Here is a 57530-nt window from a genome sequence, read left to right as displayed (position 1 = left end):
ATGCCAACATCTTTTGCTTTTAACTCCCTGACAATCCGGAAAAGTTCACGCGTTTCTGCATGGCTCAGAGGAGCTGTCGGTTCATCAAGGATGAGAAACCGGCATTGAGCCGAAACAGCCCGCGCAATCAACACCATTTGCTTTTGGGCAAGCGTCAGTTCGCTGACGAGCTTTTTGGAGGACACCTGTATGTTCATATCCTTCAAAAGCTGTGAGGCTTTTTGGTGGAGAGTTTTCCAGCGAACGAGCTGCTTTTTTCCCATTTCATTGACCAGGCCATGCAGAAGGATATTCTCCCCTACCGTCAAATAGGGAACCAGGACGGTATCAACCTCTTGATGGACAATCTGGATGCCTTCATTCAGCGCGTCTTTTGGTGAGGATATATCTACGCTCTTCCCGTCAATCTGAACAGAGCCGGTATAATGAGTATAAGCACCCGTTAGCACCTTCATCAGTGTTGATTTCCCTGCGCCATTTGCCCCGATCAGTGCATGAACACGGCCGGTTTCACTTGTAAAATCAACCTCATTCAGCGCCTTTACCCCGGGAAACTCAATACTTATGTTCTTCATCTTGAGCAGTGCCATCGGCCTGTCTCCTTTCGTCAAAGCAAACACTCTCTGCTGCTAGCCGAAGAGAGTGTTTGCATGCTTATTTTTTGTAATGGTCCTTCAATGTCTCCATCCAGTCTTCTTCAAACGCATCTGATTGTCCCCACCCTTTAATTTCATTCGAGAGGTTCACCATATTTACCCCTTCGGAGGATTTTTGAAGATCCTTTTGAGAAATGAGTGAAGCGTCCAGGTCATATTTTTGCGGTGTTTTTTCACCGGCAATTTTTTTGGCAAGGATTCTCATATCCACTGCACCGATCAGCTTGGGATCAACGGCTGCAGTATACTTCCATGAGCTGTCCTTCTTTTGAATTTCCTGGAGATCAGCGTTCGAGACATCAATGCCGTAAATTTTGATTTCATCTCTGCCAGCTTCCTTAATGGCACGAGCCGCTCCTATCGCAAATGCATCCCATGTCGCAAAGATCGCATCAATCTCTCCTTTTTTATGCTTGTTCAGCATGGCCGTAACCGCATTTTGCGTTTGAACGGAGGTATCCGCTGATGCAACGCCAAAGCGCTCCACTTCTTTAATGCCAGGGTTCTTTTTCAGTGTTTCTTTATAAACGGCGTTACGGCGAACCATTGGCGGGAATCCGTCTACCCAAAGGTACACAATGTTCGCTTTGCCTTTTTGTTCTTTCACAAGCTTGTCCAGTGCCAGCTTGGCCAATGCTTCATCGTCCTGGGATGTCAGTGTCACGCCATCCACCTTCGCGAGGTCCGGATTAGAGTCAAAAGTCACGACACTCTTTCCTTTTTCTCTGAGTTTTTGGATATCATTGATTGTCGCCGCATCATCTCCATGAGAAATAATGAAGCCGTCATAGTCCTCATTGGCCGCTTGGGCAATCGCATCGTGGAACTTCGCTGTATCTCCGTTGGCCGTATAGATATCCACAGTAAAACCGAGCGCTTCCCCTTCGGCCTTCGCTCCTGCCAAAAACTGTGCCGTATGATCATCCCCGCCGATCTTTCGGATGACTTTGATTTTGGCACCCTGCCCCTTAGCGAACCGTTTTGGCACATTATCAAACGACACATTTTCGTGTTTTTTTTCAGATGATGCTGTGTTACTGCCTGATGAGCAGCCTGTTAACAATAATGAGATTGCGACCGCAGAGACCGCTGCGCTTTTAAAAAACTTCTTCATTTCCCCTATCCCCTTTTCTGTATGTCTATCTTTTCTCAAAAGCGGCGGGACTTAAGTCCAGGCACATAAAAAAACCTCTCCGGAAAAGAGAGGTTTCATCGCATATGCATACAGGATTCGTCCTCTCTCATCTTTCAAAACAGCATAGCTGTTTTGCAGGATTTAGCACCAATTCCATAAATGGAACGGTTGCCGGGCGTCATAGGGCCAGTCCCTCTGCCACTCTTGATAAGAGATTGAATATTGAGTTAGTTAAAAATATAGTTATTACTTTAATCGGCGGAGAGAGGAAAGTCAATATGTTTTGAAAATTTAATGGATTTTCACTCATCCTGGTGTATCTAAATTACGAATTGAAGTCTATATCCTAACGTATAAAACACGCTTTTATTCAACGCTGCTACGGATGAATTAAGAAATTTCCCCGCCAAAGATCGCAACATTCTGCACTTCTGGCGTAAACACCCGGCCACCCCATTTCATTGTGGTCTGCACATAACCGAGCCGGTCGGCGTTATACTGGCCTGCAATGTTCTGGTAAGCCAGTAATTCGTATGCGCCATTTCGGTCAAAATCAACAGGATAAAGACCTGAAAGTCCAGAAACAAATCCTTGGATGGTTTTTTTCAACTTGCCATTGGGATAATAAACCTCAGACAAGTACTCCTTGCCCCTGGTGGTTAGATCGATAATAAATTTCTGGTTCGTGTTGTAGCTGTTTACCTGGGCTTGGTAATAGTCGAGGTAAAAGACCCGGTATTTGAAGCGGTCATTAAAGACATCTGAGTCAAACAACGGCCTGAACTGTCTGTCCCTGTAGGCAACCATATAGGCATTGATCATGCCGCCGCTTCCTCCTGTATCCATGACCACCATGATGTCATCTACCCTGTCTCCGGTAAAGTCCCTAAGAAAAAGCGTAGGTTGATATCCCTGGTTTTGCTTGAGCGGTATTTGTGAATATTGATTGGTCCTTCCATCCTGCACAACCACCATGATATTGACCCAAAATGGGCTGTCCTGTGTTTTTTCAGCAGTAATATAAACGGTATCGATGGAGTTGCCGCCGATGACATTCCCCTTTTTCATATCGACGACCTGTCGCTGTCTGTACATTTCCATCCCCTGCCTTCGCCTGATTTCCTAACACATTGTATGAGAAAGGCCCGGTTTTGGTTTTTATTCCTCAATCGTGATACACTACAAAAAAAATCAAGCAGGTGCATTCGTGGATATTAAACAACTACAGTACTTTATAGAAGTAGCAAAATACAATAGCTTTACACGGGCAGCTGACGCTCTTTTTATCACCCAGCCGACGATCAGCAAAATGATTAAAAACCTGGAAGATGAGCTCGGTGTCGTACTTTTTGACCGATCGCGAAAAGGACTGACCCTCACGGACGCCGGACGGACGATTTTTGAACAGGCTGTACTCGTCGATAAAGCGTTTAACAATCTGGAAATGGAACTGGATAACCTCCTTGGATTAAAAAAGGGGCACATTCGCATCGGTCTGCCTCCGATTCTGGATCCAAGACTCTTTCCCAAATTGATCGGCAGCTTTCATGATCAATATCCGAATATCACGTTCGAACTTATGGAGGATGGATCAAAACGGATCGAAGAGGATGTTGCCAACCATCAGCTTGATATTGGCGTAATTGTGCTTCCTACCAACAATGAACTCTTTCAGTACTTTGCGTTTAAAGAGGAAGACCTTAGACTGATCATCCATCCGGAACACGAGCTGGCAGACCGTGATGAAATTGATTTGAGCGAACTCAGCGAGGAGCCCTTTATTTTGTTCAACAAGGACTTCGTGCTTCATGACCGGATCATATCATCCTGCAACCAGGCGGGATTTAATCCGCATATCACATCCGAAAGCTCACAATGGTCCTTTATTGAAGAAATGGTTATCTGCAAGCTTGGCGTTTCTCTGTTGCCCGAAAGCATTTGCCGCCATCTGAACGATGAAGTGCGGGTCATTAAAGTTGTCAATCCGACGATCAGCTGGCATTTGGCTCTCATATGGAACAAGGACCAATACTTATCGTTCGCTGCCAAAGAGTGGCTCAATTATGCGAAAGAACAGCTCGCGGAGCTTGAGTAATCAATAAAAGGCGGTTTTCCCTGTAGGGGAATGCCGCATTTTGCCAAGATTTTTCTATGCCCATTCTTTATACCTGAAAGCATTTACATAGAGCCCATCTATGCAAACGATAAAAAATAACAATTTTACTTCCTTTTCTTGGAGGCGTACACTAGGAAACTGTAAGAGGGAAACGCAAGAAACACAACAAGCGTCCCTTAAACCAGTACGTTAATCATGAAAGGAAATGATTGTTTTGAACGCTAAAAAAACAAGCGAAAGCCGCATTATTAATACAGACCAGGTATTAGCTGGTGATTTAAATAACTACAATACATTGTTCGGCGGAGTACTTATGAAAAAGCTTGATGCTGCTGCATCACTTTCTGCACGCCGCCATGCCCGTGTGAAAACCTGTGTTACAGCTTCCACCGACTCCATCGACTTCCTGCATCCGATTCATCAAACGGATTCAGTATGTATTGAATCTTTCGTATCCTACACAGGAAAAAGCTCAATGGAAATCTTCTGTAAAGTTATTGCTGAAGATATTCTTACAGGAGAACGAAGAATTGCCGCTACAGCATTCTTAACCTTCGTGGCTTTGGGAGAAGACAAACGTCCGGTTGAAGTACCTGCCGTCATCCCTGAAACAGAAGAAGAAAAATTCTTGTTTGAAACAGCCGCAGACCGGGCCGAAATGCGTAAAGTCCGCAGAGCGCGCAGCAAAGAATTAGCCGAGGTTATTTCATTGCGTAAGCCTTGGCAACAAGAAGGTGCATTAGTATGATTACCCTTGTCAGCCATAATGAGTTAAAAGCAGCGAAAGAAGAACTTGAAAACATTGAACGGTCGTGCCCTGATTTGTATGAAAAATGGGTGCATATCATCAATTTGACTCGTGCTCTTCAGTTTAAATATCAATACATGGGTGCATTGATCATGAACGAAGATTGCCGCCGATACGCTCCTGAATTTTGTCAGGAATCTGTTGTTCGTCTTTATAAAAGTGAGCTCGAAAAGCTTACTGCAGACGAAAACATTGATACCCTTCGCGAAATGATCAGCAAGTTTAACAATGCTGGTTATGCAAAAATCAGTTTGCTGGCGATTGGACGGTCTCCCGAATCTCTAATGGGAACTTCAGCCATCATCAACTAAAAGAAAGAAGCAGACGATCCAGGCGATCGTCTGCTTCTTTCATGTTTAATCTTCGTCCTTCGCGTCCCAATCTTCCGGAATCGGTTCATTCATATACTCCTCAACAAGCGTTTTGTACTTTTCCATCTGTTCAAGATGGGTATTGAATTGCTCCTTATTGATGAGATATTCATTGCCGTCATGAAAGGCACGAATTTTTTTCTGTTGAATCAAGCTCTCAATATACGTTTCAGGCAGATCCAGAAATTCCGCCGTTTCCTTTAGAGTCAGATACATGATTTCACCTTTTCTTAAATGCTTATTATCGTTCACAGCACCATATCCATCACATTATCCACCCATTTGGAGTTTTCTTCAAGAGTTTAAGAAATTAAGAAAAAATCCTGCTGATTTCCTGAACTTCCTGATCGGTGAGACGAACTTCCAATGTTTTCAGGTTGTTGCTGACCTGATCGGCTCGTTTGGCTCCTGGAATAATGGAGTCGATTGCCGGCTGTTTAAGATACCATGCAAGAACAACGTGAGCCACTTCAACTCCCTTGGCTTCGGCAATACCGCGAAGCTGGTCCACTTTTTCCAGATTTTTAACGAAGTTTTCGCCCTGAAAATGAGGCATGTCCTTGCGCAGATCATCAAACTTCATGTCTTTACTGTATTTACCGGCAAGGAGTCCGGAGGCCAGTGGAAAGTATGGAACAAAGGAAATTCCCTTTTCCTCTAAATACGGAAGCAATTCCTTCTCCGCATCGCGCTGCAACAGGTTGTACTCCCCTTGAAACACGTCGACGTAACCGTCCTTATTTGCCTGTTTCAGCTGTTCCATCGAAAAGTTTGAAACCCCGATTGCACGGATTTTTCCTTGGTCTTTCAGTTCTTTTAATGCTCCGACTGCTTCATCCTTTGGTGTTTCTTCATCAGGAAAATGAATATAGAACAAATCAATATAATCCGTTTGAAGCCGTTTCAAGCTTCCTTCCACCGCATCTTTTAAGAAGGCTGGCGAGTTGTCGAACACGACGTCTTTACCAACAAACTTGTGCGCCCCTTTGGTTGCGATCACGGCTTGATCGCGGCTTCCTGTTTCTTTTATGACTTCCCCGACCAATTCCTCCGAACGCTCAGGTCCGTAAATAAAGGCGGTATCTAAAAAGTTGATGCCGATCTCCAATGCCCGTTTTACCAGATCCTTTCCTGCCTGTTCATTCAAGTCAGGATACAGATTATGTCCTCCAACGGCATTTGTTCCCAGTCCGATCGGGTTTACCAATAAGTCTGTTTTTCCAAGTTTCGTTTTCTGTGCCATGTGTTGCTCAACTCCTTCTAAGATAAGTTTGTACTCCTTATAATCGTAGCAAAAGGCCTGTTCAAATGAAAAAAATTGGCTCAACTAACTCTTCCCCAATATTCGACAAATTGAAAATAAACAGGTTCGTTTTGATAATAAAGTCTTCCAGGATCAACAATAACTGTTTTAGGCGTTTACCTGACCGTCATAAATGGAACAAAACAACTATATATTTCCAAACAGGAGCGCTGTAATGTCCAATCTTGTTGCCGTTTCAGCCTTTATTGTATTTCGCTTTTTTTTAACCAATGTCATCAAAACTAGGAGGAAAAAGCATGAGTGATCTTTTTTTACGTTCAACAAAAAAGATGATATCGGAAGCCTTTGAAGGGCCGCCTTTTCCGTCAAACGTAAGCTGGTTTACGAACACTGAGCCGGATTCGGGAATATTAGCTGCACTCTCCCGGCTGTCGGCAGAACAAGTTTCCCTGTCCATTCATGGTACAAACCTGGCTGCCCATGCCGATCATGTCCGATATCAAATGTGGGGAACGATTGAATTTTTGAAAACAGGCAAGATGCCTGAGATGGACTGGAAACAGAGCTGGATGATCGCTTCCGTTGACGAGGACCGGTGGAAGGAAATCCAAAAAGAATTAAGAGATGAATACACACGGTTAGTGCAGACCCTTGATTCCGCCCTCCACTGGGATGAAACCAATGCAGATGAAGCTCTGGGATGTATTGCGCACTCAGCCTACCATTTGGGTGCTATCAAACAAATGATTAAATATATCACGGCATAAAAAAGAGCGAATCTCTTCGATTCGCTCCTTTTTATTTTATTCGTTCAGGATGGGTGTACACATTGAGCCGGGTTCCGCGGATAAAACCGACTGCGGTAATCCCGAGATCATTTGCAAGCTCCAGTGCCAGCGTAGTCGGTGCAGATTTGGACAATATAATGCCGGCGCCGATTTTCGAAACCTTCAGTAAAACTTCGGAAGAGATCCGGCCGCTGAAGGCAATCACCTTATCGGAAAGGGTAATCTTGTTTTCAAGGCAATATCCGTAAATTTTATCAAGCGCATTGTGACGGCCGATATCCGACCGGGAAATCAGCAGCTCCTCATTTGTACAAAGCGCAGCGTTATGCAGCCCGCCTGTTGAGTGAAAATCATCGGAGGATTCCTGCATTGCTTCCATCAGCTTGATGCATTGCTCCACTTCAATCGTTGATTTGGTTACGATCGTTTTAGCATTTTTTACATCGCTCTGAAAATAGAACTGCCGGCTTTTTCCGCAGCATGATCCGATAAACCGTTTTGAATGCAGCTGATTGGTCACTGGCGCCTTGTTCTCCAGCTGCACATAGGCAAACCCGCGGTCTTCATCAATGGATAGCGATTCAATTTCTCTCGGAAAACGAATCACCCCCTCCGATGCAAGAAAACCGGTGACAAGGTCCCGAAGATAAGTTGGTGTACAGACCATGGTTGCAAATTCTTCTCCATTTACATGGATGGTCAGTGCATATTCTGTTGCCACAGTATCTTCTGTCGCATGGAATGAGCCATCATTGTATTTAATAATGCTTATGTTCTTCATGACGTTGTCTTTCATATACTTCTCCTTTTAGCTGATCTCCGTTTCCAGGTCCGGGACCGGTTTTTCCAGGTACTTTATATCTTTGCGGGCGTTAAAACGCTCCGCTTTTTCCACCTTGACGGCTACATTATAGCTTGGAATCTTGGCATATTTCTCATATACACCTTTCGGAAGAAGGAAGTTTCCTTCTGGAAAATGAACCTCCAGATTCCCTCTCGCAATATCAATAAATTTGGCACGGCCCTGGAAGACACCATGCTGATTATACACCACAATGGTTTCTCCTTCATGAATGGACAATTCCTTCGCATCGTTCCGATTCATGAGGACATCATATCTCCCGGCCCCGTTGAACGGATCACTTTCATGATAGACCATTGAATTGAACTGCTTACCTCTTCTCGTTGTCACATAATACGTATCTTTACCCTTTTTCAAATCCGGTATATCAACCGGAATCAAATTCCCTTTACCATCCGGTGTAGGACAGATCCCGTCCTCGCAAAGCCATGCACCGCCCCACTGGAACACATCACCCCGTTCTTTTAAATACTGGATTCCGTCGTAATTGGGATTGGCCAGGGCAATTTCTTCGCGAATTTGCTGTCCGCTTTTAAAATCAATCAGATGAGATCGCTGTGGTTTCACCCGCTTGGCCAGATCAACATAGATTTTCCACTCGGCACGTGCTTCCGCCACCTGTTGCTGGTTTCCTTTAATTTCAGGTGAAAAGTACACCATGCGTTCAGTTGAAGTTGAGGTTCCCCCGTCTTCCTGTTCATAACGAGTTTTGGCCGGAAGCACAATGACAGCTTGCTTCGCATCCACAAGCGTGGACGTATTATAGATGATATCCTGATGAACCCGCAGTTCCAGCGATGATAACGCCCGCTCAACAAAATCGGGATCTGGCATCGTTTCAAGGAAGTTGCCTCCCGACAGATAGTACATTTTAATTTTCCGTTCATGGTCCTCAGGCAATAAACTGTTTTCAAGAGACACTCCAAGAACGTCTCCCTGCCATTTCGGAATCGTGAAGCCCCACAGTTTTTCAATGCGTTCGATGTTGTTCGGTTCAAAATCACCGCCGGGCAGCACGAATGGATCGGCCCCCATCTCACCGCTTCCCTGAACACTGGAATGGCCACGAATTGGCATCAGTCCGCAATGCTTGCGGCCCAGAAATCCGCGCAGCAACGCAAGGTTTGCCACCTGGGAGATGTTGTCGGACGCAAAGGTATGCATGGTTAAACCAAGGGACCAGACAAACACGCCGGATTTACTTTTTGCCAAAAGCAAAGCAAGTTCCAGGATGCGCTCTTTGCTTACTCCGGATGAGGCTTCAATTTCTGCCCAGCTCTGCTGCTGGACCTTCGTCTTTAACTCCTCATAGTTGTTGACATGGTTTTTCACAAACGAATGATCAATCGCGGATCCGTGCTGTTTTTCCTCCATTTCAAACCAATGCTTCATGATGCCATGCATGAAAGCAATATCTCCCCCGATATTAACCTGGTAGAAGTCATCCGCCAGCTTTGTGCCAAAAAGCGCAGACTCAGCAATGGACGGAATCCAGTATTTTTCCATGGAAGGTTCCCGGTATGGATTGATGCAGATGATCTTTGTTCCTTTACGTTTGGCGGCATACATGTATTTGGTGGAAACCGGCTGGTTATTCGCCGCGACCGATCCCCAGAATACAATAACATCGGATCCGATCCAATCCTGGTAGTTACAGGTGGAAGCCCCTGCACCAATGGATCGCTTTAGAGCTGTTTTGGACGGAGAATGGCAAATGCGTGAAGCATTATCAATATTGTTCACACCAAGGTACCGGGCCACTTTGGCAGCCACATAGTACGATTCGTTCGTAATCCCCCTTGACGTCAGAAAGAACGAGACCTGCTTGGGATCAAGCTTCTTCATTTTGTCTGCAATCAGGTTCAGCGCTTCGTCCCATGTCAGACGGGAAAACTTACGCTCACCTTTCCTGCGGATCAGCGGATACGGAATGCGGCCAAGCTTTCTCAGTTCCGCGCTGGAATACTTTCGAAGCTCATCTATGTCCGCATGAAGAATTTCTTTTTTCATGGCCGGCATTGTGTTCAAGCGCAACACGTTCAATCGCGTTGTGCATACATGCGGACCGGCGAGCGTTTGATCATACAGACCGGAAACTCCGAGAGCACATCCGTCGCAAACCCCTTGTGTCAGAATTTTGCCGGCATACGACAGATTATCCCGGTTTTCCCAGGCGACCTTCATCGTATCGCGGATATGACCGGGCTTTATTTTGCCCAGGCCGAACGGTACAGGGCTGACCCAGTTTTTCGGATCTGGTGTTTTTGGTAGCTTGATTGGTCCTTGATGCTTCGTTTTTCCCATGATTTCTGCCCCTTTTCTTTTTTTATTTAAACAAAACAAAAACCACCGGGAGCCCGATTGTGTGTTAAAAAAATCGGAAACCGCGGTGGTAGTCTTTAACAGGATCGCTGCCAAGTGCCAACACTAAGGGCTGTTATTTTTTAGCTAGTTTTTCTTCCAGGTTTTCATCAAAAACGAAAATCGACATTCCAAAGTCTTTTTCTATATCGATATCTACAAAAAGATCCACAAACTTTGCTCCGAGCAATTCTTCCATCTCGACGGGATGATTCTTTTTGTACATGTCCTTCACCATTTCGGTCCGAGCGGAGCGGAGCATCTGCTTGCCCTCACTGTATCCTGAAATAAACTTTTCGACTGGAGAAAGATTGCCTTCCATCTCGCAAATCGCCCAGTTTTTGCAAAAGGTCGTTTTGATCTGCCGGGGGCCCTTGCCCATATGGCGCTTACGAAAAGCTCTTACCAGATTACTAAACTCTGCTTCATAATTATTCATAAACGACAACCTTTATTTATACATTCTGCTATAAAAAGTATAAATCAGAAATTCTGGGCTTGCAACTGTTCACCGGTGGTATTTTCCTTCTCAAGACGGCGGATATCCATCCGGGCGAGGAATGTGACAATCAAAGCCACGATAAACAGGGCCGCAAAGAAGGTCAAACTTTCAGCATAACTTCCGGTTGTATCCTTCACCCATGCTGCAAAAAGCGGTCCGGCGAGACCAGCCGCCGCCCAGGCGGTTAAGATGTACCCATGAATGGCGCCAAGCTGTTTGGTTCCAAAAAGATCGCCGATGTAGGCAGGAATGGAAGCAAAACCTCCACCATAGCACGTATAGATGATGGCGAGCATGATCTGAAAAACAATGGCTGTTGTAATGTTTGGAAGCAGAAAGAACAGAACCGTTTGAAGCACAAAAAACGTGGTATATGTGTTTGTTCTTCCGATGTAATCCGAAACCGAAGCCCACCCAATCCGGCCAAATCCATTAAAAAGTCCGAGCACACCGACAAGAGCTGCCGCCTCTGCCGTCGACAGGCCAATGCTTTCCTCAGCGAGAGGTTTGGCCGCTGACAGAATTGCGATCCCGCATGTTACATTGATGAACAGCATGAGCCATAGATAATAGAATCGTTTAGTCTTCACAGCCTGATTGGCGGTCAGCTGGGACAAATCCTTGCGTATCGTCGTTTTCCCGCTGTCCACCTTTTCCTGAAATCCTTTGGGCATCCAGCCTTCTGACGGCTTTTCCAGATAGAGAGACGACGCCAGCATAACAACAAAATAAGAGACCCCCAAAATGTAAAAGGTATTGGCGATGCCGACCGATTTGATCAGGCTGTCCATGATCGGAGAGCTGATGGCGGCAGCAAAGCCAAAGCCCATGATGGCAAGACCCGTCGCCAGCCCCCGCCGGTCAGGGAACCATTTAACAAGTGTAGAAACCGGCGCGATATAGCCGACCCCAAGCCCGATTCCGCCAAGCATGCCGTAAAAAACATACAATAAGGGCAGTGACTCCATTTGCACGGCAAAACCGGAACCCGCCACACCTGCTCCGAAGAACACCGCAGCAAGCAATCCCGATTTCCTTGGCCCGTATTTTTCAACAAAATGCCCCAAAAAGGCAGCGGATAACCCAAGAAACAGAATAGCCAGACTGAAGGTCAATTGAACTTCACTCGCACTCCAGTTGAACTTTTCCATTAATGGATTGGTAAAATTGCTCCATGCATACACTGATCCGATCGAGATGTGAATGCCTACTCCCGAAAGCGCGATCAGCCATCGACTTTTGACCTTGCTCATTCCTAACCCTCTCCCTTTTATGTAAAATTAAAAAGCCGCCACAAACTCTCCTTATAGTTTTTATCCACTATAAGGACGAAGAATGCAGCGGCAGCAGAATCACAGGTTCGCTATGGTATCCCTAACCGGTTTTTAAAACGCTTACAAAAGACCTTTTAAGCAGGTGACAGGTTCGCTGTTCCTTGCCAGAAGATGATTTGAATCCAGTTAACAAAATATTCAAATTTCTCTTCTTAAGAGTAAAGGAAATGAGAAAGCCAGTCAAGTAGCTCTCTTTCACTTTTGCAATAAAAAAGCACCTGCCGTTGGCGGCAGATGCTCCCCTTTATGATAATTTTTTCAGGATGACGACCTTCAGGTAATCTCCTTCTTTGAACTCTTTGATGGTCTTGAAGTCTTCCGGCAGGGTATGTTCTTCCAAAATCTTATACTTACCTCCGGTTTGACGGAATGCTTTTTCAATGAAACCTTTAAACTTCTTCATATCAAATGTACTGCAGTTGGAAGAAGCAACGATCACACCATTTTTTTCGGTAATCGCAATGGCCTGTTCAAGCAACGCCGGATAGTCCTTCCCGGCGCTGAAGGTATGCTTTTTCGAACGCGCAAAGCTTGGCGGATCCAGAATGACCAGATCAAACAGTAGCTTTTTCCTTACGGCGTATTTAAAATAGTGGAAGACATCCTCCACAATAATGTCGTGCGCTTCATAATCCAGTCCGTTAATGGTGAACTGTTCCTGTGTTTTGCTTCGGCTGCGGTTGGCCAGATCCACGCTCGTTGTTTTCTCTGCTCCGCCCAAAGCCGCCGCTACAGAAAAAGCACCCGTATAAGAGAATGTGTTCAGTACTTTTTTGCCATTGGCGTACTTATCCCGGATCGCCTTCCTGACGTCCCGCTGATCAAGGAACACACCAACCATGGCGCTCTCATTTAAATAGGTCGCAAAATGAATCCCATTTTCCTTCACAATGAGCGGAAACTGTGCCCGCTCACCTGCAACAAAATCATCGTCTTCAATGTATGATCCCTTTTCAGCAAACCGCTTCTTTTCATAAACTCCTTTATAATCTGCCACCATCTGTAACGATTGAAGAACCTCTCCTTTAAATTGATAGATGCCCTCGCTGTACCAGTTGATAACATAATAACCGTCAAAATAATCGATGGTCAGACCGCCGATTCCGTCTCCTTCTCCGTTAAACACCCGAAAAGCTGTAGTGTTCGGATCGTCAAAGAACCTTTGCCGGCTCTCAAATGCAGCTTTTATTTTCTTTTCAAAAAAAGACTGATTGATTTTTTCATTGGCACTACGGGTTAAAATCCATCCCAGCCCTTTGTTCTGCTTCCCGTAGTATCCTTTTCCGATAAACTTGCCCTTTTCATCCACCACTTCAATAATCGTGCCTTCAGCAAGACCGGCATCGACATAAGACACGGCATTGCTATTAATCAGCGGTGATCCGCCTTTGATCCCCTTATCAGAAGACTTTATTTTCAAACGAGCGTTTATACTCAATCCATTCACCCAATTCATCCACAAATTTTATGGTGATCCTATATTTCCTCATCACATTCTGTCATTATAATACTTATCTTAAAAGAAATCATTAATTCGTAAAGGAGAGCTTATTTTGCCATGAATCATTTAATTGAAGAAATCCGGAAATTCCGGGACGAGCGAAACTGGGGGCCGTACCATCATGCCAAAGACCTTGCTCTCTCCATAACGCTGGAGGCTTCTGAACTTCTCGAGAATTTCCAATGGAAGGAGAGCCAGGAAGCCGTCGATGAAAACCTGGAAAACATTAAGGAAGAGCTTGCTGATGTTATGATTTATTCCCTGCAGCTCGCAGACAAGCTGGATCTGGATGTAGAACAGATCATTCGGGACAAGATCAAGAAAAATGCGTTGAAGTATCCGGTGAAACAGGATTAAAAATGGGCATTCAGGAACGGTTGTGTGATTTAGTTGCGGTTCGATAACGTTTAGCTGCGTATGACGTCATTTTTTCATAAAACCCTTTGATCAGAAAAAGCCCATCCTCTTCTTTTCAAGGATGGGCTTTTCATTTAGGCTTTTGGATTCCAAATGGATTTCAAGCGGGTGAGCTTCACTTCTTCAAAGGCAACTTCTCCGCCAACAGAATAAAGCTGCATGGTAAAGTCTTCATCAAACGGAAAAAGAAGCTCTGTCATCATTAACTCCCCATCAGCAGCAAAGAGTTCCAGCGAACAGGCATCCAAAATCAGCTGAACATGGTGATCGGTGTGCTGGCGGGTAGCCACCGCCGCATCGAGGCTCGGAAAATGCTCGGAAAAATCAATCGTTCCACTTCTGCGGCGGTCCACACTCCACTGCCGGTTTACCCGGCTGTAGGTTACACATGTTTCGGTTTTTTCACCTTTTCGAAGAACAATGCCCCATTCCTTCGTATCAGGGTCTATACTTTTTGGTTTGAGCTTTAATTCAAACAGCTCGTCCTTGCTTGGAAACACAAACGGCTGCTCATCTTTTACAACCACATTTTCATACGTGTTTAACTTTTCTTCCTTTATAATGTCAAACTCTTTAACGACTTTTTGGGTCAAGCACCAACCGCTCTCGGTCATTTTCAAGCCAAGCTCCCTCGGCAAGGACATCGCGCTTCTCCACGGATCTGTAGGCACTTCATTGGCATACTGCCAGTTGCTCATCCAGCCGATCCAGATTTTGCGCTCTACTTCCGTATTGCTCCAGGAAACCGCCGCATAAAAATCCTTTCCGCCATCTGCCCAGCGAATATCGGCCGGTCCCTCATCTGGGTGGAAAGCTTTGCCGTCAAACTCGCCGACAAAATACTGGGTTGCCGATCCGCCATTTGGCCCCCCGGGATTGATGCTCACGATCAGCACCCACTTTTTCGTGCCGGTGCCGTCCACCTTCAGTTGAAACAGGTCAGGGCATTCCCAAACTCCGCCGTGGGCACCAAAACCTTGTCCAAATGACGACATGTACTCCCAGTTGATCAAATTGGATGACTCGTAAAATTGAATCTCGTCACCCGCGGCCAGGCACATGATCCATTTGGCGTTTTCCTGGCTCCAAAATACTTTTGGATCACGAAAGTCCTTCAGTCCGGGATTGGCAATAACCGGATTCTGGTCATATTTAATCCAAGTCCGCCCCCTGTCATGGCTGTAGGCCAGGCTTTGTTTCTCGTTGTTTTCCTCGTGCTGGGTGTAAAAGGCAACCAGGACATCTTCTTCCCCTTCTTTTAATCCGCTCGTATTGTCACGGTCAACAACGGCACATCCGGAAAAAATCATGCCGAGTTCATCCGGATATAACGCCACGGGGAGCTCCTCCCAGTGGATAAGGTCAGGGCTCACCGCATGACCCCAGTGCATCGGACCCCACACCGTGCTTTCCGGATGATATTGATAAAACAAATGATATTCCCCGTTGTAATACACAAGACCGTTCGGATCATTCATCCACTTTTCCTTTGGCGAAAAATGAAACTGCGGCCGGTAAGGATGGTTGTACATGAAAAAACCTCCGTTATGTTGTGGTATGTATGCTTTCCCTTATCTTACAATACCTTTCCACCATTTACAGTTTTTATTAAAAAGAAAAAAGGCCTCATGAGAGACCTTTAACTGTTAAAAAATTACAAATAACATAACTGCCAATATTACTCCAAGCAGGGGAACAACAACCGTCAAGGCTCCAAAAGCCGGGTAGGCGTCCTTATGTTTTTCACCGGCAATCGCCCGGATGGTCGTAACCACATAGCCCCCTTGAGGAAGGGAGTCCAAAGATCCGGAAGAAATAGCGGCCACCCGGTGAAGTGCGTCAGGATTGACGCCCATATCGAGATAATGAGGGGCCAAAAGAGGCAGGGCGATGCTCTGTCCTCCGGATGAAGATCCTGTAAGACCGGCTATAATACAAACCGCGATCGCTCCGCCAATGAGCGGGCTTCCCGGGATATTCGTCATTGCATCCACCACGTGTGAAAATGCAGGGGTGGCTTTGGCGACTCCTCCAAAACCGACAACTGCTGCGGTATTGGATATGGCGATAATCGCGCCGATTGTACCTTCTGTAACCGCTTTCGAAAAATTGATAAAGTACTTTCGATTAATAAGGTAAACCGAAATACATCCTCCCAGCAGAGCAATAATTAATGAGGACTGCGCAAGAGACTTATGAAGCGAAAACGAAATACCCAGTACAATAAGCAAAGGAATGCAGCTTAGATAAGGATTAGGCAGCTTCTCACGCACTTGAGTAGAATCAGTCTCCCGGGATTCGAAACGTTCCCCGCGAGAGATGGCTTTTTTAATCATTTTTTTAAGCCACCAGTAACCAAAAATCATCATAAACACAGCTACAACCAAGCTTACCTGCCACCCTGCATAAGGTGTCGTTCCCAAAAATTCAATGGGAATCCAGTTTTGGATTTCTGGTGAACCCGCACTGGTCATGGTAAACGTCGTGGAGCCAAATCCGAGAGCAGCAGGGATAAACCGCCTCGGCAGATCTGCTTCTTTAAAAAGGCTTAATGCCATGGGATAAACGGAAAACGCAACAACAAAAAGACTAACTCCCCCGTATGTGAGCACCGCGCAGGCAATAACAACAGCAAGCGCCGCCTTCTTTACACCAATCCGGTCGGTCACCCATTTGGAGATGCTGTCCGCGGCTCCGCTGTCTTCCATCAGTTTGCCGAAAATGGCGCCGATTAAAAACATAAAGTACCAGGACGCGATAAACCCAGTAAATCCACCCATATAGTTTGTCACAAAATCTGGTTCATTTTTACCTGCAAGCTGCGGGAAAAGCGGCAACCCGCTCGTAATCGCTACAATAAATGCAGATAGCGGCCCTGCAACCAATAAATTCATTCCAATCATGGTAAGCAGAATCAACAGCGCAAGCCCGCCAATCAAACCAATCATACTAAGCATAACTTACCTCCCGTAAAGACTTGGCCTGTCAGCGTCTGTCTTTAACCGAAGCACGTTCTATGAGGCATCCGTCCACAAAATTCATTTCCGGTTCTTCCTGCTGTCCATTAATATCTTCCAGCATAAGTTTTACCGCCTGATGAATCATTTCATCCACCGGCTGCTGCCAGGTGGTCAGCGTATAGGATGACCAGTCCGCCATTTTCACATTATCAAATCCAATAACCGAGATATCTTCAGGAATCCGGTATCCGGCGGTAGTCAAATAATCAATGGCACCGAATGCCATAATATCGTTCGCGCAAAACAACGCATCAATTTCATCATGATGCTTCATCAAATTTTTTGCTGCAGCAAACCCGCCCTGATACGTGAAGCTGCCATCCTCCATCGGGATGAATTCGATGCCATGCTTTTGCAGTGTATCCATGAATCCCCTGCTCCTGTCCAGGGATGTGGACGTATTAGCCGGCCCGGAGATGAATCCCAAATGCCGGTGACCGGTGTCCAAAAGGTATTGACCGATCTTCTGACCTGCCGAAAAGTTGTTGCAGATGACGGCATTACTCATAGAATCGCTAATATAGCGGTTAAACAGCACAACAGAAATGCCATTTCGATTGAGTTTTTGAACCGCGGCTGAGGTTAAAAGGGCGTCAGTGATGATCACGCCTTCCACACTATACTCAATCAGCTGGCTCACTTCATGTTCCTGGATTTCATCATTCTGGGAATTGATGAACATGATCTGATACCCTTCTTCCGACAGCCTGCTGTAAAATTTCTCAAGCACCTCTGGATAGAATGGGTTTTGCACATCACGCATTACAATGCCAATAATTCTTGATTGATTGGTTATCAGCCCTCTGGCGATCGCATTGGGCTGATACCCCAGCTTCTCAGCTGCATCCAGGATCAATTTTCTTTTTTTATTTGAAATGCTCGCATTTTTACTAAACGCTCTGGAGACGCTCGATTGGGAGACTCCTGCCAACCGGGCGACATCCATCGCTGTCACTTTTTTATTCAAAATAGTATTCCTCCTGCCGATCTAGACAGAAAAGATTATATCAGATTTTTGCTTTATCTTTGCCATAGCGTTTCACACGTAAATCTGCCTGCGCTTTGTGACCCATGAATCCTTCCAGCTCACAAAGCCGTGATGCATATTCCCCGATCTCTGCACTCGCTTCAGGTGTCACCCGCTGATAGGTGCATGTCTTGAGGAACTTCCCTACCCACAAGCCGCCGGTATAGCGCGCGGCCTTTTTGGTCGGCAATGTGTGGTTGGTGCCGATCACTTTGTCCCCGTAAGCCACATTGGTTTCCTTACCAAGGAAAAGCGCTCCGAAGTTGGTCATGTTCTCTAAAAAGTAGTTCGGGTCTTCTGTCAGCACTTCGACATGCTCATACGCCAATTTATCCGCTTCAACAACGGCTTCTTCAAGAGAGTCAACAACGATAACGGAGCCATAATCGTTCCAGGATACACTGGCAATATCAGCTGTCGGGAGAATCTGCAGCTGGCGTTCTACTTCCTCCAGTGTTTCTCTGGCCAATGTTTCAGACGTCGTAATCAAAGCGCTTGGAGATGTTGGTCCATGTTCAGCCTGTCCAAGCATATCCGTCGCGATCATTTCTGCATCCGCCGTTTCGTCAGCAATAACAAGTGTTTCTGTTGGTCCGGCGAACAAGTCAATCCCCACTCTTCCGAACAACTGGCGTTTCGCTTCCGCAACAAATGCATTACCCGGTCCTACAATCATATCCACCGGTTCAATGGTTTCCGTACCGATCGCCATTGCCGCCATCGCCTGGATGCCACCAAGAAGATAGATTTCATTTGCTCCTGCCAAATGCATCGCTGCCACAGTTGCTGCAGGGATTTCTCCTTTAATAGGAGGTGTGCAGGCAATTACCCGTTTGACGCCCGCCACTTTTGCTGTAAGAACACTCATGTGGGAGGAAGCAACCATTGGGTAACGTCCGCCTGGAATGTAGCAGCCCACGCTGTTCACCGGAATGTTCTTGTGGCCCAGCACAACGCCAGGCAGTGTTTCCACTTCAAGATCCTGAAGGGATTCCTTTTGCTTTTGGGCAAAATTGCGGATCTGTGCTTGTGCGAATTTAATATCCTCAATCACCTGAGAAGGCACACTGTTTACGATCTCCTGAATTTCCTGTTCACTTAAGCGGAAAGACTCCGGTGACCACTTGTCAAACTTTTCGGATAGCTCGCGAACTGCCTTGTCTCCGTTTTCTTCCACGTTTTTAATAACTGAGCTTACGGCGTCCCTTACTTTGGAATCCGCTTCTTGTACTTCCTGATTGGATTTTCCTTCTTTTAAAAAGTATGCCATGTTATTTTTCTCTCCTTTTCTATTTTTGAATACGTATGCAAAAAATCATATGGCTGTCCAGCCGCCATCTACTTTGATCGTTTCTCCCGTCACAAACTTTGAGACGTTTGATGAAAGGTATAATGCAGCGTTTGATATATCCGAAGGTTCCGCCAGTCCACCGAGCGGAATCCGGCGAAGCACGTCTTCCTTGAAAGCTTCATCCCTGAACATTTTTCCGGTCATCTCTGTCTCGATAAACGTTGGAGCGACCGCATTCACATTAATCTTATGCTGTGCCCATTCCACAGCCAGCGCCTTCGTCATCTGCACCATACCGCCCTTGCTCGCACAATAGGCCGCACGGTTGAAATACCCGACAAAGGCCATTTGGGAGGCGATGTTCACAATCTTTCCCTCTTTTTTTGGCAACATGATTTTTGCTGCTGCCTGACTGCAAAAGAATGCGCCCTTCAGGTTAATATCCTGAATACGATCCCAGTCCTCCTCGGTCACTTCAAGAGCCGGTTTGGCGATATTAATACCAGCATTGTTGATCAGGATATCGAGGGTTCCCAATTCTGCAGCTGCATAATCAACCACCCGATGGACTTCATCCACCGCACTTAAATCACCGGTAATGTAGGAACATTGGGTTTGGTGCTGTTTCAATGCTTGTGTGGTTTCAGCCAAATCCTTTTCATTACGCCCGACGATCACAACGTTTGCTCCATGCTCTGCAAACGCCAGCGCAATATCCCTTCCAATTCCTTTTCCGCCCCCAGTCACAAGGACCGCTTTGCCTTCAAGGTCCGGAAAATATTTCATGATTGGCCTCCCATCACATGATCAGCTGCCAGATCTTCTTTCAAGTAACGGATAAGTTCTTTTTCACGTTTCAGCTGAATCTCCTCTGAAAACGGCTCATCCCACTTGTAAAACCCTTCCCCCGTTTTCTCGCCGAGTTTTTCCTTTTTCACCAGTTCTTTTAAAACAGGAAGCGATTCTTCGGCAGAGGATAAATCGCTGAATAAATAGTCGGAGATCGAAGAAAATACATCCAAACCACCAAGGTCTGCTGACTGCAGGGGACCGGTGACCGGGAGCCTGCGGCCAATGCTGTAGGTGACCGCCGCATCTATGTCTTCTTTGGAGGCAGCGCCTGTTTCCAGGAGATACTGCGCCTCACGGAACAACGCATATTGAAGCCGGTTGCCAATAAAGCCCGGCAATTCCTTTTTGACTTCAATCGGTTTCTTCTTCATCTCGTTTAAAAGATCAAAGCTGCGTTTTACCGTGTCATCGTTCGTATTTTCTCCACGCACCACCTCAACAAGGGGAATCAAATGAGCCGGATTCCAAAAATGAGTAACGACAACCCTCTCTGGCAGACGTATTTCTGAAGCAATTGAAGTCGGACTTAAGCCGGAAGTATTGCTGGCAAGGATAACATGTTCACCACACAAAGCATCAAGTCTGGTAAACAATGATTTTTTTAATTCAAGGTTTTCAGGGACGGCTTCAATGACAAAGGTTGCACCTTTGACTGCCTCTTCGATGGACATGGCCATGGTGATGCGGTCTCTGATTTGCTGAGCCTCCAAGCCACTGAACAAACCATGGTCCACAAGAACATTCAGCTTCCTCACAAGGCTTTTCCAGCCTGTCTCACAGTTTTGTTCATCGATCCCCTGAAGGGTCACATCCATTCCTGCCCATGCGGCATTTAACGCAATGGAATGTCCCATCGTACCACAGCCAAGAACCGTTAAATTTTCCACGTAATCACCAACTTTCTGAATAATCTCGTTTTTGAATACGTATGCAAAATTCATTTTAACGGAATTCGCGAAAAATGTAAACGCTTTTATTTTAAAAAAAGAATAATGAACACCATGTGTCCATTATTCTTGCATTTCTTTTTTGCTTGGTTCCTTGTCATCGAGGATTGTACAAACGTTTACGAGATTAAAAGATTTTTAATATAAAGGGCGGCAGACAGTAAGTTCTCCATTTCTGCCTGTATTTCCCTTACCACATGGTTTTGAACTCATTATTTTACGCTTACAGACTTTCCTAACCACTGCTTCTTTTGTGACATATAAGAAAAAAACTGCATTCAGCTGTTTTCCGGCAAAAAACATCCTTTTTTATATCTTCAAATCTCTCTTCTGGTAAGCCACAAATGCCAGGGTGACAGCACCCAGAATGATAACGGCGGACAATCCGATATACACTCCTTTGAACCCTGTATCGCCCACGAGCTTTTCAGCTTCAAAATATTTAAAAGGCGTGATATACCGCAGGGCATCCAGCTTGTCGTTCAGTTCAATCGCTATCGATAAAATATATGTGAAGACAAGAAGGCCTGTCGATATGGATACTGTCATTCTGGGACGGCGGCTGACAGCAGCCACTGCCATTCCCACTGACAGAAAAATCATCTGCAAGATCAACATCCCTATCATCAATCTTCCAATCCCACTTAAGCCTGCTGAAGGTTCATAGTAATTCACCATCCCGGCCGATAAACCGTATGTCACAAGGTTAAAAAGGAAAAGCAGAACGAGAGAAGCGGCAAGCTTAGAGGCAATAATCCGCGTTCGGGATACCGGTTTGGCCATCAAAAATTCAGACGTATTATCCCGCTCTTCTTTTGCAATCATCGTGGAGCCAAGCAGCACAGCATGAATGGCAGCCATAAGAACCAGATAGGAAAACAGCATTCCAAAATACCCTGTGATGGTGGTTAAATCCAGCGAAGTCAATCCAAAAATGGCCTGCAGCGATTTCGGCATCGCTCCAAAGATCTCGTTCACGGACCGGCCGGTGCTTTTCATCGTGTCATATTTGCTCATGCCGGACACAACTATAAAAAGAAGGCCAACACCCCACAAGATCATGGATTTCCTACTATTCCCCAACTCTCTCCAAAAGATATTCACCGTTTTCACCTCTTTTAAATCCACCTACGCCCCGTGGAAGTCTTTTTTTATAAACAGAAGGCAGCCCGCTCCAACACTCACGGCAATGATTGCTGCTCCAATGCCCAGATACAAGGGTTCATATGCTGAATGCTTCATAATATAAGGCAGATTAAAATACTTGAACGGTGTGAAATAACGGGAGGCTTTATCGCCGATGACCGAGCCGAACATACCGATGATAAAAAAGGCAAAAACCACACCGAGTGATACCGGAAGAACCGAACGAATTCTTAGAAATAAGACAGAGACAAAAAAACCAAGCGCCGCAAACATAAGCTGCACAAAAAAATTAGCGGCTGATATCAGAAAAAAGGCACGAATATCAAAGTCATTTACGGCTACTGCCCTAGCCATCGCATAGGAAACCACAAGAAAGACCAGGTTAGTGATTACCAGGATCGCCAGCACAGCAAATAGTTTGGAGATAATAATCCCCCCCCGAGTCACTGGTTTGGTTAAAATAAACTCCGCCGTTTTCCCGCTCCCTTCCTTTGACAAGATTCCAATTCCCAGGTTCATGGCCTGAATGGCACCGCACAGCATGATATATAAGAAGAAATAGGAGTAAAATCCAAGAAGAGAGGTGATGCTGTTGATCTGTACACCCAATGCCTTCAAAACACCCTCCGGATAATTTTGAAGCACCTTGATAAATTGATCTCCATCCTTTTCAATGGACGGATACATCGAGAAAAATAAAACCGTTACCGCCGCAAGCGAAAAGGTCCAGATCATCATGGAGCGCCGGTTCTCCCTAAGCTCGTGCCGGAACATGTTCATCTTGAACATCCTCCTTTTCATAATAGTGAAGAAAAATCTCTTCCAGATCGGGTTCATCCACCCACAAATTGACAAGCTGTACTTCCGCAAGTCTCCTCATGATCAGATTGATATCCCCGCTGTATAAAAAGCTGATCCGGTTTCCCTCTTCACTTTCAATTTTCGTCACCCCATCCATTGCAAACAGCCCGGCATCAACAGGCACTCTGGTTTCAATTCTGATTTTCTTGTGGTTTCTTTCCTTCAGAGTGCTGATTTTTTCAACCGTGATGAGTTTTCCTTCCTTAATAATGGCGACACGGTCACACATCTTTTGCACTTCACTGAGGATGTGGGAAGAAAAGAGAATGGTGGCTCCTTTCTGGTTTTCTTCTTTTAATAGTTCAAAGAACGTTTGCTGCATTAATGGATCCAGTCCGCCTGTTGGTTCATCCAAAATAATCAGCTTCGGTCCGTGCAGCAATCCTTGAACGATCCCTACCTTCTTTCGATTTCCATAAGACAGGTCATCAATTCGTTTGTTCAGATCGAGATCCATTCTCTCTGCCAATTCATGGATTCGCTTTTTACAGTCCTTTTTGTAAAAGCTGGCCGAGTAATGGAGAAGGTCCTTTACCTTCATCTTGTCGTAATAAAAGACCTCCGACGGTAAATATCCAATTTGTTTTTTAATTTCAGGGCCGTACGCTACAACATCCTTTCCGAAAATGGATGCACTTCCGCTCGTCGGGTAAATGATGGACAACAGGGTTCGTAGCGTAGTGGACTTGCCTGCACCATTGGGGCCAATGAAACCAAAGATCTCCCCTTCCTTCACAGAAAACGTAATGTCCTCAATTCCTCTTGACTGGCCATATCGTTTGGTTAACTGATTCAGTTCGATCACGTTCATGGAAGCAGCCTCCCGTCATTTATAAAATGCTTGTTTAAACATTTCTATATAAGCTTTCGATTCAGCAAACACCTCATCATAATCCAGTTCCTGCTGTTTCATTTTCGCTTTCATCAAGTATTCTTCACTTAGCCCCTGGAACGTCCACATCATACTTTTTATTGCTTTCTCGAGGTCCAGGTCTTCCCGGAACCGGGAATGGTCGATCCCGTCAAACAGCCACGTTGAGCTGCTTGCTGAGAATTCCTTAATCCTGCTTTGAAAGTCGCTTCGAATCTGCTCCGACTCCTCCAGCATCACCCTTTCAAAAAAGCGAAAAATATCGGGATATGTTTGAAGCAGTTCTATTTTGATCAGCGTCATGTCATTAAGCCTTTTAAAGAAGTCGGGCTCCCCCATAACCGTTTTTTTATAAAAATCCTCCATGACGACCTTTACACAGTGGTCAAATAAAAACAGGTAGAGCGTTTTCTTGTTCTTGAAATAATGAAACAGCAGTCCTTTCGATATGCCCGCCTCCTTCACAATTTCATTGGTCGATGCATGGTCATAACCCTTTTGTACATATACTTTTATGGCGGCATTTAAAATTTTGATTTGCTTCTCGTCATCGAGACTGAAAAATTTAGAATTCAAGAGCAGCACTTCTTTCATTTTTTCATTGACCACTTCGGTCAACGTCAGTATATGCCGATTGACCACTCTGGTCAACAATATCTTTTCGACATGATTTTCCCCATTCCCCGCAGCTGGGAGCAGTTATTTCCGCTCCAGGACGCTCGCTTTCCGTGGGGCGTACGGTGAGCCCATTGGCGCAAGCGCCACCTAGACTCACATGTCAGGCTTCAGCAGGACAAGGAACGCTGCGGCAGCAAGACATCGCACGAAGAAAATGCGGTGTTCATTTTCGAGGATCCCGCACCTTCCACTCCAATCAACGTTCAATGGAGATCCTGTTAAGTGCTGTACTTCAATCAAACAACTTTCTAAAAGCAAAAAAACACCCATCCTTTTTTAAAGAATGGGTGTTTTCATGTTATCTTCCACGCTTCCATCTCGGGAGTTTTGGTTCTTTTACCCGGATGAAGCGGATGATGATGAACAGCATGTAAATGGCGAGGGCCACATAGAAAAATACAGGAACTTTTTCAAATCTCGCTTTTGCCAAAAGATAGAACATATAGAATAAGAACAGAGTAACAATAACACCGTTTTTGGGCAGCTTGATGTTTTTAAAGCTCGGTATCTTAAGGGTACTGACCATCAGAACAGCCAATCCGTAAAAGGCAAGAAGAAATACCCATAACGGAATGGTTTTTACGAACAGTACCAGGAATGTAACAATTGCACCTGCGAGGGTAATCGGAATGCCGGTAAATCGTTTCATTGATTCCTCTGATGAGGTTACATTGAAACGTGCGAGCCGGTACGCCCCAAAGACAGGAAATATGCCCGCCATCGCTACACCATAAATATAATGGAAGTCCGCCAAATACGTATGGGCCGCTAAAAACGCCGGAGCGACCCCGAAAGAAACCACGTCTGCAAGGGAATCCAATTCCTTCCCCATCTCATTGGTTACTCCGAGAATTCTGGCTACCCTGCCATCCACCGCATCAAGCATAATCGCAATAAAAATCAGGATGGTTGCGTTTTTACTGTCGCCGTCAATAATATAGCCGATCGAAAAAAAGCCGCAATAAAGGTTTCCGAGCGTAAGCAAATTGGGTATATGCTTCTTCATGTAGCACGTCCTTTGTATGTAAACTATACCCTTCTATACTAATGCATTTCATGGAATTTACAATTCCTTTTCCTATACTATACGGCTAATTTCCTACTTCCATTACATTTTTATTTTGTTTAATAAGGAAATAAACGTTTCCATTTCTTCTTCTGTCAATCCTTCAAATGTTTTTTCATAAAAACCCTGCAGTACTTCTTCCATTTTCTCCGCCATCTGTTTTCCTTCAAAGGTGATGGACAGATAGACGATTCTGCGGTCTTCACTGCTGTGGGTCCGTTTCACTAGTCTGCGGTTGATCAGTTTATCACTCGTAACAGAGATGTGGCTGTTGGTCACATGCAGATGATCCGCAATTTCAGATACCATCTGATCACCAAAGCAGTTCAATACTTTAAGCACTGCATATTCATTATAAGGGATATAGTCTTTGAGCAGCGGATGAAAACAAGACCTGATCTTCTTGGTCTGATTCCGGTAACTTATCACTAAATCCTGTACGAGCCGTCCTCTGGTTTTCATATAAAAGATCTCCTTGCTTTTGAAGCAGATAATGGCTGAAGCCGAAGCTTACTTGACCTTCGCGCGGATGCCTGCTTCTATTTTTTTTAACAATCGAATATATTCTTCCTGCTCTTCCTTTTCCAGCGTGGAAAGCATCTCCATCCAAAAATAGTCCCTTTTTCCCAAGATGGTTTCTATCAGTTCTTTGCCATCCTCTGACAGAACAATCCACACCACACGCCTGTCGTTTGCATCACGCATCCGTTCAATCAGCTTATCCTTCTCCAGCTGGTTAAGAAGTGTGGTCGTGGCCCCGGAAGTCAGCCCCATCTTGTTCGATATATCAACAACCATGCACTTATGGTTCTCAAAGAGCATTTTCAGTACAGAGTATTTAGTTGCGGTTAAGCTATATGAGAACTCCTTCATTTGGTCTTCAATAAATGCACGCCGCAATTGAAAGAAGGTATCTTTGATCTTGTCCAGCTCATTAATCTTCTTTTGCATTTGTTCGTCCATACCCTTTCCCCTTTGCCTTCCTTTGTTCAATGTGATGATAAAATTACACCAAAAATTTAAAGTATATATTTATTGTGCCCATCATTTCTTTGTGGTAAAGTGTTTACTTAGACAATACCTTTATCATAAAGTATCTTTGCAAAAAAGTAAAACTTTGAGGAAAAGGTATATCTCATAAATAGTTAATTGTGCGACACAGTTAACAACATTAACCATTAAGGAGGAAAACTAAATGTCAAGAGGCCGATTGCTCATGACCAACATCGTTGCATTTATTGTGGTACTTGCTTTAATTGCAGGAGGAGCGTACTACTATGTTCAAAACAACAACTATGTGAAAACCGATAACGCTAAAGTATCAGGTGATCTTCATACGATCACAGCTCCTGCCGACGGAAAACTTTCTGGATTTAATCTTGAAGAAGGAAAAAAGGTTTCCAAGGATGATGAGCTGGGAAAAGTTTCCGGAGCTGAAAAATCAATGTCCGTCAAAACTCCAGCTGATGGAACCATTATCAAAAAACAAGCCAACAACGACCAAATGGTTCAAGCTGGCCAAACACTAGCAAGCGAAGTAGACATGGATTCACTTTATGTGATTGCTAATATTAAGGAAGATGAACTAAAAGATATCGAGGAAGGCGACCAAGTCGACGTTACTGTAGATGGCGATAACGATACCACCATTGACGGAAGCGTTGAAAAAATTGGTTATGCAACCAACTCTCTATTTTCTTTAATGCCAAAATCCAATGATGACGGCAATTATACTAAAGTAACACAAACTGTACCGGTTAAAATTTCTATTACGAATTCTTCCAACAAAGTTTTACCTGGAATGAACGCTGAAGTTAAAATTTCCAAGAACTAATCATTAATTAACTTACTACTTCCGAAGAAAGGAGGAAGAATGAATGACAGATGAATTACAACAACCCCAAGACGCACATGGAATCAAAAGATATATTCCTTTGCTGGTCATCCTCATGGTCGGATTGTTCCTTGCCATCCTGAATCAGACATTGCTGAACGTGGCCATTCCCCACTTGATTACGGAATTCGGTGTTTCAGCCAACACGGCGCAATGGTTATTGACCGGCTACATGCTCGTCAACGGAGCGCTTATTCCATTATCACCGTTCTTGATTGAACGATTTGCGGTTCGGCGGCTGTTTTTATTTGCGATGTTTTGTTTCACCCTGGGTTCATTGATTTGCGGTATAGCTACAGGTTTTCCGGTCATGTTAATCGGTCGTTTAATACAGGCGGTGGGCGGTGGTGTTCTCGCTCCGCTCGTCATGACCATCATTCTGTTTATCTTCCCGCCTGAAATCCGTGGCCGAGGTATGGGTATCTTTGGTCTTGCCATGATGTTCGCTCCGGCCGTTGGTCCAACCCTTTCCGGTTGGGTTGTACAAAATTATGACTGGCATCTTCTTTTCACAGGAATGGTTCCTCTGGGAGCTATTGTTCTGATATTTGCCTTTTTCAGCCTGAAAGACATTCAGCCTGCCAAGAAAGTAAAGGTGGATGCACCATCCGTCGTTACATCACTGGCCGGAATGGCGCTGTTGCTTTACGGTTTCAGTGAAGCTGGAAATGACGGCTGGGATGATGCTGTAGTACTTTCAACCATGATTGCAGGTGCGGTCTTGCTGGCGATTTTTGTTATTCGACAGCTTCGCATCGAAAAACCATTGCTGGATATGCGCATTTTCAAATACAGCATCTTTTCACTATCCAGTGTTATTAACGTCGTTTTAACAATCAGCTTGTTTTCAGGGATGTTCCTGCTTCCAATCTATCTGCAAACCATCCGTGGATATTCTCCATTGGATTCCGGTCTGCTTTTGCTGCCGGGTGCATTGATTATGCTGGTCATGTCCCCTGTTTCAGGTACTCTTTTTGATAAAGTAGGGCCCCGCCCTCTGGCCATCTTCGGTATGGCGATTACAACTGCAACAACGTATTATTTTACGAAGTTAACAATGGACACAACATATACATTTATTGTGGTTCTTTACATGTTCCGAATGTTCGGCATGTCATTCCTGATGATGCCGATTATGACGGCTGGTTTGAATCAGCTGCCGAAACATTTGAGCAGCCACGGTACGTCCATGTCGAATACGCTCCGTCAGGTCAGCGGATCCATCGGAATCAGCTTGATCACAACCATTTTTACAAACCGTACAACGTTTCACGTGAATGAAATGGAAGGTGCAATGAACACAGCCGATCCGTTCTTTATGGCATCCTTCCATGAATTTGTACAAAAAGTAGCAACGACCTTGCATTTGCCTGTCTCACAGGCACAGTCACAAGCTGTGCAGATTCTGGCCGGAAAAGCAAGCCAACAGTCAAGTATTGCCGGCATTAATGATGCGTTTATCTGGGCTACCGTTATATCGGCAATCGGTCTTGTGTTGAGCCTGTTCCTTCGTGACGTACGTAAGGATAAAGCCAATGTATCAGCCCCTGAACAGAAGAAGGAAGAAGTTCTTCTGCTGCCGGCACCTAAAAACGTATCCTGACGCATTACTTTACTAAATGGAGGAATGTTTGATGAAAATATGTGTAGTCTATGATAGTGAAGGCGGACATACTAAATCTCTTGCAGAAGCGATTGCGCGCGGAGCAGAGCAGGTAGAAGGAGCCACTGTTTATCTACAGCATGTAGATGAAGCAGATGTCTATACCCTTCCCGAAATGGATGCCATCATCTGGGGTTGCCCCGGACATTTTGGCACCATAAGCTCAGGATTAAAAACCTGGATTGATAAACTTGGCTATTTATGGGCCGAAGGAAAATTAATCAATAAAGTCGGTGCTGTGTTTTGTACCACAGCGACCACACACGGTGGTCTGGAAGCCACACTGCTTAATTTGATCACACCGATGCTTCATCAGGGGATGATCATTGCAGGACTTCCTGGCAATATTCCTGAAAACGCGCTGTATGGTTCGTATTATGGAGTAGGAATAACATGCCCGATTGAAGGGAATGAACTTATTACAGAGGATGACCAGGCACTTGGCCGGGCATTGGGAGAACGTGTAGCTACAGTAGCACGACAATTTACAGAACGGTAGGTGATGAAAAATGCTCCCGATTTTACTGATTGCAGTTGCCGTGATCTTGATTGTTGTTTTGATTGTGATTAACACGAGGGCGTTTTCATCCCGCAATAAAGAGGATTCTCCTGTCGAAGAGCCGAAACAGTCTCCAAACACAGATAAGCCTGTTGGGGATTTTCTCAGGGAAGAAACGTCAGCAGCTGTTGATCAGCATCAAGAGCAAGAGCCGGCTTCTCCATCATCACCAAAGGGCAGCGCACAATCGCCTGAAAAAGATCCCAATTCCATGGGTGACGATGAATACCGCAAAGCGCTGCAAAAATTAAAAACCAAACCTTCTCCTGCTGCTCCTGCTGAGCCAAAGGAGAAACTGTCCATGAAGGACAATGATTACCGTAACGCACTGAAATCCATGCAGCAAAAACGGGATAATGAAAAGCCATAGAATCTTCTATGGCTTTTCATCCATCTTTTTTTAATCAATATGATACGAGGTGCCTTATGAAAGTAAAAGAATTCATGATTTCAAATGTCATTACTGCAAAACCAGACGATACCCTTCAGGATGTCATGAGCCTAATTGTTCACAAGAAAATTGGCGGTATGCCTATTGTCGATGATCAAGGAAAACTGCTGGGCATGGTTTCGGACGGCGATATCCTGCGCGCCATCAAACCGCGCGAACGTCAGATCTATGATTTTTTCACCTTTGTCATTTATGAGCAAAAACAAGAATTGGAGCAATTCCTAAAAGAACTCGGAGAAGTCAGCGTCATTAAAATTGCCAAGCGGAACGGTCTGATCACCGTTTCTCCAGAGGATGAAATGGAAAAAGTCCTTCAGCTGCTGGCAAAGCATCACTTTAAAAAACTGCCGGTGGTAAACGAGGAGAAACGTGTGGTCGGTGTAATCAGCCGGGGAGATGTAATTCGAAAGATTGAACAGACCATACTTAGACAGTTATAAAAACACACGTCAGCAGTCCCTTGCAGGGGACTGTTTTTTTATTGTGCAGGCAGTTCGGTATAGGTGTTACGGAGCAAATACTTCTGGATTTTTCCGCTTGCATTTCTTGGCATCTCCGGTACAAATATAAATTTGCGCGGACGTTTGTAATCGGCCAGTTTCCTGCTGTTCCGGCAAAACTCATCGAGTTCCAGCTCCGTCAGGTTTTCGTCCTTTTTGACCACAATAGCAGTCACCTGTTCTCCCCACTTGTCATCAGGTGCCCCAAGCACCGCAACATCCAGAACGCCTTCATGTTCATACAGCACATCTTCCACTTCCCGGGGATAAATGTTCTCCCCACCGCTGACAATCATATCGTCCATACGGTCCGAGACAAATAAATAGCCGTCCTCATCCATATACCCGATGTCCCCGCTATGGTACCACCCCTTATAAAGGGCACGCTCTGTCGCGTCAACTCTCCTGTAATAGCCCTTCATCACACCAGGTCCCCTGACAATAATTTCGCCCGGCTCTCCTGGCGGGAGAATGTCATCAGGATCAGACGGACCGGTGCTTCCCGGCCGTACCACCCGCATCTCATGATTGAAACAAGCTTTTCCCGCAGAACCAGCTTTGGTCTCCTGTTCATCCTCAAATAAAAAGGAGATGGCCGGACCCATTTCTGTCATGCCATACGCCTGAACCAGATGTATCCCTATTTTCTCCCCCAAGGCCCGTACAAGAACCGGCGCCATCGAAGCACCACCGTAGAGACCAAATCGCATGGTTGAAAGGTTATAATCACTCAGGTTCTCCTGCAGCATCATGTTCCACATCGTGGGTGCCCCAAACATTACGGTAATTCTTTCACGCTCGATCGTTTCAAGCACTTTTTTCGCGTCAAAATGGTGAAGAATTACCGTAGTGCACCCATTATGTACGCGCGGCAAAAATGCGCAATGCAGCTCTGCACAGTGAAACATCGGGGCTGCAGTTAAGCCCCTGTCCGACGGCCTGAGCTGCAACGCCTGCATGCAGGTCAGGCTCTGCTCGATCATGTCACGATGCCTGTGCATGACTCCCTTTGGCTTACCCGTGGTTCCGCTCGTATACATAATCGCATAAAGATCATTCTCATCAAGCTCCACTCCAGGTTCTACAGCCCCTGCGGACTTAACCCGATCATGGAAGCTTATTGCCTGATCTGGCACATCTTCGCTGGTCGACCAGAACGACACAAGCGGAAACTCATCAAACAGGAGCTTAACCTCATCTTCCAGCGCTTTTTCATAAATAAAAAGAACAGGATTCGAATCGTTAAGAATGTACGATACTTCGCCTGACTTTAATCGAAAGTTAATCGGGTTCAATACGGCACCAATTTTGGCGCACGCAAAGTAAACCGTCGCAAACTCACTCGTATTGTACATGAAAACCGAAACAATATCTCCCTTTCTCACACCGGATGACATAATGGCCTGGGCCACCCGGTTTACATATTGATTCCATTCTTCGTACGACCATCTTTTCCCCTGTGACACATCCACAAGTGCTTCTTTCTTCGGATACTTTTTAACGGTCTGATCAAACAGCTTTCCAATTGTTGGATACATATCGTTCTTCCTCCCACGTTTCAGTGTAGAAACAAGCCCTGCATATATGATCGCAAATGGTGATAGTCTTTTTTCTGATATGTACTACTTCCCCAGAAATACCGAAAACCCTTGAATTTCATCATCAAAAATTATTTTTATAAATTATTAACTGATTGTAATAAAACTTTTCCTCTCCCAGCCGATAAACTTCATAGATTCAAAATTCTAAATACATTTCATGGATAGAGGAGAGGGAAATGAAAAAATCATTTATTCCGGGGATATGTTTCGCTGTACTTACTACAGCTGCCTTATATCAAAGTCTTCATGCGGATGCAGTATCCGCTCAGGAAGCAAAAACGAAATATGTGAATGTCAGTGCAACGTCCAGTCTGAATTTGCGCAAAAGCGCCTCTGCAAAAGCGGCCATTATCGGAAAGCTGGTTAAAGGCAACAAAGTCATCGTCTATTCCGAAAGCAAAGGTTGGGCCAGACTAAAATATAACAACAAGCTGGGATATGTCAGTTCAAAGTATCTAACAGCTTCAAAGCCTTCAGCCGCCAAGGCAGCTGCGGCTCCAAAAACAACAACCAAATATGTTACAGTGGGTTCAGGCGGGAATCTTAACTTGAGAAAAAGTGCCACCACCGCTTCATCCGTTGTCACAACCCTGAAAAATGGACTATCGGTTACCGTCTATTCCGAAACCAACGGGTGGGCAAAAATTAAGGCCAATGGCAAAGACGGCTACGTCAGCCTTAAGTACTTAACAGCAAAAAAACCGGTCGTTGCAGTTCCCAAACCTTCAGCTCCGAAGCCAGTCACGAAATATTCAGTGGTCAGCTCAGGCGGAACCCTGAAAGTATACAAAAGCGCATCTTCGACCTCAGCAATTGTCACCACACTTAAAAACGGTTTGGCCGTTACGGTCTATTCCGAGTCGAAAGGGTGGTCGAAAATTAAAGCCAATGGTAAAGACGGCTATGTCAGCAGTAAAAATCTTTCTGGCAAAAAGCCAGTCGTCAGCAAACCACAATCAGCAGCACCCAAATTCACAACCCATTACGTGATGGGCGGAAACCTGAACCTGCGCAAAAGCGCATCTACCGGATCGGCAGTGGTGATGGTGCTAAAGAACGGATCAACCGTTGATGTCTACGCCGTAACCAACGGTTGGGCGAAAGTAAAAGCAGGCGGCAAGGATGGTTACGTCAGTGTGAAATATCTTACCGATAAAAAACCGGCTCCAAAACCCGCACCTGCTCCGGCGGCAACTAAACCAACAACCAAATATGTAACATTATCCGGCGGAAATTTGAACCTGAGAAAAAGTGCATCTATGGATTCGGCAGTCGTTTCGGTACTAAAGGACGGATCACCGGTTGATGTCTACTCTGAAGCAAACGGCTGGGCAAAGGTAAAAGCAAGCGGTAAGGACGGCTACGTCAGTGTAAAATACCTCACTGATAAAAAACCGGCAGCTCCGGCTCCAAAGCCAGTGCCCGCTCCGACTTCACCTGCTCCAAAACCTGAGCCTGCTCCAGTTCCGGCTCCCAAACCGACTCCTGCTCCTGAACCTGTTTCAGTAGTTATGTTTGTCACTGCGGACACCCTGAATATGAGATCTGGCCCAGCAACCTCATATTCCGTTGTGCTTCAGCTGGCGCATGATACAGCAGTAAAAGTGCTCTCTGAAGAAAACGGATGGGCCAAGGTTGATGCCAATGGAAAAACCGGCTATGTCAGCTCTTCCTACCTTACCGTAAAAGGAGATACTGTACCTTCTTCAGATTATGAAGCACTCTATGGCAGAACCCTTGATGAAATGGTGGACATGCAGATGAAAGTCAGCCCGCAAACCGATCTATATAAAAACTATATTCATCAGAATGCAGTGACCGTCTCAGGAACAACCGCCACAGTGATAGGGGATAACTGGAATGTGAGAAACGGTGCCGGAACAGGATTTTGGTCCCTTGGCACAGTGAACAACGGAACCAAGCTAAAGGTTCTTGGCAGTGTCAAAGGAACAGATGGGAAAACTTGGTATCAGGTCGCCTATAAAACGTGGGCCAATGCCAGCCCGGATGACGTGAAGTACTATATGGATTCCAATAATTTTAAAAATGATCCTGTAAAATCGTATCAGTTTATTAAGCTTTCACAATCAGCCAGTTTGAATGCCGATGAGGTCAATCAACGCATTCTCACCGGTAAAGGTATTCTCCAGGGACAAGCCGCAGCTTTTATCACAGCAGGGGAAACCTACCGTATCAATGAAATCTACCTGATTTCTCATGCGCTGCTCGAAACCGGAAACGGAATCTCAAAGCTCGCAACAGGCGTTCAATACAACGGAAGAACGGTCTATAACATGTATGGTATCGGTGCGGTGGACAGCGATCCAATCAACAAGGGAGCTGCAAAAGCTTATGCAGAAGGATGGTTTACACCGGAAGCCGCGATCATTGGCGGCGCAAAATTCATCTCTCAGGATTACATTCAGGCGGAGCAAGACACGCTCTACAAAATGAGATGGAATCCGCTTGCTGCGTCAACCAGCGGAAAAGCTGCCCATCAATATGCAACAGATATCGGATGGGCGGTTAAACAGACCACGCAAATGCACAATCTTTACAGTCTCTTGTCCTCCTATAAAATCATCATGGAAGTACCGGTTTATGCACAAAAACAGTAAAAACAAAAGGGACTCTCTTTATCGGAGATGTCCCTTTTTTTATGAATTTGGCTCAACATGAACATGCACGTTATAGACGTCATGCTTTTTCACAAGCGTTTTTTCCACAATGGTTGATATGTCGTGAGCAGCCTTGATATCGAGTGTCGATTTTACAAATATCACAATATCGACGACCGCATTATTGCCGTAGTTCCTGGCCTTGATTTCCTTGACTCCTTTTACCCCCTCCACGTTTTGAATCGTCTCACGATAGGAGCTAATCAGATTTTCATCGAACCCGTCAGAAAGTTGATGGGATGCGTCTTTGAAAATATCCCATGCGGTTTTACAAATCAATATGCTAACAATTAAAGCAGTAAGCGGGTCCAGCCATGGCAGGTTCAATTGGGAGCCAAAGATCCCCATTGCACTTCCGATACTCACCCATGCATCGGAAAGATTATCTTTTGCTGCTGCATTAACGGCAGAACTGTTAATTTTTTTTGCCAGGGCATGGTTATACCGATACACAAAATACATAACAGCCGCACAGAAAAGTCCCGTCCAGCCGGCTATTAAATCCGGGGATTCCTTTACACCTGAAAACATGGAGGAAACAGCTTCAAATAATACCTGGAGCCCAACCGCTGCCATAATAAACGAAGCCGTTAACGAAGCGATCGTTTCACTTTTCCAGTGGCCGTATGGATGATCTTTGTCCGGCGGCTTGCGGGATAATTTTAGCCCAATCAATACGGCGAGTGAAGCGATGATATCCGTCACATTGTTTAATCCGTCAGCTCTTAAAGCTTCCGAATGGCTGAAGTAACTGATGGCCAGCTTCAGAACGGACAAACAAATGTAAGCCGCAATACTGATAACTGCCCCTCTTTCTCCCAATTTCAAGTTTTGATAGCGCTGCTCATCCATAATAGCCATCCCCCGAATTCTTTTTCATAAATATCGTAGCAGGTGCAATCCGGGTGGGTCTATAGCAACGTTTTTGGGTTCTGGTATAAAAGCAACACACCTAAAAAAGTGTTGGTCTAAGGAAATGTTTGTGACCAAAAGAAAGCCCGAGGTTTTGGAAACCCTGGGCTGCTTCGTAGTAAATAAAATTAGAACAACCAGAAATAATCCACTGAAGCTAACACCACAACAGCAACCACAGCAATTAGCACCTTCTGCTTTTTCGTTAATTTTTTGTAAAACGAATACCGCTTGGACTCATCATGGAATATCCAATAATCAAACACACCAAATAACAATGCTAAAATTACTGCACCGACTGGCAACAACAAACCTTCCTCCTTTTTCCAATATTACGAATATATCAGAAAAAAGATTCATTGCCCATCTATCGGATACGGATTTTTGCGTCACCGTGGATCCATTCCGGAAAAAAAGAAAAATCAATAGATATAGGATTTTTATACTGTTTAACATCTTTAATTGAAATTCCTTGAAGGCTGAGTTTGGTTTCAGGATTCTGGCCTTCCCAATAAAATGTTCTCTTTTTTATTTGTTTCCCGTTGCCATCACAAACCTCACCAAACGGAAAAGCATGAAAAGGTTTTTCCGTATACATCTGAAAGGAAAGACTATTCTTTTTAACTTTTAAATGGGAAAAAACACTCCCCTTTGGCTGATTGATAATCTTTTCTTTTTCTGTATCAACAATTAACTTTGAATTTTTATCAATCGTTTGTACCTTATTTAACTTTAAATATAATTTTTTTGGCGTCCGGAAGTAGTTGCTTTGCAGATAAATAATTTTCTCATCATTTGAGATTAAACTGGCGGTAATACCATCCGCAATTCGCCCTCATGACTCTCCATTTTCATCAACCAGCCGTAAGTCTTCAAACGCCAATATACGTTTTGTATTTGTTTCTGGCATTTTTACTTTCACAGCCACACGTAAAGGATATACATCCGCCCGTTCAAATTTAATTTTCTGTCCTGCGATCTCTACCATCTTATTGAGATGAATCACTTTCTTCTTTTTTAACTCCTTTGGTAAATGAAATGCGAGTTTAAAGTCTTCATTCAATTTATGGCTTCCTGTTACCTTCAATTTGATTTCATACTTTTTGGATGTAATTGGTTTGTCAAAGAAATACTCGATCTCCCCGCTATATTGTTTCTTCCCTTCCTGTGAATAATGAGGTTCCCCAAACATTCTGAATGACTCTTTCAGCTGCTCCCCTTCTCTGCTTTTAAGATTAACTTCCTTTATTGTAGCTTCTTTAAGTTTCCTATCAGAATGAAGGGTATAAAACAACACCATGCCTTCTTCATCAGCAATGGCTCCATCGATCGTTACCTTCAGTCCGTTTTTTTCTTGCGAAACATCAATTTCCTGGTAATATTTATTTTCAACGGCTGCCATGCGCCCTTTATCCTCTCTAAGTAATTCAACGATATTTTCCATACCGGGGATGTTAATCATATAGTCCGCAAATACAGGAGAGAACCGAATGGACCAGAATAACCCGATAAGAAGGACAGCAGCCACGGCCATGCTATACATCCAGCGCTTCTTTTTAATCCCGATTTTCTCTTCGGATTTTGCCTTTTGGAATCCGGCAAAAATGGCTTCGTCGAGTGCATCCATGGAGATTTCCACATCATCATACTGCTTTTTCAGTTTCAATAACCGCTCTTCTTCCTTGCTATACATTCAAGCTCCCTCCCTTCTCATCCAACCTGTCCCGCAGCATTTTCAGCGCCTTATTAAGCCAGGTCTTCACCGTTCCTTCCGGACATTGCAAAGCTTGTGCGATTTCTTTTATCTTCAGATCGTGAAAATATTTTAATGTTAGTATCTCCCTTGAACGCTCGTCGAGCCCCTGCATGGCATCCTTCAGCTCCATCACCGTATGATTTTCCGATATGCCATAAGATTGTAATAGTTCAGCATTTACCGTTATGCGTATGTTGTTTTTCAACTGGTCATTGCAATAATTGATCATAATACGGATCAACCATGTTTTAAAATAGGCAGGCTGCTTCATGCTGCGAAGATGTTTATAGGCACGGTACGTAACCTCCTGTATGGCTTCCAGCGCTTCTTCCTCATTATGGAGATATGACAGGGCGGTTTTATACAAATCCAGCTTGAATAGTTTCATGAGTTTCATAAACGCCTCTCCGTCCCCTTTGATTGCGTCCAAAACCCACTGTTCCTCCGGTTTCAAATGCCGTGATCCCCCTTTTTCTTTCTCTGTTGTATATATTAGACTAAGAACTCGAAGAAAAGTTTTAGTTTCAGGAAAAAAATGTTTATGGAGAGATTCAGTGGATCGTGATTCGGGTGGGTTTTACAGTTTTCCGGGCATTCTGTGGACTAAAAAAGGAATGCAACAAAAAAAGACCATCACGTATGAACGTGATGGTCTTTCATCGCAATCTTATTGTCCTTTGATTTCCAAGAGCTTGTGTCTCAGGCCGGTCTCCATCTGGGCCAGCTCATTTTCAGCCAATCGGCGCTTGTGACGGCCTTCCTCCTGAATTTTGAGTGTTTCCTCCAGGGTGGACATGAGGTTTTCCTGCGTCTTCTTCAGCGTCTCGATATCAACAAGGCCCCGTTCATTTTCGCGGGCGGTCTCGAGCGTGTTGGCTTTAAGCATTTCCGCATTTTTCAGCAGCAGATCGTTGGTCGTTTTGGCAACCTTTTTCTGAGCTTCCACGGCACTCCGCTGGCGAAGTAGAGTAAGCGCAATTGCTACCTGGTTTTTCCAGAGCGGAATCGCCGTCATGATCGAAGACTGGATCTTTTCCACAAGTGCCTGGTTTGTGTTTTGAATGAGGCGGATTTGCGGAGCACTCTGAATGGTGATTTCGCGGCTCAGCTTCAGGTCGTGAAGCCGTTTGTCCAGTCTGTCTGCAAATTGCACCATATCATTGACTTCCTGATATTTCATCTGGTCATTCGTGTCTTTCGCTTCTTTACGGAGTGCAGGGATCACCTTAGTATTGATTTCCTCAAGCTTCAGCTCCCCAGCTGCAATGTAGACATTTAACGCTTGAAAATACTCTTTGTTATGGTCATACAGCTTCTCCAGCATGGCGATATCGGCCAGCAGTACATTTTTACTGCTGTCGAGTTTTACACCGATGCGATCGATCTGGGCTCCTGTCTTTTGATACTTGGACAGCACCTCCTGGACCGATCCAGAAATCTTGCCGAACACCCTGCCAAACAATGAAGGCTTGTTGGATTGCAGTTCTTCCGGATTGACATTGCTCAATTTCTTCATCAGATCATTAATGATCTCGCCAACTTGTCCGACATCCTGCTTTTTCACCTGGTCGAGCATCGTGTTCGAGAACGACAAAAGCTTCGACTGGGCAGGCGAGCCATAGGTGATCATTGCCTGATGATTTTTCGGGTCGATCTGCTGAGCCAGCTGATATGCTTTTGCTTTGTTCTCCTCCGGAAGCACATCGATTAATTTCCGCTGTGTGGCCGAAGGTTCCTGCTGAACCTCAGGAACCTTTGGCGTTTCACCGAACGGGTCCGCGAGCAGGTCGTCCATAATATCCAATTTATCGTCCTGATTATAGAGAGGTGATGTATTATCGCTCATGATAATCTCCTGCTTTCGTTTCTAATTTGGTTTCTTTCAGCATTTTCATGGAATGCCGTGCTACATCCAGCTCAAAATTCAGTTCTTCCATGTCATCCGAAAGCATATGATACAAGTCCTCTTCAATGTATTCGGTAAGCTCTTTTAACGTCCTTCTTGTTTGGGAAAGAGACTCCTGAATTTCCCAGCTTTTCTTTGGCTGGCTGGACAAAAACGCATACTTCTCTGTCAGTTCAACCGCAGAATCCAAATGGGAGAAGAAGAATCTCTCGCCTTGAAAAAAGCGTCTTGGCTCCCTTTTTGTCATACTGTATATTTTTCTCGTAACCTTCGTCAGCTCAAATCTCTGCTTTAACGTGGGAATATCACGAATGGAAAACAGGGTCTTTTGCAGCCGGTGAATTTTTGGTTTGGCTTCTCGTAAATTTTTTTGAATGTACTTATATTCACCCCGGGTGAGTTGATGTTTTTTCAGCAATCGCCAATTCCAAAGCATCGATGCCAGCAAATAACCAGCCACCCCGCCGCCGATGGCCAAACCGCTTGAAAGCCAAAAGGATTGGTCGAAGGCAAAGAAGGACAGCAGCCATACAATGGCCATGGTATTAAAGCCGCTGATGATTTTTACGACAAAACCTAAAAATCCGTTCATGTCAATCGCTCCCGACTTCATGTCTTTTCTATTACTACGAACAGAACAGACTTGAGTTTCATTTTTAGAAATATTTTACTTTCCTCTACCTTTACCATACCGCATGATCCTCATTTTCTCCATTGCCCTGTAAACGTAAAACGCCTAAGACTTAAGACGTAGATAAAGACCGAAGTGGAAGAAAAGGCAGTAACAGAAGAAGAAAGATTCATCGCTGCACTTTCATTACTAGAATTACCCTCCTGGAAAAACCAGCAAACAGACCTTGGCTGATATTGTAAAGTTTATAGGAAAATAGAAGCGTTTATGCCAGAATTCCCCCTATATTGTCATTTCTTGACGAACAACTTAGAGGATTTATTACGAATGACAAAGGGGAGAAATACGATGAAAAAATGGTTGGGACTTTTCATGGCGGCAGTCCTCTGTACAGGCTTATTGTTTCCTGGACATAGCAGTGCCGCTTTAGGCAGCCGCATGCTGTCACAAGGATCAAGCAACAGTGATGTGGTTGATCTTCAGGAGTATTTAATGACAAAGGGCGTCTTTCCGTATCATACCGCTACAGGATACTATGGACCGATTACGAAAAACGCTGTGGAGCAATTTCAAACCCAATCCCGTATAAAAGTGGATGGAATTGCAGGATCGGAAACGATTAATAAAATTAAAGTACTGCGCAAAGGGGATATCGGCAAACCTGTCATCGAACTTCAGCGACTGCTAAAGGCTTGGAACTCATATAGCTCCACAGTTGACGGCATTTATGGAGACGGCACGGTTTCAGCAGTAGCTTCATTCCAAAAAAACCATGGACTTTCACCCGATGGCATCGCAGGCCCGAGTACATACAAAAAACTACGCCAAAAAAGCCCTTCTTACTCCACCAGAAGCTTCACGGTGAACAGTTCGGCTTACACAGCGGACTGTGATGGCTGTTCCGGTAAGACAAAAATGGGTATTGATCTGAAGAAATACAGCAACGGGAAAGTGGTCGCTGTCGATCCGAATGTGATCCCACTTGGATCAAAAGTTGTCGTTGAAGGCTATGGTACAGCCATTGCTGCTGATATTGGCGGCGGCATTAACGGAAAAATGCTTGATGTGTTCATCGCTGACCATGGAGATGCCATCAACTGGGGCCGTAAAGACGTAAAAGTAACGGTGTATGAAAACTAAAGCAATACCTGATCCCGGGTAGCCTGACGGCTGTATCCCGGGACTTTTTATTGTCCCGTGTGATGGAATCACCGGAAAATCGGCTATCTTTATGATACGGAAGCAAAACTGCTAAAAAAGAAGAAAAAATAATAGAAAAGCTGACCCGGATAAAATGCACCATAGTGCATTTACTGGGTCAGCTTTAACCACTAAAAGTCTATCGATTTTGCTCCGCCTACAACCGGAAGCCGCAAGGAGCTTCTTGGAAGCAGAATCGTATTTTCCGCTTTGGTTGAATCCGGTACGGTCCAGTTGTCATCACTGCCTGCGATCACAAGGCCGATACGGTGACCCGCCTTAAAAATATAGTCTTCCGGCAGGACATCCCATCGCACCTGATACGGTTTGCCTGGATTCAGCAGTGTGGTCACAGAAAGAGATTGATAGTTTTGAGCATCCATCCAGCTTCGGGTCACGATCTCGTAATCGGAGGTATGGGTGCTCTTTACGGCCTTTTTATAGCAGGCGTCATCTGCGCCGTAACTCTCACCCCAGCAGTCTTCCTCAGTCAGAGTCGTGATGCCTTCTCCTCTGCTTTCATGGTCTACTCTCGTATCTGTTCCATAATCAACCAGGTACGCTGTAAAATTCGTATCCTCCGCATTGGTCGCTACACTAAGCTCCATTTTCGGCGTTCCGCTGAAACGGACACTCTGTAAAAGTGGCTCCGATAAAAACAGCAGTCTGTTTTTATTAAGAGAGGCATCTGGCTGGATGAGCTGCTCTTCTGTTAACAAAGGATTATCCGTAAAGGAGATGGAAGGGCTCTTCAAAATAGAGTGTTTGGTGAGCTCTCCGGTTTCTCCCTTTTTATTCGCAGCCAGATTGATTTTCACGTACTTCGCCTTCTTGTCCGGCCATGTGGAATACGTTTTCCAGGTATCCGCGGACCTTTCAATATCTGCCATTGGTTCATCCATGATGTCGTTTTTCATGTCCTTCAGCCAATAATCAAACCATTGATGAAGCGTATCTACCCATTCTGAACGACGGAAATCAAATGGATCCACATGTCCGGTCTGTGCCAGCCAGATTTTTCGCGGAACATTTTGTTTGGCAAGCTCTGCCCACCAGCGGGAGAACTGATAGGTTTTAACATTGTAATCGTTCAAGCCATGGATCAGAAAGACACTCGCCTTCACGTTCTTCACATCATTTATGTAGTTTCTCTCATCCCAGAATGAATTGTAATCTCCAGTTGCATCATCTGATTCCTGAAGAAGCTGCTGGCGGACCGGTTCGCATTGCGCCTGCCGCTTGGAATTAACGACGGTTCGGGCAAGCCCGGAAGGCCCTCCTTTGTAATAAGGAATCCCTCCATAACGGTAATAGTCGTACCAGGAACTGATCGCACCGATTGGGACAATGGTCTTTAGTCCCTCAACCCCGGTCGCTGCCACACCATTGGCAAGCGTGCCGTCATACGATTTTCCGATCATGCCTACTTTTCCATCTGTCCAGTAAGCTTCTACTTCTCTTCCGTCTTTATTCCATGCTTTGGTCCGGCCATTCAGCCAGTCGATGGTCGCTTTAATGCTTTCGATCTCTTCAGGCCCTCCTGTTGTCGGGCATCCGTCCGACTGGTTGGTGCCGACCATTTCCGGTTGGGCCACCGCATAGCCGCGCGGCACAAAATAATTGTCATACCAGAGCGGAAACATTTCATTGATGCCGTCTTTGTCTTTGTCCTTGACTTCGGACTCGTTGCCTCGTCCCAATCGTTCATAATAAGGTGAGGCATCCATAATGACAGGTACCCGGAGCGAGCCTTCCGTTTCCTTAGGACGGATAATGTCCATGGCAATCCGGTCTTTTTTTCCATTGTTGTCGGTGTCGAGCTGTGATTCCACAAATACGGTTTCACGAATGGCATCACTGTAGGCATATTTTGGCTGTGACAGAGTCGGGTCTGATTGCGTTTTAACAGAGGACGTATTTGTCTGGGCATGCACATAGGAAGGTAAACTCATGGAGAACAGGGCCGTTCCGGTTACAAAAAGCTTCAGAAACTTTGATTTGACTTTCACTCACATTCCTCCTTCTTTTGTCTTACCTCTTAATGGTAATCCAGTTTTTTACATACAAATAGGGCATTTGGCCTTAAAATCATGCGTGCAAAATAATTATTCTTTCGACATCAAAAGGCAGCATTTGAGCTGGTTCGATATTTTCGTTCAACTGGTATCCTTATGGTTCTGTGTCTTTCAGCCTAAAAAAATAAGGCGACTCCAAATTTCTAAGTCGCCTTCGATTAGATTAATTATTAAAGATATACTTGTCCTTAAGCCGGTCAAATTCACCCTGCAGTTCCATTTCATCCATCCAGAGGTTCACCCAGTTTTCATAAACGGAATCGCCTCTTGGGATCAGATACGCTTTCTGGCTTTTCGTGAATGTTTTGTCGGTAAGCGCCGCATACAGACGGGAATCCCTGCTGGCATAATACATTGCTTCGGTGCTGTCTGTGATCATCACATCCACTTTTCCTTCGGCGACCATATGTGGGATATCAAGGTTATTTTGCACCACCATGATCTTTGCCTTTTTAATGTGGGCATCAACAAACTTTTGATTGGTTCCACCAGGATTGACGCCAATCGTTACATCAGGCTGATCAATCGCCTCCAGGCTCGTGAACCTTTCCTTATCCTCCATTCGGATTAATGGCGATTTGCCTTCATTCAAATACGGCCGTGTTAATTGTGCCGTCTTTTGGCGTTCTGTATTCCGGCTCACCCCGCCGACTGCAATATCAAACTTGTCATCCAGCAGATCATCCATGAGTGTGGGCCATGAGGTTTTTACAAACTTGACCTTAACGCCGAGATCCTTGGCCATCCGTTCAGCTGCTTCAATATCAAACCCTTCAAACGTTTTGGTATCTGGGTTGTAAAAGGTAAACGGCTTATAGTCCCCTGTCGTTCCTATACGAATAACCCCTTTTTTCATAATACGGTCCAATCTCGAAGCCACGGTATAATGGTTTCTCTTTTTATGCAGTACACTTCCTGATGCACTGGCCAATTCATTAGCCGGCACATACGGCTTGCCATTGACCTCCAGGGTACTAAGCTGTCTCCCGTTCCACTCCAATTCTCCTTCCTTTGTTGCCGAAGTAAATTTCATTCCCCCAAAACCAAGACCGGCGATGAAAGCGAGTATGGCCACCCACTTCCCAATTCTTTTGCTGTGCATATGCATCCTCCATTCTATGTGATACGTCCATTATTCATAGAGTGGAAGAGCAAGTACATATGTTTTCTGAAAATTCAAGAAAATGGTTATTTAGTCTGGAGAAAAAAGTCCCGTATTCCACACAAAAAAAGCACAGCGGCTGCTGTGCTTTTTACCATTAGAAAAAGGTCAAATTTTCACCAATTCCTGCCTCCCGTTTTTCTGGAATGGGTGTAAAACCGTCTTTTGAAAGCATGACCTCTACTTGATCACCGATTTGTTCCTGCATCATCTTCAAAACCACTTTATAAGCGGAAGGGTTATACCACTTTTTCATTCCCGTGCGTCTGTAGATGTCAGAAATGCCGAGGCGCTCGGTCCGTTTGCCGCCGCTGCCGTCTCCCATCCAAAAATCATCAATCGTCACCCGGTCCGCGAGGGGCTTCAGTTTTTGTGGAAACTCCTTTGAGCAGGGCAGCAACGGAGACAGGCTCGCCTGCGTGGTGATGCCCGCTTCTTTAATTTCCCGGAGCGCCTGCATTCTGGCCGGGATTGGCGGAGCTGTGGGAGCAAATGCTTTTCGGATGTCTTCTTTATCTGTTTCGATGGTCATGGACACCCGCACGTGATCACCAAATTGCTTAAAAAGGTCAATATCGCGTTTAACCAAAGGTGAACGTGTCTGAACGTGAAGAAAATCGGGCGGCAGCTCGAGCATAACTTCGAGCAGTGAACGGGTCAGCTTTGTTTCATGCTCCAATGGCTGATATGGATCTGTAGATGACGCCATAAAAATGGTGACTGGCCCTTTCCTTCTAGCCTTTGAGAGCTCCTGCCGCAGCAAATCAGCTGCATTTGTTTTGATGTCCACCCATGTTCCCCACTCCTCCTCACGATAGAGGGAGATGGGAAGCTGCCTTACATAGCAGTAGGAACACGCAAAGGTACAGCCGGCATACGGATTCAGGGAGTGCGTAAAATCATCGAGTTGCCCTACACCGGGAGTTAATATACTTTTCGATACAATATCCTTCAGCTCTGCTTTCATCCTGTATGCCTCCTTCCTTTAGAGAATCAGCTCATTTTTAATGCCGTTGACCTCTTCCTCTGTCAATTGCCGCCACTGGCCCCTTGGCAAATCACCCAAAGGAATGCCCATAATCCGGATGCGTTCCAGTTTAATAACGGTATAGCCAAACGCCCGGCACATTCTCCGGATTTGCCGGTTTAATCCCTGAGTCAAAATGATGCGAAATTCATCATCGCTCATCCGCTCAACCACACACGGCTTTGTAACCGCACCAGGGATCTGTACCCCTTGTGCCATTCCTGAAATGAATTCATTGCTAAAGGGCTTATCAAGTGTTACCAGGTATTCCTTTTCATGATTGTAATCTCCATGTGATATAGCATGAGACAGCTCACCGTCATTGGTCATCAAAATCAATCCTTCTGAAGCTTTGTCCAAACGGCCGACAGGAAAAATCCGCTCTTGGTAACCAACAAAATCAATAATGTTTCCTTCAATATGTGAGGCGGCCGTACACGTTATACCGGCCGGTTTATTTAGCATAATGTACACAAAGTTTACCCTATTTTTAATGATTTTCCCATCAATTCGCACGATGTCACCAGGCCCAACAATCTGTCCCATCTCGCATACTGCCCCATTAAGAGTAATCCTTCCTGCTTTAATATACCTGTCTGTTTGCTTTCTGGAGATGGCCATTGCCTGACTGATGTATTGGTTAATCCTCATCATTTTCCTGCTTCCTTATTATTTTAAGGATAAATCTTCTCGCCTTTTTCAAGCATCTCCAAGAATTGATTCATCCGTTTCATCCGGGTTTCCGGTTTCTTTGCTGTCTGAAGCCTGAAAAGAATGGCATATCGGTTCTGGCTGTTTAACGTTTCAAAATAAGTTTTTGCGTTTGGCCGCTGATCAAGCGCTTTTTGAAAATCCACTGGCAGCGTCTTCTCGCTTTGTGGAGAATAAGCGTTTTCCCAAAGCCCGTTTTCCTTCGCCATTTCAATGGCCCGGAGTCCGGGAGGTCTCATCCTCCCCGCCGTCAGGAGTTCTTCAGCCTTCTCCTTATTCACTTTTGACCAGATGCTTTTTGGCCCTCTCGGCGTAAACCGCTGCAGCCATGTTTGATCATCATATTTTTCCTTCCGGCTGTCAATCCATCCGTAGCATAAGGCGCTTTCCACAGCTTCAGCATAGCTCGGCGTTGCCTTGCCTGAATTCTTTTTCGCAATATGAATCCGAATGCCCGGGGATGAATCATGATGCTCTTCAAGCCATTTTTCTAATGATTGCTGACTTTCAAACCATACGGCCTCAAGCTCTTCTTTAGCCATCCTTTTCCGCCTCCGTTCTCTAATCGTTGATGAAGTACTACGTCAAAGAAAAAAGAAATCCTCCCGATCCTTCGAGAGAATTTCTTTGGAATTAAGAAGCCGCCTGTACTTCCAAACGTTTTTCTTTTTTCTGTGAACTCAATACCAGCTGAATCGTGCAAACGATAAAGTATACGAACGATGCAATAAGCACATATGTCCAAGCCTGTGAAACAGCCTGTTTTTTCCATACTCCTGCCAGGGAAAGAAGAGCAGGGAAAGTCAACGTCACCCACGACTGCACGAAGGCAACCTTGCCAATATACGTATCAATCTTTTTGTTTAAAGCACCTGAAAGGAAGAACAGGAACCATAAATAGGCCCATGCCACCCAAGTCAAACTGCCGACTGTATCATGGAATTTCAGGAACGACACAACAGCATAAAGGATTGCGATAACTGAAACCCATAACGAATAATAGCCAAGGCCGCTGCCGTGAAGGCCTTTCACATTTGTAACACCAACAAATAAATACGTCAGCCCGAATAAAAAGATCGAAGCCAAATTAAAGACAGTCCAATGCTGTTGATCCGAGATCACGATCAGGTAAAAAGGGATAACCACCTGAAGCACTCCAACAAACAAGTTAAAATATCCAACACTCTTGCCATCGGCTTTACCGAAAAGCATAAAGCTATTTAAGAATAGGGCCGCTCCTGAAAGAAATAAACCTACGTCTCCCATATCATTTGCCGACTAACGTTCAGCCGGCCGCTTACACCTCACTTAAAAAAAGAAAAAGCAGATCCCTCCGCACGGAGCAGAAAGGGATATGCCTGCTTGATCTTTTAAAATTTAACTTAAAGAATGAAACTTACAATGATGGCTGAAAGGACGCTCACAAGCGTTGCTCCATAAAGAAGCTTCAGTCCAAAACGTGCAACCACGTTTCCTTGCTTTTCACTTAGTCCTTTAACCGCACCGGCGATAATTCCGATGGATGAGAAGTTAGCGAAGGATACAAGGAATACAGAGATGATCCCCAATGTACGAGGGCTCATGGCCTCTTGTACTTTTCCAAGCTGAATCATCGCTACGAACTCGTTTGTAACCAATTTGGTCGCCATAATTCCGCCGGCAGAAACCGCTTCTGCCCAGGGCACACCCATGATGAAGGCAACCGGAGCAAAGATATACCCAAGCACGTGCTGGAAGGTAACACCGAAAATCAAATCAAACACACTATCGATCGCTGCCATTAAGGCAACAAAACCAATCAGCATGGCACCTACGATAATCGCAACCTTAAAGCCGTCCATGATGTATTCTCCAAGCATTTCGAAGAAAGATTGCTTTTCTTCTTCCTGTACTTCAAGAATATCTTCGTTTTCGTCCACTTTATACGGATTGATAATCGAAGCAATAATGAATCCGCCAAAAAGGTTTAGCACAAGTGCAGTTACCACATATTTCGGTTCAATCATGGTCATGTAGGCACCAACGATTGACATGGAAACCGTAGACATCGCTGATGCACAGAGTGTGTACAAGCGGTGCTCCGGGATACGTCCCAATTGCTTTTTCACAGTAATGAAGACTTCGGATTGTCCAACCATAGCAGAAGCGATGGCATTGTAGGATTCGAGTTTACCCATCCCGTTTACTTTACTGAGGACAAATCCAATGGCCCTCATAATGAGCGGAAGGACTTTAATGTATTGGAAAATCCCGATCAATACAGAAATAAATACGATTGGAAGCAATACCGTCAAAAAGAACGGCGCCTGACCATCGTTGGCGATGCCGCCGAAGACAAAGTCAACACCGGCCGCTGCATATTTAAGCAGCTTTTCAAACACACCGGCAAACGCTTTAATGACAACCAGACCAAACTTTGTATTTAATAGAATGTAGGCCAGAATGAGCTGCAGAACGATCATAATGGCAATCGGCTTATAATTGACCTGTTTGCGGTTGTTGGATGCAAGCAGTGCTAAGCCCAGTACAACAACAAGCCCTAGAATCGCAATAATATATGTCATAAGTCATTTCTCCTAAGTTGTTATTTGGCAAGGTGAGGTGAGAAACTATGCTAAATCTTTTGAAGAAAAGAATCCTGGCAAAAGCTCATGAATCGATGTTTCCTTGGTATCACCTTTAAGATTGGAAAGAATAATTTTTGTATTTTCATCGCAAAATTCTGCAATAACCTGGCGGCATGCTCCACAAGGAGAGATTGGTCCTTCAGTATCACCGACAACCGCAATGGCTTTTATTTTCTGTTGGCCTTCTGAAACCGCTTTAAATATCGCTGTTCTTTCAGCACAGTTTGTCATGCCAAAAGAAGCGTTTTCAATATTGCAACCGAGGAACAATGAATCGTCCCCGGTCAGCAATGCTGCGCCAACCTGAAATTTTGAATACGGAACATAAGCCTTCTGACGGGCTTCAATTGCTTTTTCAACTAATGCTTTTGTTTCCATATGGCATTCTCCATTCCAGATGGTTTTTTTGTTTATGAATTAATAAGAGCTATTAGACGTCTGACCTTTTGCGATAGCAACACCCGAGCTCGCACCGATACGAGTTGCACCTGCATTTACTACGTTTTGTGCATCTTCAAGGCTGCGAACGCCACCTGATGCTTTAACGCCTACATCTGGTCCAACGGTTTTCCTCATGAGGGCTACATCTTCTGGAGTTGCTCCTCCTGTAGAAAATCCTGTAGATGTTTTAACAAAGTCAGCTCCTGCTTTAACAGACAATTCACAAGCCATTACTTTTTCTTCATCAGTAAGCAGTGAAGTTTCAATGATCACCTTTGTCAACGCTTTGCCCTTGGCAGCTTCAACAACGGCTTTAATGTCATTTTCAACTGCGTCATACTGTTTGCTTTTCAACGCTCCGATGTTGATCACCATGTCAACTTCGTTTGCACCGTTTTCGATCGCATTTTTTGTTTCAAATGCTTTAACTTCAGGAGTTGATGCTCCAAGAGGGAATCCGATAACCGTACATACTTTGACTTCCGGTGTATCTTTTAGAACTTCAGCTGCTGTTTTCACCCAAGTCGGATTTACACAAACAGAAGCAAATTTGTATTCTTTTGCTTCCTGAGCAAGAACTTCGATTTGTTCAAGTGTTGCATCCGCTTTTAACAATGTATGATCGATCATTTGAACTAAATTAGTGTTGGACATACTGATTGTTCCCTTCTTTTTTGAAAATGATAAAACGCTTTCAGTCGCGATTTTTGGTTTGCATGAACACTATACCAAGCTTATGAACAATTGTAAATAACAAACTGAACAAATGTAAAAGTATTTTTTTCCAATAAAAAATCGCAGGAGGGACAGCTAGCATTTATCCAGCAATGACCGTGCTGTAAACTGGTCGGTTACGAGAACATTGGCATAGCCGCCTTTAAGCGCTGCACATATGCCCTCTACTTTTTGCTGTCCACCGGCAACCAAAATGGAATGATCCTTTTTTTTCAGCTCTTTTAAATCAATCCCAAGTGTCCGTTCATTGATGTCAGCGTTAAGGATCTCGCCATTTTCATCGATAAACCGGGAACAGAGGTCACCTGCTGCTTTCGAACGGATTTGTTTTTGGTCTTCCTCGGAAAAGTAGCCCAGCTGGAACAGGAGAGACTCGGATTTGACTGCGCCAATCGTAAACACGGCGATGTTGGCTTCTTTCCCTAAGTCCAGGATCCGTTTAATGTGCCGGTCTGCCTCCATTGCCTGTTTCACAACGACGTGGTCCACAATGGCCGGAAGCGGCAAATAAATGGGCACGGTGTTATACGCTTTGCCAAATAAGCTCAGCACTTCGGAGTGATAGGTGTGTGTTTCCGAATGGCTGATACCGCCTTTTAACTGAACAACCTTCACGTCCTTTACGAATTTCTGTTTCAGATGGCAGGCCACATTATAAAGTGTCGTTCCCCATGTGACCCCAATTACATCCCCATCTTGTGTTGTCTCATAAAGATAGGCTGCAGCTTTTTCACCGAGTTCTTCTTTTATAAGACCGCTGTCATATTGAGGAATAGAAGCCACAATGGCCTTCTTTAGATGAAACTTCTGTTCAAGTTCGCTTGACAGTTGCTCAATGTCGTTTTCGGGATCCATGATTTTAATCTGAACGATCCCTTCGCTTTTGGCAAGCTGAAGCAGTCTTGAAACAGTGGGCCGTGATATTCCCATTTCCGCTGCAATTTGATTCTGATTGTAGTCCAGCAAATAATAAAGCTTCGCTGCTTCAATTACCTTCTTCAATTTATCTTGTTCCACGCTATCCCACCGCCATTTCATCTTTCTTTTATATATATTAACAAAATTTCACCACTAGTGAACATATGTAAAATGATCCATTATTCATTATTTCTAGAAATTGGTTGACTAAACCACTAAAAGCCCATATCTTATAAATGAATGAACCGTTCATTCATAAAACGAGAGGAGATTGAATGATGAAAAACCTGAAAACGGGATTGGTTATTGGCGGAAGCATAGGCGGCCTGCTGGCAGCACGCGTTTTATCCGATTTTTGTTCCAAAGTGCTGATTGTTGAAAAAGATACATTTCCGGACGGCCCGGAGCATCGCAACGGCACACCTCAGGCGTTCCATCCCCACCGTATAACTCCGCGAGGCAAAGCTATTATTGATCGTTTTTTTCCTGATTATGAACAAGATCTGGTTTCACATGGCGCCCCTTCTTCTCTTAATAAAATCATTCATCAACACAACCAGTTCGGTACCATGGTCAGTCCTTATCCAAGAAACGATATTAAATTCAGCCGGGCCGTACTTGAATATGTGATACGGGAACGGGTCAGAAAAATCGATAACATCCACTTTTTACAAAAGCATGATGTCCTTTCTCTCACCGCGTCCTCTGAAACCGACAGAATTACAGGAGTGCTGGCCCGTGACCGTGAAACAGACCTGTCGCCTTTTCCGATCGAAGCCGATTTGGTCATAGATACAAGCGGAAGAACTTCCAAGCTATCGCAATGGCTCGTTGATCTAGGCTTTACCGTTCCTCTTCCTGATAAAATGACAGCAAACATCGGATACAGCACACGAAGGTATAAACTTCCTCCCGGCAAGGAACATCTGGCCGACAAATGGGATGCCGTTAATGTTGGCGGAACTCCTGGCAAGACATTCCTGGGTGCCTTTTCATTTATTGAAAACCAGGTGGCCGAAACGATCCTGTATCGTCCGGACGGTGTGTTTCCACCGAGCGATCCTGATCAGTTTGAAAGGGAAATCGGCAGGCTTCCAAGCCCCCTTATTTCCGAATTGATTTCCGGGCTTGAGCCCATTACCCCGCCGAAAGGCTTTCGGGTACCCTGTTTATTCCGCCATCATTTTGACCAAATGGTAAACTGGCCACCTGGTTTGCTTGTTTTGGGAGATGCGTACAGCAACTTTGACCCAATCTTTGGCCAGGGAATGACAGTAGCTGCAATAGAAGCTGAACTGCTGTATAAAGAGTTGGGTCGTAATGATTCTGATCCCCCTAAAACCGGTTTTGAGCGGACCATGCTGAAAAAATTCCAGCATGTGATTGAAGCCGCCTGGTGGCTGAACTGTGCAGCTGATTTACGCTGGGAGGGTGTCGGTTACGAGGGTGCCCAGCCTCTGAAAGGAATCGAATTTGGTCAAACCTATATGGATTTTTACTTAAAATATGCCACAGAAAAACAGGACTGGAAGCTGTATGGACTATACTGGGCAGTCAATACCCTGTCGGTTTCCCCGAAAGCAATCTTCAATCCGGAAATGGTTCAAATCGTCCTGTCTTCTTCCCCATCCGGCCAAAACGAGCTGGATCAATTGAAAAATGGAAATTCGCTGGAAAACGCACTTAGGGATATCCTTCCCGATTTTTCGGAAGAAATCTTTGCTCCGGAGAAAATGAACAAATTAGAGGTTCGACGCGAGAATTGATATACTTTTCCTAAGAAGCAACAACTACAGGAGTGAATACATTTGCCATTAAACGAAGAACAGCTTCAGCAAAAACGTGACGAACGGCGCGAACAAATCTTGTCCGCCGCTCTCAAGGTCTTTGCCCGCAGAGGACTGATCGGTACAAAGATGAGCATGATCAGCGAGGAAGCGGGCATCAGCCAAGGCCTGATGTATCGCTATTTTACTTCCAAAGACGAACTGTTCATCACCTTGGTGGAACGCGCCATTCAGGGATCGATTGAAGGAACCAGACAGATTCACCAAATGCCGGGATCTCCTCTTGAAAAGTTAACAAGGCTGACCGAAGAAATTCTTGATGAAGACGGACAGCTGTATTTTTTGCTTATGCATCAGGTGCGAACCTCAGATGAGGTGCCTGAAAAAGCAAAAGCGCTTCTTGAATATGCATCCATGGATATGTATGTCGACATGCTGAAGCCTGTGTTTGAAGAAGGCCAAAAAAACGGAGATTTGGCAGAAGGAGATATCAGCGAATTAATTTCCTGTTATTTTACCGTCATATCCGGTTTGATGACCTTAAATATTCCCAAAATAAAAGGGTTTCAGCTTCCGCGGGTGGAACTATTGATGAGGATGTTCACACGTCCCCAATAATAAAGAGACCTGAGGTATTGTGGATGCGAATCGGATTGATGCGACATTTCAAAGTAACAAGAGGCTATCCCAGCGGTTTATTTTCATCGCAAGACCTGCTGAAGTGGGTGGATGAATATGATGCTTCCGAGGTGGAAGAATCTGAAGTTGAGCTCGGAGGTGTAGATTGGAAGACGTGCTATTCAAGCAATCTATCGAGAGCCGAAATCACGGCTCGGCGGGTGTTTAAGGGAGAGATTACATTTTTGGATGAATTGAGAGAAATCAAGCTCTCTCCTTTCTTTCGTTCAAACATCAGGCTTCCTCTGCCCGTCCATCTCTTGTTTATCCGGATGGCCTGGCTGATGAAACACCCCTCACAGAACCCTGGCAAACAAGAAGTTCTCCAGCAGATCAGCAATACGGTGGACCGCATCACCGCGCATCAGGAGGACGATGTTTTAATTGTCTGCCATGGCGGTGTGATGATGTTCATGCGTAAAGAACTGCTGAAGCGTGGCTATAAAGGTCCCCAGCTTGGCCGGCACATTGAACATGGGAAAGTCTATGTATTTGAGAATTGAAGCATGAGAAACTTCTGGTTTTCGCTTGTCGAAACTCAGAAGTTTTTTTGTTTATTTGGTTTGCGTTTCCCAATAAACTTCATCACCGTGATAAGGAGGGTGATAACCGTAAAAGCGATAAAAAAGATGACCTGTAACAGCAGGATCACGTCCATCGCCCTACCCTTTTCTCCTGAATAAAAATACCCGATGCCTAAAAAAAGAAGAGTAGCAGGAAAAGTGCCTATGACGGTCAACAGTGAATACTTCCAAATGTTCATCTTGGACATTCCTGCAAAATAAGGAACCACATTTCCAATCGGGAGAGGACTTAGTACAGCTACGCACCAATTTCCGTACTTTCGTATGGCCTTCTTTGTTTTGTCCAGTTTGGCCCGCTTATCAGAACTCATTTTTCTTTCAGCGGACTTGCCGAGTTTTAGCCCAATGAAATACGGAATATAGCTTCCGACTGTGTAAAAAAGGCTCCCGCCCAGTGAAATCCATACAATATCCAACCGGTTCAAATCCATCAGAATACCAGCGGTCACCATAAACGCAGAACCGACAAATGGAAAAGAACTTCCTTCAAGCAGCTGGGAAAACAAAATGCCCCAAACTCCCCATTCTTCAAACAACCTAGTAATCCACTCCAACAAAACCATCCACCTCATTATCCATTCAACGTTAATTCAAGTATAAGCAAATGAGCCGGTTCCCACCCAGAGACCCCAGATATAAATGATGTACTCCCCGAGCATTATTTTCCTCCTCCACCAATGTAAGCCTTACCATTTTCGCTCAATACGAAATATTTTAACAATTTACTCAATTACCCTTGTACTGCCAGTTTTTTGCTGGTATGATAATGAACATTGAATTCACCGTAGAAGGAGTCTCGTCATCATGAAAAAAGGGATATTAACTATACTGGTTCTGCTTCCTTTCGTTGCGCAGCTGGCTTTATTGCCTTTTGTCAACAAGATTGGCCCCATCATTTTTGGGTTGCCGTTTTTCCACTTCTGGTTATTTTTGTGGATCGTTTTAACCCCTTTATGCACCTATGGCATCTATCAACTTCAGAAATCAAAGGGAGGCTTGGAGTAACATGCAAGGCAATTTAACAGCACTGTCTATCACCATTTTTATCATTTTAACCGTAGTGCTCATCGGCTTCCTTTCCGGCCGTGATAAAAAAGTCCGCAGCTCTGTAGAAGAGTGGTCGGTTGGCGGAAGACGCTTCGGCGGCCTGCTCGTCTGGTTTCTTGTAGGTGCGGATCTGTATACCGCCTACACCTTCCTGGGTCTTACCAGTACAGCCTATACAGGAGGAAGCCTCGCTTTTTTTGCGATTCCGTATTCTGTACTCGCCTTTTTTATCTCTTACTTTTTTCTTCCAAAGCTTTGGAAGGTGGCTAATCATCATAAATTAACAACATTGGCTGATTACGCAAGAGAGCGTTTTGACAGTAAGCTTCTATCTATTCTTATTGCAATCGTTGGCGTACTCATGCTGATTCCTTATATCTGTCTGCAGCTCAGCGGTATCCAGGATACACTGCAAATTGCAGGTACCGGCTTTATCAATGTAAAGGTTGTGGTCATCACTTCCTTCCTGCTGGTTGCGTTGTACACCTTTTTCAGCGGTATTAAAGGACCAACATACACTGCGATAATAAAAGACGTCTTGGTTTGGGCCATCATGCTGTTTATGGTCGTGTCTCTTCCGATGATTCACTTTGGAGGCTGGACCCCAATGATGGACCGTATCGTTAAGGAGGCACCTCAGCTTTTAACCATACCAACCGACGGCCCAAAGGGGATCCCTTGGTTCATCACTGCTTCACTCGTTTCTGCGCTAGCCCTGTTTATGTGGGCACACGCAGCAACCGGCGTTTTCACAGCAAAAAGTGCAGATTCACTCCGCAAAAATGCGATGTTCCTGCCGCTTTATAATATCGTTCTTATTCTTGTGATTTTCCTTGGATTCATCGCTTTTCTTGTGCTTCCGAAGGGAACGGACCCACGTTTTGCGCTATTGACACTGATCCAGTCTTCCTATGGCGGTGTCGCACAGGGACTGGCGTATTCGACCATTGCCCTGGCTTCCCTGATTCCATGTTCCATCATGGCCATCGGGGCATCCAACCTGTTTGCCAATAACATTTACCGTGATTGGATTAACCCCAAGGTTAAACCTTCACGTCTTACCATGATTACAAGGGGTATGGTATTTGTCGTCATCGGACTGGCCCTTTTGTTCGGCCTGGTCTTTCCAAGTGCTCTTGTTTCCCTACAGCTGCTCGGTGTTTCCGGCATGGTGCAGATCTTCCCGGCGATTGTCATCAGCCTTTTCTGGAAAAACCAAACAAGGGAAGCGACAATCATTGGTTTGCTTGTTGGACTGGCCACAACATTTACCGTATACGGCACTGGCAATTCCTATGGCATCTATGAAGGGTTCTGGGGACTTGCTGCGAATTTCCTCGCGATCGTTGTACTTAATCCACTTTTTGTAAAAAAAGCAAAGAGCAACACTAACCCGGTAAAAGAGTTCTTGTTTAACAAAAAAGCAAAAGAAACCTCCCTTGCCAAAAAAGGAGCTTAACAGAAAAGACCCCCCGGTGACCCGGGTGGTCTTTTTTCGTAACCCTTTGTTGCTTATAGCAGTTGATGATGATCCTTTACACAATGGCTCCCCAGACCATTTTTTTTAAAAAATGAACATTTATAAAATCATAAGTTCTTGGCATGAAAGGTATCGCCGCCTTCAATGGTGCCGTTTTTCAATCCTTTGCTAAACCAGCGCATCCGCTGCTCCGAGGTTCCGTGCGTAAAACTTTCCGGCACTGCATAACCCTGGGCCTTTTTTTGCAGGGTATCATCCCCTACCGCACTGGCCGCCTTGATGGCTTCTTCTACATCTCCTTTTTCAAGGAGGTCCATGCCTTGTGCCTCATGGGCCCATACTCCTGCAAAATAATCGGCCTGGAGCTCGACACGCACCGATTGGGCATTCGCCTGGGTTTTGCTCAAGTTTTGCCGTGAGCCCTGGTCCATTGTTCCCAGCAGATTTTGCACATGGTGCCCTACTTCATGGGCAATCACATATGCCATGGCAAAGTCTCCCGGTGCATGGAACTCGTTTTTAAGCTCCTGATAAAAGCTCAAATCAATGTAAAGCTTCTGATCACCCGGACAGTAAAACGGGCCGACGGATGAACCCGCGGTTCCGCATGCCGATTGAACGGTGCCGTTATAC

59 protein-coding genes and 1 riboswitch (2 of these 60 cut by a window edge) are annotated in these 57530 nt (G+C 44.9%); of the genes, 17 read left to right on the top strand and 42 right to left on the bottom strand.

Annotated features, from left to right (window positions below):
• The 3 genes from BLT53_RS18565 to BLT53_RS18555 all read right to left on the bottom strand — a co-directional run.
• On the bottom strand, nucleotides 1–590 hold the start of the coding sequence (locus BLT53_RS18565) for a sugar ABC transporter ATP-binding protein (protein WP_244520505.1). It extends 910 nt beyond the left edge of the window; 590 of the gene's 1500 nt are visible here — the first part of the coding sequence; its start codon is at nucleotides 588–590; its stop codon lies beyond the left edge, outside the window.
• Nucleotides 591–654: 64 nt separating this feature from the next.
• Nucleotides 655–1770 carry a sugar ABC transporter substrate-binding protein gene (locus tag BLT53_RS18560; protein ID WP_090237300.1) on the bottom strand — a complete coding sequence of 372 codons (1116 nt, stop codon included), beginning with the start codon at nucleotides 1768–1770 and terminating at the stop codon, nucleotides 655–657.
• Nucleotides 1771–1894: 124 nt separating this feature from the next.
• Nucleotides 1895–2005, bottom strand: a riboswitch (SAM riboswitch).
• Nucleotides 2006–2181: 176 nt separating this feature from the next.
• The gene (locus BLT53_RS18555) at nucleotides 2182–2886 is read right to left on the bottom strand and encodes a hypothetical protein (RefSeq protein ID WP_090237298.1); all 705 of its coding nucleotides are present in this window, start codon (nucleotides 2884–2886) and stop codon (nucleotides 2182–2184) included.
• A gap of 112 nt (nucleotides 2887–2998) precedes the next feature.
• On the opposite strand from BLT53_RS18555, the gene cidR reads away from it, so the two are divergent.
• From cidR to BLT53_RS18540, 3 genes are all read left to right on the top strand, one after another.
• Complete coding sequence (cidR, locus tag BLT53_RS18550; RefSeq protein ID WP_090237296.1) at nucleotides 2999–3886, top strand: cidABC operon transcriptional activator CidR; 888 nt, start codon at nucleotides 2999–3001, stop codon at nucleotides 3884–3886.
• A 235-nt stretch (nucleotides 3887–4121) separates the two neighbouring features.
• Nucleotides 4122–4655, top strand: a complete 534-nt coding sequence (locus BLT53_RS18545) for an acyl-CoA thioesterase (RefSeq protein WP_164988916.1) — start codon at nucleotides 4122–4124, stop codon at nucleotides 4653–4655.
• Nucleotides 4652–5026 carry a hypothetical protein gene (locus BLT53_RS18540; protein ID WP_090237295.1) on the top strand — a complete coding sequence of 125 codons (375 nt, stop codon included), beginning with the start codon at nucleotides 4652–4654 and terminating at the stop codon, nucleotides 5024–5026. The genes BLT53_RS18545 and BLT53_RS18540 overlap by 4 nt, the downstream gene beginning before the upstream one ends.
• Nucleotides 5027–5071: 45 nt before the next feature.
• Here BLT53_RS18540 and BLT53_RS18535 read toward each other — a convergent pair whose 3' ends face one another.
• Together BLT53_RS18535 and BLT53_RS18530 are read right to left on the bottom strand one after the other, a co-directional pair.
• A complete protein-coding gene (locus tag BLT53_RS18535; protein ID WP_090237559.1) occupies nucleotides 5072–5302 on the bottom strand; it encodes an excisionase family DNA-binding protein in 231 nt (76 codons plus the stop codon).
• 94 nt (nucleotides 5303–5396) lie between these two features.
• A complete protein-coding gene (locus BLT53_RS18530; protein ID WP_090237557.1) occupies nucleotides 5397–6329 on the bottom strand; it encodes an aldo/keto reductase in 933 nt (310 codons plus the stop codon).
• A 317-nt stretch (nucleotides 6330–6646) separates the two neighbouring features.
• Between BLT53_RS18530 and BLT53_RS18525 the strand changes: the two genes are divergently transcribed.
• Nucleotides 6647–7117 carry a hypothetical protein gene (locus BLT53_RS18525; RefSeq protein ID WP_090237293.1) on the top strand — a complete coding sequence of 157 codons (471 nt, stop codon included), beginning with the start codon at nucleotides 6647–6649 and terminating at the stop codon, nucleotides 7115–7117.
• Between the two features lie 31 nt (nucleotides 7118–7148).
• Here BLT53_RS18525 and fdhD read toward each other — a convergent pair whose 3' ends face one another.
• From fdhD to BLT53_RS18500, 5 genes are all read right to left on the bottom strand, one after another.
• Nucleotides 7149–7934 carry a formate dehydrogenase accessory sulfurtransferase FdhD gene (gene fdhD, locus BLT53_RS18520; protein WP_090237291.1) on the bottom strand — a complete coding sequence of 262 codons (786 nt, stop codon included), beginning with the start codon at nucleotides 7932–7934 and terminating at the stop codon, nucleotides 7149–7151.
• 12 nt (nucleotides 7935–7946) lie between these two features.
• Nucleotides 7947–10304 (bottom strand): FdhF/YdeP family oxidoreductase, encoded by a 2358-nt coding sequence (locus BLT53_RS18515; RefSeq protein ID WP_090237289.1) that lies wholly within the window; start codon nucleotides 10302–10304, stop codon nucleotides 7947–7949.
• Nucleotides 10305–10437: 133 nt separating this feature from the next.
• Nucleotides 10438–10800 (bottom strand): Na-translocating system protein MpsC family protein, encoded by a 363-nt coding sequence (locus tag BLT53_RS18510; RefSeq protein WP_090237288.1) that lies wholly within the window; start codon nucleotides 10798–10800, stop codon nucleotides 10438–10440.
• 44 nt (nucleotides 10801–10844) lie between these two features.
• Complete coding sequence (locus tag BLT53_RS18505; protein WP_090237286.1) at nucleotides 10845–12116, bottom strand: L-lactate MFS transporter; 1272 nt, start codon at nucleotides 12114–12116, stop codon at nucleotides 10845–10847.
• 325 nt (nucleotides 12117–12441) lie between these two features.
• On the bottom strand, nucleotides 12442–13635 hold the full coding sequence (locus BLT53_RS18500) for a class I SAM-dependent rRNA methyltransferase (RefSeq protein WP_425284714.1): 1194 nt from the start codon (nucleotides 13633–13635) through the stop codon (nucleotides 12442–12444).
• Nucleotides 13636–13755: 120 nt separating this feature from the next.
• Between BLT53_RS18500 and BLT53_RS18495 the strand changes: the two genes are divergently transcribed.
• Complete coding sequence (locus BLT53_RS18495; RefSeq protein ID WP_090237283.1) at nucleotides 13756–14055, top strand: nucleotide pyrophosphohydrolase; 300 nt, start codon at nucleotides 13756–13758, stop codon at nucleotides 14053–14055.
• A gap of 134 nt (nucleotides 14056–14189) precedes the next feature.
• On the opposite strand, the gene BLT53_RS25655 is transcribed toward BLT53_RS18495, so the two are convergent.
• From BLT53_RS25655 to BLT53_RS18430, 13 genes are all read right to left on the bottom strand, one after another.
• Nucleotides 14190–15647, bottom strand: a complete 1458-nt coding sequence (locus BLT53_RS25655) for a glycoside hydrolase family 32 protein (RefSeq protein WP_170834425.1) — start codon at nucleotides 15645–15647, stop codon at nucleotides 14190–14192.
• A 114-nt stretch (nucleotides 15648–15761) separates the two neighbouring features.
• Entirely contained in the window at nucleotides 15762–17072 is a 1311-nt protein-coding gene (locus BLT53_RS18485; protein ID WP_090237282.1) for a GntP family permease, read from the bottom strand.
• 28 nt (nucleotides 17073–17100) lie between these two features.
• The gene (locus tag BLT53_RS18480) at nucleotides 17101–18102 is read right to left on the bottom strand and encodes a LacI family DNA-binding transcriptional regulator (protein ID WP_244520504.1); all 1002 of its coding nucleotides are present in this window, start codon (nucleotides 18100–18102) and stop codon (nucleotides 17101–17103) included.
• Nucleotides 18103–18142: 40 nt separating this feature from the next.
• Entirely contained in the window at nucleotides 18143–19432 is a 1290-nt protein-coding gene (gene hisD / locus BLT53_RS18475; protein WP_090237279.1) for a histidinol dehydrogenase, read from the bottom strand.
• A 45-nt stretch (nucleotides 19433–19477) separates the two neighbouring features.
• Nucleotides 19478–20239 carry an SDR family NAD(P)-dependent oxidoreductase gene (locus BLT53_RS18470; protein ID WP_090237278.1) on the bottom strand — a complete coding sequence of 254 codons (762 nt, stop codon included), beginning with the start codon at nucleotides 20237–20239 and terminating at the stop codon, nucleotides 19478–19480.
• A complete protein-coding gene (locus BLT53_RS18465; RefSeq protein ID WP_211516929.1) occupies nucleotides 20236–21192 on the bottom strand; it encodes a 3-hydroxyacyl-CoA dehydrogenase family protein in 957 nt (318 codons plus the stop codon). The genes BLT53_RS18470 and BLT53_RS18465 overlap by 4 nt, the downstream gene beginning before the upstream one ends.
• Before the next feature lie 369 nt (nucleotides 21193–21561).
• Nucleotides 21562–22356 carry an ABC transporter permease subunit gene (locus BLT53_RS18460; RefSeq protein ID WP_090237556.1) on the bottom strand — a complete coding sequence of 265 codons (795 nt, stop codon included), beginning with the start codon at nucleotides 22354–22356 and terminating at the stop codon, nucleotides 21562–21564.
• 24 nt (nucleotides 22357–22380) lie between these two features.
• Nucleotides 22381–23178, bottom strand: coding sequence for an ABC transporter permease subunit (locus BLT53_RS18455; RefSeq protein ID WP_090237275.1), 798 nt, complete (start codon nucleotides 23176–23178; stop codon nucleotides 22381–22383).
• A complete protein-coding gene (locus tag BLT53_RS18450; protein WP_090237273.1) occupies nucleotides 23153–24070 on the bottom strand; it encodes an ABC transporter ATP-binding protein in 918 nt (305 codons plus the stop codon). Before BLT53_RS18450 ends, BLT53_RS18455 begins: the two co-directional genes overlap by 26 nt.
• Nucleotides 24071–24085: 15 nt before the next feature.
• Nucleotides 24086–24772: a TetR/AcrR family transcriptional regulator gene (locus BLT53_RS18445; RefSeq protein ID WP_244520515.1), complete on the bottom strand. Its 687-nt coding sequence runs from the start codon at nucleotides 24770–24772 to the stop codon at nucleotides 24086–24088.
• A 334-nt stretch (nucleotides 24773–25106) separates the two neighbouring features.
• Nucleotides 25107–25814 carry a CDP-diacylglycerol--serine O-phosphatidyltransferase gene (gene pssA, locus BLT53_RS18440; RefSeq protein ID WP_090237272.1) on the bottom strand — a complete coding sequence of 236 codons (708 nt, stop codon included), beginning with the start codon at nucleotides 25812–25814 and terminating at the stop codon, nucleotides 25107–25109.
• Nucleotides 25815–25916: 102 nt separating this feature from the next.
• A complete protein-coding gene (locus BLT53_RS18435; RefSeq protein WP_090237270.1) occupies nucleotides 25917–26336 on the bottom strand; it encodes a MarR family winged helix-turn-helix transcriptional regulator in 420 nt (139 codons plus the stop codon).
• A gap of 48 nt (nucleotides 26337–26384) precedes the next feature.
• Nucleotides 26385–26837, bottom strand: coding sequence for a MarR family winged helix-turn-helix transcriptional regulator (locus tag BLT53_RS18430; RefSeq protein ID WP_090237269.1), 453 nt, complete (start codon nucleotides 26835–26837; stop codon nucleotides 26385–26387).
• A 232-nt stretch (nucleotides 26838–27069) separates the two neighbouring features.
• Here BLT53_RS18430 and BLT53_RS18425 point away from each other — a divergent pair, with 232 nt between their 5' ends.
• Genes BLT53_RS18425 through BLT53_RS18405 form a run of 5 tightly spaced genes read left to right on the top strand, consistent with a single transcriptional unit; the run spans nucleotide 27070 to nucleotide 30881 of the window.
• Complete coding sequence (locus tag BLT53_RS18425) at nucleotides 27070–27708, top strand: biotin/lipoyl-containing protein (RefSeq protein WP_090237267.1); 639 nt, start codon at nucleotides 27070–27072, stop codon at nucleotides 27706–27708.
• Nucleotides 27709–27751: 43 nt separating this feature from the next.
• Nucleotides 27752–29371, top strand: coding sequence for a DHA2 family efflux MFS transporter permease subunit (locus BLT53_RS18420; RefSeq protein ID WP_090237266.1), 1620 nt, complete (start codon nucleotides 27752–27754; stop codon nucleotides 29369–29371).
• 31 nt (nucleotides 29372–29402) lie between these two features.
• Nucleotides 29403–29930 (top strand): NAD(P)H-dependent oxidoreductase, encoded by a 528-nt coding sequence (locus BLT53_RS18415; RefSeq protein ID WP_090237264.1) that lies wholly within the window; start codon nucleotides 29403–29405, stop codon nucleotides 29928–29930.
• A gap of 10 nt (nucleotides 29931–29940) precedes the next feature.
• Nucleotides 29941–30360 (top strand): hypothetical protein, encoded by a 420-nt coding sequence (locus BLT53_RS18410; RefSeq protein ID WP_090237262.1) that lies wholly within the window; start codon nucleotides 29941–29943, stop codon nucleotides 30358–30360.
• 56 nt (nucleotides 30361–30416) lie between these two features.
• Nucleotides 30417–30881 (top strand): CBS domain-containing protein, encoded by a 465-nt coding sequence (locus BLT53_RS18405; protein ID WP_090237260.1) that lies wholly within the window; start codon nucleotides 30417–30419, stop codon nucleotides 30879–30881.
• A gap of 38 nt (nucleotides 30882–30919) precedes the next feature.
• On the opposite strand, the gene BLT53_RS18400 is transcribed toward BLT53_RS18405, so the two are convergent.
• On the bottom strand, nucleotides 30920–32479 hold the full coding sequence (locus BLT53_RS18400; RefSeq protein ID WP_090237258.1) for a fatty acid--CoA ligase: 1560 nt from the start codon (nucleotides 32477–32479) through the stop codon (nucleotides 30920–30922).
• A gap of 239 nt (nucleotides 32480–32718) precedes the next feature.
• Between BLT53_RS18400 and BLT53_RS18395 the strand changes: the two genes are divergently transcribed.
• Complete coding sequence (locus tag BLT53_RS18395; RefSeq protein ID WP_090237257.1) at nucleotides 32719–35160, top strand: SH3 domain-containing protein; 2442 nt, start codon at nucleotides 32719–32721, stop codon at nucleotides 35158–35160.
• A 39-nt stretch (nucleotides 35161–35199) separates the two neighbouring features.
• Here the strand turns inward: BLT53_RS18395 and BLT53_RS18390 are convergent, their stop codons facing one another.
• The 6 genes from BLT53_RS18390 to BLT53_RS18360 all read right to left on the bottom strand — a co-directional run bounded on the left by BLT53_RS18390 (nucleotide 35200) and on the right by BLT53_RS18360 (nucleotide 40386).
• The gene (locus tag BLT53_RS18390; RefSeq protein ID WP_090237255.1) at nucleotides 35200–36072 is read right to left on the bottom strand and encodes a cation diffusion facilitator family transporter; all 873 of its coding nucleotides are present in this window, start codon (nucleotides 36070–36072) and stop codon (nucleotides 35200–35202) included.
• Nucleotides 36073–36260: 188 nt separating this feature from the next.
• Nucleotides 36261–36443 carry a hypothetical protein gene (locus tag BLT53_RS18385; protein ID WP_139168436.1) on the bottom strand — a complete coding sequence of 61 codons (183 nt, stop codon included), beginning with the start codon at nucleotides 36441–36443 and terminating at the stop codon, nucleotides 36261–36263.
• A gap of 524 nt (nucleotides 36444–36967) precedes the next feature.
• Complete coding sequence (locus BLT53_RS18375) at nucleotides 36968–37825, bottom strand: DUF4179 domain-containing protein (RefSeq protein ID WP_090237251.1); 858 nt, start codon at nucleotides 37823–37825, stop codon at nucleotides 36968–36970.
• Nucleotides 37818–38342 (bottom strand): RNA polymerase sigma factor, encoded by a 525-nt coding sequence (locus BLT53_RS18370; protein ID WP_244520503.1) that lies wholly within the window; start codon nucleotides 38340–38342, stop codon nucleotides 37818–37820. Before BLT53_RS18370 ends, BLT53_RS18375 begins: the two co-directional genes overlap by 8 nt.
• A gap of 213 nt (nucleotides 38343–38555) precedes the next feature.
• Nucleotides 38556–39734: a toxic anion resistance protein gene (locus tag BLT53_RS18365; RefSeq protein WP_090237249.1), complete on the bottom strand. Its 1179-nt coding sequence runs from the start codon at nucleotides 39732–39734 to the stop codon at nucleotides 38556–38558.
• Nucleotides 39724–40386, bottom strand: coding sequence for a 5-bromo-4-chloroindolyl phosphate hydrolysis family protein (locus BLT53_RS18360; protein WP_090237247.1), 663 nt, complete (start codon nucleotides 40384–40386; stop codon nucleotides 39724–39726). Before BLT53_RS18360 ends, BLT53_RS18365 begins: the two co-directional genes overlap by 11 nt.
• 387 nt (nucleotides 40387–40773) lie before the next feature.
• Between BLT53_RS18360 and BLT53_RS18355 the strand changes: the two genes are divergently transcribed.
• The gene (locus BLT53_RS18355; RefSeq protein WP_090237246.1) at nucleotides 40774–41565 is read left to right on the top strand and encodes a peptidoglycan-binding protein; all 792 of its coding nucleotides are present in this window, start codon (nucleotides 40774–40776) and stop codon (nucleotides 41563–41565) included.
• Nucleotides 41566–41756: 191 nt separating this feature from the next.
• On the opposite strand, the gene BLT53_RS18350 is transcribed toward BLT53_RS18355, so the two are convergent.
• The 10 genes from BLT53_RS18350 to deoR form a co-directional block, all read right to left on the bottom strand.
• Entirely contained in the window at nucleotides 41757–43634 is a 1878-nt protein-coding gene (locus tag BLT53_RS18350) for a Xaa-Pro dipeptidyl-peptidase (RefSeq protein WP_244520502.1), read from the bottom strand.
• A gap of 229 nt (nucleotides 43635–43863) precedes the next feature.
• A complete protein-coding gene (locus BLT53_RS18345) occupies nucleotides 43864–44802 on the bottom strand; it encodes a transporter substrate-binding domain-containing protein (RefSeq protein WP_244520501.1) in 939 nt (312 codons plus the stop codon).
• A gap of 157 nt (nucleotides 44803–44959) precedes the next feature.
• Complete coding sequence (locus tag BLT53_RS18340; protein ID WP_090237244.1) at nucleotides 44960–45829, bottom strand: SPL family radical SAM protein; 870 nt, start codon at nucleotides 45827–45829, stop codon at nucleotides 44960–44962.
• 18 nt (nucleotides 45830–45847) lie between these two features.
• A complete protein-coding gene (locus BLT53_RS18335) occupies nucleotides 45848–46540 on the bottom strand; it encodes a pseudouridine synthase (protein ID WP_090237548.1) in 693 nt (230 codons plus the stop codon).
• A gap of 23 nt (nucleotides 46541–46563) precedes the next feature.
• Entirely contained in the window at nucleotides 46564–47142 is a 579-nt protein-coding gene (locus BLT53_RS18330) for a YdeI/OmpD-associated family protein (RefSeq protein ID WP_090237243.1), read from the bottom strand.
• A gap of 91 nt (nucleotides 47143–47233) precedes the next feature.
• Nucleotides 47234–47866 (bottom strand): AmiS/UreI family transporter, encoded by a 633-nt coding sequence (locus tag BLT53_RS18325; protein WP_090237241.1) that lies wholly within the window; start codon nucleotides 47864–47866, stop codon nucleotides 47234–47236.
• A 116-nt stretch (nucleotides 47867–47982) separates the two neighbouring features.
• Nucleotides 47983–49164 (bottom strand): NupC/NupG family nucleoside CNT transporter, encoded by a 1182-nt coding sequence (locus BLT53_RS18320; protein ID WP_090237239.1) that lies wholly within the window; start codon nucleotides 49162–49164, stop codon nucleotides 47983–47985.
• A 45-nt stretch (nucleotides 49165–49209) separates the two neighbouring features.
• Nucleotides 49210–49605, bottom strand: coding sequence for a cytidine deaminase (locus BLT53_RS18315; protein WP_090237238.1), 396 nt, complete (start codon nucleotides 49603–49605; stop codon nucleotides 49210–49212).
• Nucleotides 49606–49644: 39 nt separating this feature from the next.
• Nucleotides 49645–50322 (bottom strand): deoxyribose-phosphate aldolase, encoded by a 678-nt coding sequence (deoC, locus tag BLT53_RS18310; RefSeq protein WP_090237236.1) that lies wholly within the window; start codon nucleotides 50320–50322, stop codon nucleotides 49645–49647.
• A gap of 156 nt (nucleotides 50323–50478) precedes the next feature.
• Entirely contained in the window at nucleotides 50479–51420 is a 942-nt protein-coding gene (gene deoR, locus BLT53_RS18305; RefSeq protein ID WP_170834424.1) for a DNA-binding transcriptional repressor DeoR, read from the bottom strand.
• A 179-nt stretch (nucleotides 51421–51599) separates the two neighbouring features.
• Here deoR and BLT53_RS18300 point away from each other — a divergent pair, with 179 nt between their 5' ends.
• From BLT53_RS18300 to BLT53_RS18290, 3 genes are read left to right on the top strand one after another with little or no spacing between them, the layout of a single operon-like run.
• Nucleotides 51600–53087 carry an FAD-dependent oxidoreductase gene (locus BLT53_RS18300; protein WP_090237233.1) on the top strand — a complete coding sequence of 496 codons (1488 nt, stop codon included), beginning with the start codon at nucleotides 51600–51602 and terminating at the stop codon, nucleotides 53085–53087.
• 42 nt (nucleotides 53088–53129) lie between these two features.
• Nucleotides 53130–53726, top strand: coding sequence for a TetR/AcrR family transcriptional regulator (locus BLT53_RS18295; RefSeq protein WP_090237232.1), 597 nt, complete (start codon nucleotides 53130–53132; stop codon nucleotides 53724–53726).
• Nucleotides 53727–53749: 23 nt separating this feature from the next.
• Entirely contained in the window at nucleotides 53750–54289 is a 540-nt protein-coding gene (locus BLT53_RS18290; protein WP_090237546.1) for a histidine phosphatase family protein, read from the top strand.
• 35 nt (nucleotides 54290–54324) lie between these two features.
• Here BLT53_RS18290 and BLT53_RS18285 read toward each other — a convergent pair whose 3' ends face one another.
• Nucleotides 54325–54924, bottom strand: a complete 600-nt coding sequence (locus tag BLT53_RS18285) for a DedA family protein (RefSeq protein ID WP_170834423.1) — start codon at nucleotides 54922–54924, stop codon at nucleotides 54325–54327.
• 250 nt (nucleotides 54925–55174) lie between these two features.
• Here BLT53_RS18285 and BLT53_RS18280 point away from each other — a divergent pair, with 250 nt between their 5' ends.
• Together BLT53_RS18280 and BLT53_RS18275 are read left to right on the top strand one after the other, a co-directional pair.
• Nucleotides 55175–55375, top strand: coding sequence for a DUF3311 domain-containing protein (locus BLT53_RS18280; protein WP_425284713.1), 201 nt, complete (start codon nucleotides 55175–55177; stop codon nucleotides 55373–55375).
• Between the two features lies 1 nt (nucleotide 55376).
• Nucleotides 55377–56876: a sodium:solute symporter family protein gene (locus tag BLT53_RS18275; protein WP_090237227.1), complete on the top strand. Its 1500-nt coding sequence runs from the start codon at nucleotides 55377–55379 to the stop codon at nucleotides 56874–56876.
• Between the two features lie 128 nt (nucleotides 56877–57004).
• Here the strand turns inward: BLT53_RS18275 and ypfJ are convergent, their stop codons facing one another.
• Nucleotides 57005–57530, bottom strand: partial view of a KPN_02809 family neutral zinc metallopeptidase gene (ypfJ, locus tag BLT53_RS18270; protein ID WP_090237225.1) — the 3' portion only. The gene runs 314 nt beyond the window's last position; only the last 526 of its 840 coding nucleotides appear in the window; the start codon falls outside the window, past its right edge; its stop codon occupies nucleotides 57005–57007.

The organism is Fictibacillus solisalsi (genome assembly GCF_900103485.1).
In the GTDB taxonomy this organism is placed as follows: Bacteria; Bacillota; Bacilli; order Bacillales; family Fictibacillaceae; genus Fictibacillus_C; species Fictibacillus_C solisalsi.
Note: the sequence above shows the minus strand (reverse complement) of the source record. Positions and strands in the feature narration are given on the sequence as shown.

Excerpts from the sequence above, each read along its gene's own strand:
- BLT53_RS18560 (WP_090237300.1), bottom strand. The coding sequence starts at position 1,770 with ATGAAGAAGTTTTTTAAAAGCGCAGCGGTCTCTGCGGTCGCAATCTCA.
- BLT53_RS18555 (WP_090237298.1), bottom strand. The coding sequence starts at position 2,886 with ATGTACAGACAGCGACAGGTCGTCGATATGAAAAAGGGGAATGTCATC.
- BLT53_RS18540 (WP_090237295.1), top strand. The coding sequence starts at position 4,652 with ATGATTACCCTTGTCAGCCATAATGAGTTAAAAGCAGCGAAAGAAGAA.
- BLT53_RS18535 (WP_090237559.1), bottom strand. The coding sequence starts at position 5,302 with ATGTATCTGACTCTAAAGGAAACGGCGGAATTTCTGGATCTGCCTGAA.
- BLT53_RS18530 (WP_090237557.1), bottom strand. The coding sequence starts at position 6,329 with ATGGCACAGAAAACGAAACTTGGAAAAACAGACTTATTGGTAAACCCG.
- BLT53_RS18525 (WP_090237293.1), top strand. The coding sequence starts at position 6,647 with ATGAGTGATCTTTTTTTACGTTCAACAAAAAAGATGATATCGGAAGCC.
- fdhD (WP_090237291.1), bottom strand. The coding sequence starts at position 7,934 with ATGAAAGACAACGTCATGAAGAACATAAGCATTATTAAATACAATGAT.
- BLT53_RS18515 (WP_090237289.1), bottom strand. The coding sequence starts at position 10,304 with ATGGGAAAAACGAAGCATCAAGGACCAATCAAGCTACCAAAAACACCA.
- BLT53_RS18510 (WP_090237288.1), bottom strand. The coding sequence starts at position 10,800 with ATGAATAATTATGAAGCAGAGTTTAGTAATCTGGTAAGAGCTTTTCGT.
- BLT53_RS18505 (WP_090237286.1), bottom strand. The coding sequence starts at position 12,116 with ATGAGCAAGGTCAAAAGTCGATGGCTGATCGCGCTTTCGGGAGTAGGC.
- BLT53_RS18495 (WP_090237283.1), top strand. The coding sequence starts at position 13,756 with ATGAATCATTTAATTGAAGAAATCCGGAAATTCCGGGACGAGCGAAAC.
- BLT53_RS25655 (WP_170834425.1), bottom strand. The coding sequence starts at position 15,647 with ATGTACAACCATCCTTACCGGCCGCAGTTTCATTTTTCGCCAAAGGAA.
- BLT53_RS18485 (WP_090237282.1), bottom strand. The coding sequence starts at position 17,072 with ATGCTTAGTATGATTGGTTTGATTGGCGGGCTTGCGCTGTTGATTCTG.
- hisD (WP_090237279.1), bottom strand. The coding sequence starts at position 19,432 with ATGGCATACTTTTTAAAAGAAGGAAAATCCAATCAGGAAGTACAAGAA.
- BLT53_RS18470 (WP_090237278.1), bottom strand. The coding sequence starts at position 20,239 with ATGAAATATTTTCCGGACCTTGAAGGCAAAGCGGTCCTTGTGACTGGG.
- BLT53_RS18455 (WP_090237275.1), bottom strand. The coding sequence starts at position 23,178 with ATGAACATGTTCCGGCACGAGCTTAGGGAGAACCGGCGCTCCATGATG.
- BLT53_RS18450 (WP_090237273.1), bottom strand. The coding sequence starts at position 24,070 with ATGAACGTGATCGAACTGAATCAGTTAACCAAACGATATGGCCAGTCA.
- pssA (WP_090237272.1), bottom strand. The coding sequence starts at position 25,814 with ATGAAGAAGCATATACCCAATTTGCTTACGCTCGGAAACCTTTATTGC.
- BLT53_RS18435 (WP_090237270.1), bottom strand. The coding sequence starts at position 26,336 with ATGAAAACCAGAGGACGGCTCGTACAGGATTTAGTGATAAGTTACCGG.
- BLT53_RS18430 (WP_090237269.1), bottom strand. The coding sequence starts at position 26,837 with ATGGACGAACAAATGCAAAAGAAGATTAATGAGCTGGACAAGATCAAA.
- BLT53_RS18425 (WP_090237267.1), top strand. The coding sequence starts at position 27,070 with ATGTCAAGAGGCCGATTGCTCATGACCAACATCGTTGCATTTATTGTG.
- BLT53_RS18420 (WP_090237266.1), top strand. The coding sequence starts at position 27,752 with ATGACAGATGAATTACAACAACCCCAAGACGCACATGGAATCAAAAGA.
- BLT53_RS18415 (WP_090237264.1), top strand. The coding sequence starts at position 29,403 with ATGAAAATATGTGTAGTCTATGATAGTGAAGGCGGACATACTAAATCT.
- BLT53_RS18410 (WP_090237262.1), top strand. The coding sequence starts at position 29,941 with ATGCTCCCGATTTTACTGATTGCAGTTGCCGTGATCTTGATTGTTGTT.
- BLT53_RS18405 (WP_090237260.1), top strand. The coding sequence starts at position 30,417 with ATGAAAGTAAAAGAATTCATGATTTCAAATGTCATTACTGCAAAACCA.
- BLT53_RS18400 (WP_090237258.1), bottom strand. The coding sequence starts at position 32,479 with ATGTATCCAACAATTGGAAAGCTGTTTGATCAGACCGTTAAAAAGTAT.
- BLT53_RS18395 (WP_090237257.1), top strand. The coding sequence starts at position 32,719 with ATGAAAAAATCATTTATTCCGGGGATATGTTTCGCTGTACTTACTACA.
- BLT53_RS18390 (WP_090237255.1), bottom strand. The coding sequence starts at position 36,072 with ATGGATGAGCAGCGCTATCAAAACTTGAAATTGGGAGAAAGAGGGGCA.
- BLT53_RS18375 (WP_090237251.1), bottom strand. The coding sequence starts at position 37,825 with ATGTATAGCAAGGAAGAAGAGCGGTTATTGAAACTGAAAAAGCAGTAT.
- BLT53_RS18365 (WP_090237249.1), bottom strand. The coding sequence starts at position 39,734 with ATGAGCGATAATACATCACCTCTCTATAATCAGGACGATAAATTGGAT.
- BLT53_RS18360 (WP_090237247.1), bottom strand. The coding sequence starts at position 40,386 with ATGAACGGATTTTTAGGTTTTGTCGTAAAAATCATCAGCGGCTTTAAT.
- BLT53_RS18355 (WP_090237246.1), top strand. The coding sequence starts at position 40,774 with ATGAAAAAATGGTTGGGACTTTTCATGGCGGCAGTCCTCTGTACAGGC.
- BLT53_RS18345 (WP_244520501.1), bottom strand. The coding sequence starts at position 44,802 with ATGCACAGCAAAAGAATTGGGAAGTGGGTGGCCATACTCGCTTTCATC.
- BLT53_RS18340 (WP_090237244.1), bottom strand. The coding sequence starts at position 45,829 with ATGAAAGCAGAGCTGAAGGATATTGTATCGAAAAGTATATTAACTCCC.
- BLT53_RS18335 (WP_090237548.1), bottom strand. The coding sequence starts at position 46,540 with ATGAGGATTAACCAATACATCAGTCAGGCAATGGCCATCTCCAGAAAG.
- BLT53_RS18330 (WP_090237243.1), bottom strand. The coding sequence starts at position 47,142 with ATGGCTAAAGAAGAGCTTGAGGCCGTATGGTTTGAAAGTCAGCAATCA.
- BLT53_RS18325 (WP_090237241.1), bottom strand. The coding sequence starts at position 47,866 with ATGGGAGACGTAGGTTTATTTCTTTCAGGAGCGGCCCTATTCTTAAAT.
- BLT53_RS18320 (WP_090237239.1), bottom strand. The coding sequence starts at position 49,164 with ATGACATATATTATTGCGATTCTAGGGCTTGTTGTTGTACTGGGCTTA.
- BLT53_RS18315 (WP_090237238.1), bottom strand. The coding sequence starts at position 49,605 with ATGGAAACAAAAGCATTAGTTGAAAAAGCAATTGAAGCCCGTCAGAAG.
- deoC (WP_090237236.1), bottom strand. The coding sequence starts at position 50,322 with ATGTCCAACACTAATTTAGTTCAAATGATCGATCATACATTGTTAAAA.
- BLT53_RS18300 (WP_090237233.1), top strand. The coding sequence starts at position 51,600 with ATGAAAAACCTGAAAACGGGATTGGTTATTGGCGGAAGCATAGGCGGC.
- BLT53_RS18290 (WP_090237546.1), top strand. The coding sequence starts at position 53,750 with ATGCGAATCGGATTGATGCGACATTTCAAAGTAACAAGAGGCTATCCC.
- BLT53_RS18280 (WP_425284713.1), top strand. The coding sequence starts at position 55,175 with ATGAAAAAAGGGATATTAACTATACTGGTTCTGCTTCCTTTCGTTGCG.
- BLT53_RS18275 (WP_090237227.1), top strand. The coding sequence starts at position 55,377 with ATGCAAGGCAATTTAACAGCACTGTCTATCACCATTTTTATCATTTTA.